We start from the raw sequence: 56,967 nt of genomic DNA on the forward strand, positions 1-56,967 counted from the left end.
GCAGCACGCGGTCGCTCTGCTCGCGCACGAATTCGGCGAAGGCAGGCCGGTCTTGGGCGCCGGTCACGAAGAGCACGCGGTCGGCCAGCTCGGGCATCTCGGCTTCCAGCCACGCTAGCAGCTCGGGGCCGGTCACCTCGGGCAGATCGATCTCCGAGACGATGGCGTCCACGCTGGTGCCCGAGCGGAGCAGCTCGATGGCCTCTAGGCCGTCACGCGCCGTGACCAGGCGGAAGTCTCGCCCGAGCAGCCGCGAGTACGCGCGCAGGATGCGTTCATCGTCGTCCACGGCTAGCAGCGACCACTGGAAGGCGCGCTCCATGGGCACCTCGATGCGGTGCCCTGGGATGTGCGAGGCCGAGCGCATCTGTTCCGGGCTGGGACAGGGCAGCAGGCACATGAACGTGGCGCCCTCGCCGTAGACCGAGTCCACCAGCAGGTCGCCGCCCAGGCGGTGCAGGATGGAGCGCGAGATGCTGAGGCCGAGCCCGGTGCCGAGCCCCTTCGCGCTTGGTGGTGAAGAACGGATCGAAGATGCGCTCGAGCTGATCTTGGGGGACGCCGCGGCCCGTGTCGGACACGCTGATGATGACCATCTCGCCGTCGCCGCGGGCGGTGATGCGCACGCGGTGCGTGGGGCGCTCCACCTCGTTCATGGCGTGGGCGGCGTTCACCAGCAGGTTGGTCAGCACCTGCGTCAAGCGGTGCTTGGGCAGCACCAGCGCCGGCAGGTTGTCGGCGTAGTCGCGCTCCACGATGGCGCGCGAGGCGAACTCGCGGCCCACCAGGCGCAGCGCGTGATCGATGACCTCGGGCACCGAGCAGATGTTGGCGGGCTCGTCGCCGTCGGCGCGCGCGAAGACGCGCAGGTCACGCACCACCGAGGCGATGGACCCGGCGGCACCCATGATGTCGTCCAGCACGCGCGTGATGGCCGGACCGCCCTCGCGCGACAGGATGGGCGTCACGCTCATGGAGAGCCGCGCCACCTCGTCGCTGGGCAGCGCCGAGCCGGACTCGGCCGCCATGCTCACCGCGCGGCTCGCGTCGATGAGTGGCTGCAGGTAGCGCTGTGAGGCCGCCACGGAGAGCATGATGGCGGACAGGGGGTTGTTGATCTCGTGCCCGACACCGGCCACCAGCGTGGCGAGCGCGGCGAGCTTCTCACTCTGCGCGGCGGTCTGCGAGAGCGCAGCGTGTTCCCGGCGCAGCTGGGCCCGCAGCACCAGCAGATCCAGGAAGACGGCCATGGCCTTCGGGTCTGCTACCGTGAGCACCACGGCGTCATCGCAGCCCGCGCGGATTGCGTCGAAGCGCGCCACGTCGGTGGCTGCCAGGTAGCCGAGCGGCGCCTGCCCGAAGTCCACCCGCGCGCTGTTGATGGCCGTGTCCGGTGAGCGCGGATCGAAGCGCAGTTCAACGCGGTAGTTCCAGGCCGGCTGATGGAGCGCGAGGAAGGGCCTGAGCTCATCCACGAGGCCCTCCGTCTGCGCCACGAGCAGCACGGCGATGCGGTGGTCGTTATCGGTCGTAGAATCCACGTGGAGCTCGGGGGGAGCCTATCAGATGCGCGTGTGGGGGCACTGCTGCATCTTCGTGCAGTCTCACATGCAATGAACGATGGCGCCCATTCGAACGAAACCCGCTCCTTGCGCGTAGATGCCCAAAGTGGACCCAGAGGTCAGCTTTCCGAGACGCCGCGCCTCGTGCCAGTTGACCACGGGCCCACACCCGCCGAGGTGCGCCACGGACTCGTAAGTGTGGACGGAAGCGTCCTGATCCAGGCCCAGGCACTCCGCGATGGCGGCGGATGTCCACCGCCTCGGCTGCACGGCACACAGGGTGTCGATACGGTGCGGGCTGATGCCCTCGGCCTGCGCCGTCTCTTCCATCGTGGAGACCCCCATCCGGACGGTCTCTTTCATCAGATAGCGTGCTCCCTCGCCATCGACACTCCCCAAGCGCGACTCGCCTCCCGCGCGATACCACGGGGGGTCGTTCGCGTCCCCGTCTCGGACGAAAGCGACGGACAAGTAGTGCTCCCCGTGGGTCACCCCGTGGATCGCCCCGACACGGAAGGGACCCTCGGCGCGCGTGACGACGAACGCGCTGGCTCCGTCGCCGAGTCCGGGCGACGCGGGGTGCGACATGGGGAAGGCGCGCAGCATGAGGTGCGACTGAGTCGCGAGCACGACCTTGGAGTGGCCCGACGCCACCAGTGCGACTGCGGTCTGCAGCTGAACCAGCGCGCTCGCACACGCAGCATCGACCCCGAAGGCAATGGCACGCCGAGCGCCGATTGCGTGCGCGACGTGGTTCGCCGAGGAAGGCGTCACGCGATCCGGCACCATCGTCCACGACAGCACGGTGTCCACCTCTTCGCCCCGGATCCCGGCGTCCGCCAACGCCGCACGGCCCGCTAGAGCCTCGGCCTCTCGGGAAGACATGGCGTCGTCCGCGACGTGGCGCTGCAACGCCCCGAGGAACGGGTCCGACCTCTCGGCGGCGATGAAGCGCGCCGACACCGCGCCCGCGTGGTCGCTCGTATGGACTGGGATGTCGACGAACGACCGATCGGAGGTCTCCGACATCCCTTCCGAGCGCGCCCGGAAGGCGGCCGGCCACGCGGAGTTGGTGCGAATCGTGTCGGGGAACCACACCCCGAGGCCGCTCACGTAGGCCGGATTCATCGCCCGCTGGCTCCCGTGGCGAGCATCGACATGTGCTGGAGCGCCTCCACGCGACCCCCGCCGCGGATGCGGCTCTCGCGATCGATGCGCACGTCCAGGAGCACGGGACCGCCGAATGGGGCCAGCGAATCGATCAGCTCTGCGGTGATCTTTCCCGGCTGCTCGACGACCGCAGCGGGCATACCCATGGCTCGCGCCCAGGACGCGAAGTCCACGTGCGGGGACTCCCACGCGTCCGCTTGGCCGAAGATCTGCTTCATCCCGTGGTGGACCATGTTGTAGCGGGAATCGTTGAAGACCGTGAACACGATGGGCAGGCGCTCGCGTACGGCCACCAGCGCCTCCATGCCCGCCATCTGCATGCCACCGTCGCCACACACGCAGACGACAGGGCGCGCTCGGTCCGCCAGCGCCATACCCACCGCGCCGGCGATACCAGAGCCCATGCTCCCGAGGTTCAAGTGGATCTGGAACTGATCGCTCGTCGTGGCGACGAGGTAGTGGAGCGCGAAGAGCATGTGCTCACCAATGTCGGTGATGAATCGGGCGTTCGGGCCGGCCGCATGCTGCACGTCGGCCAGCGCGCGGTGCGGGCGAATCCGAGGGGCATCGTCGCCTGCGAAGTCGGGGACGTCGAATGCCGACTGGCGCTTGATGGCGCGCAGCGCAGCGTGACACTTCCCGTTGCGCAGACCCTCCCGTGACGCCACGTCGTAGGCGGCCTCGGCGAACGCCCCCACGTCCGCCTGGATGGCGAGCGCCGTGGGGGCGTTCCGGTTGAACACCGCCGGGTTGATGTCCACGTGCACCAAGCGTCCGCTGGGTCCGATGTAGGGCGTCGGTCCCATCGACGTGTCATCGAGGTCCGTGCCCAATACGAGCGCGACGTCCACGGGCTCCGCCGTGTAGCGTCGAGCCCACATCGATGCCGCCATGCCGCCCGTGCGAAGCGAACGCGGGTGGAGCTCACTCACCACTCCCTTCGCTCGTGGGGTCGTCACGAACGGGACGTCGAGTAGATCGACGAGACGCTGCACGGAGGCCTCGTGGCCACGACAGGCGCCCCCGATGACGATCAGCGGGTGGGCCGCCTCCGACAGCCACTGCATGGCCTCGAGGGTCGCGGCGTGGTCGGGGGCCATGACATAGCGTTTGGCGGCTGGGACCACCGGCACTTCGGGGGCAGGCGCCGTCGCGCGATCGAGAGGCACGACGAGCAGCGCTGGTCCCGGGCTCATCGGTGAGGTCGCCAGGTCGAGCGCGGCCAGGGCCTGCGTGGCGGCCGAGCGCGCGTGACTCACTCGGATCCGACCGCGCGTGATGGGCGCGAGGATCTGCTCCACACCGAGTCCACCGGGCCCGGAGTCCTGTGCCAAGCATCCGCCATGGGACTCCCAGGGGACGTCCCCACAGATGACCAACATGGGTATGCGCTCGAGGCTGGCGGAGGCGATCCCCGTGACGGCGTTCGTGATGCCAGGGCCCGCGGTCACCACGACACAGGGCGTCTTGCCGCTCGCGCGTTGGTAGGCAGCCGCCGCAAAGGCGGCGTTGGACTCGTGGCGCGACTCGATGAGAGTGACGCCGGGTGTCAGGCGCAGGGCCTCGAAGATCGGGCACACCGGGCCACCGGGGATCCCGAAGTAGGTGTCGACGCCGCGGGCGACGAGGGCCGCGACCAGCCGCATCGCAGCGGCGTCTGGCGAAAGGGTCGATGTCGGGAGTGCGCCGAGGATGCCCCGAATGTCGGATTGGCGGTCCTCGAAGGGGTGGGAGTCGTCCGCGTGGGCAGGGTCGACGGATGGAAAGGCGGTCGGGGCGAGGGGGGAGGCTGAACGAGTCATGTCGCGCCCCACTGCAGACAGTATGCCAGTAGAGATTACTATCTCAACGGATGCTAAAATTCAGTAATTCCGAAATTTCAAGTCTTGACCTTTCGCCCAGCGCGAGGTTGGCCGCCTGGCCGAACCGGCGAGTCTGGGCGCCATGGCAGCGCCGGCTACCACCGGATGACGTGTCGACCGTCGTACGGGCCGTCCAGCTCGACCTCGAACGACCCCGTCACCCCCACCGACTCGAACGTCCCGATGCCGGCGCCCAGCATGTAGGACTCGATCCACCCGTACTCCTGCTCGAAGTGCATCAACGCGCTCCTCTCGCCGGTGCGCTCCAGACGCCAACGACCGTACGTCGCGGACTGCCTGCGCCCAGCGACGCCCTGCTGCAGCACACGGTAGGGGTCCTCATCGAGCAGCCTGAGCATCGTGCGGCCCAGCAAGCTGCGCGCGAAGTACAGGGCGTTGTCGCGCCCCACCTCGTGCATGCCGGCGTGCACATCCTGCGGCGATCGCAGCAGCGCGCCGGCGACCGCCACATGCTCCAGCAGCTCTCCTGCTGGGTACATGCGCAGCGGGGAGTACGTCTCGGGCATGAGTCGCTGGTACTCGCCCAGCTTGCCTGCGCGCTCGAGCACTCCGCTCACAGCGTTGAAGTACATCCCGCGCCACTTCGCCGATGGCGGAATCGTCGCCAACCGCACTCGCAGGTCACAGTACTCCGAGATCTCGTCAAGCAGGCGTTGGCGCTCATCCACGCGGCGAGTGTACTCCTCTTGGCCGGAAGTGCGGTGCGAAGTTTCCGTTCGGAGGAAACCCCCCGCTCGGGGCACGCCTAGTCCAGCTTGAAGACGCGCCGGGCGTTCTCGTGCAGGAACTTCGGCCACACCTCGGGCTTGAAGGGCACCTCGGGCATGTCCAGCATGATGCGCTCGAGCGACAGCCCCATGGGGAAGTAGCCCGCGTACATGATCTTGTCGGCGCCGCGCGTGTTGGCGTACTGCACGATGGCCTTGGGGTAGTGCTTCGGCCGGAAGGCGCTGGTGCAGTAGTACAGGTTCGGGTACTTGAGCATGAGCTTGATGGCCAGGTCCACCCAGGGTTCGGCGCCGTGCCGCATGACGAAGCGCAGCTCGGGGAAGAACCAGCAGACCTCGTCGATGAGCTCCACGTGCTGCGGCGCCATCGGGAGGCGTGGCCCGGGTACGCCGACGGTCAGCGAGATGGGGATGTCCAGCTCCACGCAGGCGGCGTAGACCGGGTACCACTTCTTGTCGTTGATGGGCACCTGGGGGCACAGGCCCGACGGGAAGCCCGTCACGCACTTGATGCCGTGCTCGCGGTGCAGCTGCTTGATCTTGCGCACCTCGTCCATGCCCATGTTGGGGTCGGCGCCGTAGCAGGCGAAGAAGCGGTCCGGGTGGCGCTTGATGGCCTCGAGGTTCTGCGACTTGTCCGTGTTCACGCTGATCATGGCGCGCGCGATGCCCCAGCGGTCCATCTCGCCCAGCGTGTAGGCCACGTAGTCGTCGTGCTTCCCGGTGTCCGGGATGTCCTTGAACATGTACTGCGCGGGCATCTTGAAGACGCTGCGGCTCTCCTCGTCGCGCAGCAGCGGCTTCATGGACTCATACCAGGCGCTGTTGTCCTCGCCGGGGATCTGCAGCATCAGGTCGATGGCACGGTAGTCTTTGGGGTCGGCAGGCAGCGACATGGGGGGCTCTTTCGGCTGGGACTCGAATACCGGAGACGCGGCTGGACAGCGGGGCATCCGTGAGATAGAACGTGTTCTACTTTATGGCGCACGGCGCGCAGCACGCAAGCCGTCTCGCACGCTACCACCCCCACCCAAGCCGCGGCAGCGCCGCAGCAAGAGGATTCCATGGCGGAAGTCACTCCCGAGGACCTGATCGAGCGGGCACGCAAGCTGGCCCCCACGCTTCGTGAGCGCGCCGACAAGGCGGGCGAGCTGCGCCGCACCCCGGACGAGACCATCGCGGACTTCCACGCGTTGGGGCTCTTCAAGGCGGTGCAGCCCAAGCGCTACGGCGGGTACGAGATGAACCCCAAGATCCTCTACCAGCTGCAGATCGAGCTGGGGAAGGGCTGCGCGTCCAGCGCCTGGGTGTTCGGCGTGCTCAGCGTGCACACCTGGCAGCTCGCGCTGTTCCCGAAGCAAGCGCAGGACGAGGTCTGGGGCGATGACCCGAAGACGCTCATCTCCTCGAGCTACATGCCCGTGGGCAAGTCCACCTGGCTGGACGATGGCGCGGCCTCGCTCAGCGGGCACTGGTCGTTCTCGAGCGGCTGCGACCACGCGCAGTGGATCTTCCTGGGCGGCTTCGTGCCCACGGAGGCCGGCAGCCCGCCCGACATGCGCACGTTCCTCCTGCCGCGCGCGGACTACGAGATCGTCGACAACTGGTTCGTGTCGGGCCTCAAGTCGTCGGGCAGCAAGGACATCCTCGTGAACAACGCGAAGGTGCCGGCCCACCACATGCACAAGTTCTTCGACGGCTTCCGCTCGAACAGCCCCGGCAACGAGGTCAACCCCTCGCCGGTCTACCGCTACCCGTTCGGGCAGATCCACGTGCGCTCGGTCAGCACGCCCGCGCTCGGCGCCGCGCTCGGCGCGCTCGAGTCGTTCAACGAGTACATGAAGACCAAGGTCTCGCAGGCCACCGGCGGCAAGGCGGCCGACAACCTGCTCAACAACATCGCCGCAGCCGAGGCCGCGGCCATCATCGACCGCGAGATCATCACGCTCGAGCGCAACTTCGACGAGATGTTCGGCTACCTCGAGCGCGGCGAGGCCATCCCGCTCGAGCGCCGCGCGCGCTTCCGCAACGACTCGGCCCGCGCCGTGAGCGCCGCCGTCGAGGTGGTGGACGCGCTGTTCACCGCGTGCGGTGGCCGCGTGCTCTTCCAGGGCAACGACATCAACCGCCACTGGCAGGACGTGCACGCCATCCGCGCGCACCACGCCAACGGTCCGGACAAGCCGGCGGCCAACTTCGGCGCCATGCAGTTCGGCAACAAGAACACCGACTTCTTCATCTGAGTCGAGAGCGACGAGAGAGCCCCCCATGAGTCTCATTCAGCAGCTCGGCTTCCTCGAGTTCGAGGTCTCGGACCTCGGCGCCTGGGAAGTGTTCATGACCAAGGTGCTCGGCACCCAGCTGGTCGACAAGGCCACCGACGGCAGCATGCGCTTTCGCATGGATGGCCACGGCTACCGCTTCGTGGTCACGCCCGGACCGCGCGATGACTTGAAGACCATGGGCTGGCAGGTGGCCGACGCGGTAAAGCTGGACGAGTGCGTGGCGCGCCTCACGGCCGCCGGCGTGGAGGTCACGCGCGGCAGCGCCGAGGCCTGCGCCGACCGGGGCGTTGCGGGCATGGCGCTGTTCCGTGACCCGGGCCGCATCCCGGTGGAGCTCTTCCACGGGCCCACGCTGGGCGAGCAGCCCTTCAAGAGCGAGCTCGTGGGGTCGCACTTCGTGGCCGACGAGCTGGGCCTCGGCCACCTGGTCATCTCCACGCGCAACCGCGACGAGAGCCGCGACTTCTACATGAACGTGCTGGGCTTCAAGCTCAGCGACCACATCGTGTGCGACATCGGGACGTACCATGTGGACATCGCGTTCCTGCACACCAACCCACGGCACCACAGCCTGGCCATGGGCGGACCCATGCCGAAGCGGGTGCACCACTTCATGCTGCAGGTGGCCAGCATCGACGACGTGGGCCTGGCCTACGACCGGGCGCGCGACCACGACGTGGTCATCGAGCAGGAGCTCGGCCGCCACCCCAACGACCGCATGTTCTCGTTCTACGCGCAGACCCCCAGCGGCACGCAGTTCGAGTTCGGTCACGGTGGCCGCATCATCGACGACGAGACGTGGGAGCCCACCACGTACAACGCCATCAGCGAGTGGGGGCACCGCCGCCCGCCGCGCAAGCGCCCCAAGACCGAGACCCCCGCCTGAGCGAGAGAGAGACTAGAGATCATGGTTGTACCGGCAGTGCCCGAAGGTAAGTACGTCGACGTTGGCTCCGGCGTCACGCTGCACCTCCACGATGTCCCTGCGGCCGAGGGCGTCCCCTACCGCGGCACCGTGCTCTTCATCCACGGCTCGGGCCCCGGGGCCAGCGGTTGGAGCAACTTCAAGGGCAACTACCCGGCGCTCAACGCGGCCGGCTACCGCACGCTGGTGCCCGACATGTTCGGCTACGGCTACAGCAGCAAGCCCACCGAGGGGAAGTTCTTCATGAGCGACCTCGCCACGCAGTTCGTGGGCATGCTCGACGGCCTCGGCATCACCGAGAAGGTGCACCTGGTGGGCAACTCCATGGGTGGCGCCGTGTGCATGCGGCTGGCGCTCGATCACGCCGCGCGCGTGGGCAAGCTGGTCCTCATGGCGCCCGGCGGTCTCGAAGAGCGCGAGACCTACATGAACATGCTGGGCATCAAGACCATGCTCGGGAACCTCACCGCGGGGCTCTCGCGCGAGAGCATGCGCGGCACCTTCGGGCTGCAGCTGTTCAACACGTCGCTCATCACCGACGAGATCATCGAGGAGCGCTTCCAGATCGCGGAGACGCAGCCGCCGGGCTTGCTGGCGCGCCTGCTGGTGAAGAACCAGGAAGCCGAGCTCGCCAACATCACCCAGGACACGCTGTGCTTCTGGGGCGTGAACGACAACTTCTGCCCCGTGTCGGGCGCGGCCAAGGTGGCCGAGCGCGTGCCCAGCTCGCGCACCGTCATCATCAGCCAGTGCGGCCACTGGGTCATGGTGGAGTACCCGAAGCTCTTCAACGAGACCACGCTGCGCTTCCTCAACGGAGACCTGGGCTGATGGATCAGGCCAAGATCGAAGAGCACGGAAACGCGCTGTACGAAGCCCTGCGCGCGCGCCACACGCTGAGTCCGCTGACCACGCGCTGGCCCGAGATCACCATCGCCGACGCGTACCACGTGTCGCTCCACATGGTGAAGCGGCGCATGAGCGACGACGGCGAGCAGATCATCGGCAAGAAGATCGGCGTCACCAGCAAGGCCGTGCAGGAGATGCTGGACGTGCACCAGCCGGACTTCGGCTACCTCACCGACCAGATGCTGTACGAGAACGGCGGCGAGATGCCCATCAGCCAGCTGCTCATCCAGCCGCGCGCCGAGGGCGAGATCGCGTTCAAGCTCAAGAAGGACCTGGTGGGCCCGGGGGTCACCAACGAAGACGTGCTGGCCGCCACGGACTACGTCATGGCGTGCTTCGAGATCGTGGACAGCCGCGTGAAGGACTGGAAGGTCCGCATCCAGGACACCGTGGCGGACAACGCCAGCTGCGGTCTGTTCGTGCTGGGGGCCGAGCACGTGAGCCCCGAGGGCCTCGACTTCCCCAACCTCCAGATGCGCGTCTACAAGAACGGCGCCCTGCTCAGCCAGGGCCTCGGCAGCGCCGCGCTCGGCTCGCCGGTCAACTGCGTCACGTGGCTGGCCAACACCCTCGGCGAGTTCGGCATCTCGCTCAACGCGGGTGACGTGGTGCTCTCCGGCTCGCTGGTGCCCCTCGAGCCCGTGGTCGCGGGCGACGAGATGCGCCTCGAGGTCGACGGCGTGGGCACCGCGGCCGTGCGCTTCACCTGAGGCCCCCCCGAGCCTCAGCGCTCATCCCCCCATTTTCCCGGCCGCACGCGCGGCGCAGCTCGAGGCAACCATGTCGAAGAAGATCAAAGCAGCGATCATCGGGTCCGGAAACATCGGTACGGACCTGCTCTACAAGGCCCTCCGCAGCGAGGTGATCGAGCCCGTGTGGATGGTGGGCATCGAGGAGGCCTCGGAAGGCCTCGCGCGCGCGAAGCAGCTGGGCCTCAAGTGCACGCACGAGGGCGTGGCCGGGCTCGAGCCGCACATCGTGGCGGACAACATCCAGATCTGCTGGGACGCCACCAGCGCCTACGTGCACGGCGCCAACAACGACATCGTCAAGAAGTACGGCGTGAAGATGATCGACCTCACGCCGGCGGCCATCGGGCCCTTCTGCGTGCCGCCCGTGAACTTGGCGGCCATGGTCGGCGAGCAGGCCCAGAACGTGAACATGGTCACGTGCGGTGGCCAGGCCACCATCCCCATGGTCGCGGCGGTGAGCCGCGTGCAGGCCGTGGCCTACGGCGAGATCGTGGCCACGGTGTCGTCCAAGTCGGCGGGCCCGGGCACCCGCAAGAACATCGACGAGTTCACGCGCACCACGGCGCGCGGCGTGATGGAGGTGGGCGGCGCCAAGGAGGGCAAGGCCATCATCATCATCAACCCGGCCGAGCCGCCGCTCATCATGCGCGACACGGTGCACTGCCTCACGGTGGACGAGCCCGACCAGGCCGCCATCACCAAGTCCATCCTCGAGATGGTGAAGGAAGTGCAGCGCTACGTGCCGGGCTACACGCTCAAGAACGGCCCCGTGTTCGACGGCAAGCGCGTGTCGGTGTTCCTCGAGGTGGAGGGCCTCGGCGACTTCCTGCCCAAGTACGCCGGCAACCTGGACATCATGACGGCCGCCGGGCTCCGCACGGCCGAGATCTTCGCTGAGCGCATGCTCGCAGACGCCGCCGCCTGAACCCCGCCTCGCAGCAAGCCGCAGTAAGAAAGACCACGCCATGAACCTCAACGGCAAGAGCATCATCCTCCACGACATGTGCCTGCGCGACGGCATGCACCCGCAGCAGCACCAGATCACCGTCGACCAGATGGTGCAGACGGCCACCGCGCTCGACGAGGCGGGCATGCCGCTCATCGAGGTGACGCACGGCGACGGTCTCGGCGGCGCCTCGGTGAACTACGGCTTCCCGGCGGCCAGCGACGAGGAGTACCTCCGGGCCGTCATCCCCAAGATGAAGAACGCCAAGGTCTCGGCGCTGCTGCTGCCCGGCATCGGCACCGTCGAGCACCTGCGCATGGCGCTCGACTGCGGCGTGAGCACCATTCGCGTGGCCACGCACTGCACCGAGGCCGACGTCTCAGAGCAGCACATCAAGCTGGGCGCCAAGCTGGGCATGGACACGGTGGGCTTCTTGATGATGGCCCACATGATCTCGCCCGAGCACGTGGTGGCGCAGGCCAAGCTCATGGAGGACTACGGCGCCAACTGCCTCTACATCACCGACTCGGCCGGCTACATGCTGCCGGACGACGTGAGCGCGCGCATCGGGCTGCTCAAGTCCAAGGTGAACCCGGGCACGCAGGTGGGCTTCCACGGGCACCACAACATGCACATGGGCATCTCCAACTCGCTGGCGGCCATCGAGGCGGGCGCCGACCGCATCGACGGCTCCACCGCGGGCATGGGCGCGGGCGCGGGCAACACGCCGCTCGAGGTGTTCGTGGCCGTGCTGGAGCGCATGGGCGTCTCCTCCGGCGTGGACCTCTTCAAGATCATGGATGTGGCCGAAGAGATTGTGTACCCGATGATGCACCACAAGGTGCGCACGGACCGCGACTCGCTCACGCTGGGCTACGCGGGCGTCTACTCGTCGTTCCTGCTGTTCGCCAAGCGCGCCAGCGCGAAGTACGGCGTGCCCTCGCGCGACATCCTGATGGAGCTCGGGCGCCGCGGCACCGTGGGCGGCCAAGAGGACATGATCGAGGACCTCGCGCTCGACATGGCGAAGGCGCGCGCGGCCGCGAGCGCAGAGGCCGAATGACCGAGGCGAGCACGTCGAGCGAGAGCCCCGAGCTGCGTGAGTTCCGCGCGGAGATGCGCGCGTTCATGCTGGAGGAGGCCCCGGCGAGCCTGCGCGGCACGTCCCCCTGTGGCCCGTTCGATGGCTACTGGGGCGGCAAGCTGCATCCGCCCGTGGACCCCGACGTGCTGCGCTGGCGCGACGTGACGCTGGCGCGCGGGCTCACGGCGCCCACGTGGCCCAAGGCCTACGGTGGCGCGGGGCTCACCTACGAGCACGCCAAGGTGCTGTACGACGAGATGCGCGTGCTGGGGCTGCCGCGCCCGGTGGTGGGATTCGGCTTCGCCATGATCGGGCCCACGCTGCTGCAGTTCGGCAACGAGGCGCAGAAGCTGGAACACTTGCCCAAGATCTGCGCGGGTGAGATCCGCTGGTGCCAAGGCTACAGCGAACCCAACGCGGGCTCCGACTTGGCCAACGTGCAGCTGTCGTGTGAAGAGGACGGGCCGGATCACTTCATCCTGAACGGGCAGAAGGTGTGGACCAGCCACGCCGACCGCAGTGACTGGATCTTCTGCCTGGCGCGCACGGACCGCCGCGCCAAGAAGCAGAGCGGCATCACGTTCATCCTCGCCGACATGCGCAGCGAGGGCGTGACCCCGCGCAAGATCGAGCTCATCAGCGGCGCTTCTCCGTTCTGCGAGACGTTCTTCGAGAACGTGCGCGTGCCGCGGGCCAACGTGGTGGGCGAGGTGAACAGCGGCTGGACGGTGGCCAAGGCGCTGTTGGGCCACGAGCGCTCCATGATCGGTCAGTCCATCGGGCGGGACCCGGGCTCCACGCAGCGCGAGCTGGTGAAGCTGGGGCGCACCCACCTCCGGGCGCCCGAGGGCCCGCTGCCGGATCCGCTGCTGCGCGACCGCGTGGCGGCGGTGTCCATGGAAGAGGCGGCCTTCCAGCTCACGCTCGACCGACTGGCGCAGAGCCGCGCGGCGGGTGGGCCCGGGCACGAGAGCTCCATCATGAAGATCGTCGCCACCGAGCTGAAGCAGCGGCGCTTCGAGACCGGCATGGCGCTCGCGGGCGCCGCGGGGCTGGGCTGGGAGGGCGACGCCTTCGACGACGAGGACCTCGCCTACACACGGGAGTGGCTGCGCTCGCGCGCCAACACGATCGAGGGCGGGTCGAGCGAGATCCAGCTCAACATCATCGCCAAGCAGGTGCTCGGCCTGCCGGAGGGCAAATGAGCGTCGTCGTGAGCAACGGTCAGGAGACGCTGCGGCTCGTGCTGGACGAAGAGCAGCTGATGCTGCGCAGCACGGCGCGCCAGTTCGTGGACCAGCACGCCCCCGTGGGGCGCCTGCGCACGCTGCGCGACACGCGTGACCCGCGCGGCTTCAGCGACGACCTGTGGCGCGAGATGGCGGGTCTCGGCTGGCTGGGTCTGCAGCTGCCCGAGGCGCACGACGGCCTCGGCCTCGGCTTCTTCGACCTCGCCGTGGTGCTGGAGCAGTGCGGCCGGCGCCTCATGCCCGAGCCGCTGGTGTCCACGCTGCTGCTGGGCGCACAGGCCTTGTTGCTGGGCGGAAGCGAGGCGCAGCAGGCGGCCTGGTTGCCTGGGATCGCGGGTGGCGAGAAGCTCGTCACGCTCGCGTTCGACGAGCTCGGCGCGCGCGGCAACGCCCATGCGGGGCTCGCCACGGCGAAGCGCACCGGCGACACGTTCGTGCTGAGCGGCACCAAGGTGGGTGTGTTGGACGCTCACGTGGCGGACCTGATCCTGGTCAGCGCCAAGGTGAACGGGCGGGTCGCCATCTTTCTGGTGGACCCCACCCGGAAAGGGGTGACGGTCACGCGCCACGTGGCGCTCGACCTGCGCAACGCGGGCACGGTCATGCTGGACGGTGTGCAGCTCGGCGCCGACGACGTGCTCGGCGGTCTCGACGGCCTCGCGTTCGGCGCGGCGGTGCTGGAGCAAGTGCTCGACCGCGCGCGCATCGGGCTCGCGGCCGAGATGCTGGGGGCCATGGAGCAGGCCTTCGAGGACACCATCAGCTACCTCAAGGAGCGCGTGCAGTTCGACCGCCCGCTCGGCTCCTTCCAGGCGCTGCAGCACCGCGCGGCGCGGCTCTACACGAGCATCGCGCTGGCTCGCTCTGCGGTCGTCGCGGCGGCTCGGACGGTGGACACCAGCCGTGACCCGCGCGAGGTGGCCAAGTTCGCGGCGCTCGCCAAGGTGCGCGCTAGCGAAGCCTTCTACGACGTGGCCCGCGAGGCCATCCAGATGCACGGCGGCATCGGCATGACCGACGAGCACGACATCGGCTTCTACCTGAAGCGAGCGCAAACCACGCTCGTGAGCTTTGGCACCAACGACGCGCTGCGGGCGCGCTGGGCCGAGCTCAACGGCTACTGACACCCGCCCGGTCCACGGGCTCATTCACGACAGCGGAGAGACAGCCATGAAGCGGTACGAGAACAAGAACGTGGTCATCACGGGGGCAGCGCAGGGCATCGGTCAGGCGACCGCGAAGCGCATCGCGGAAGAGGGCGGCAGCGTCGCGCTGATCGACATCAAGGGGCTCGAGAAGACCCACAAGATGGTCGAAGACCTGGGCGGCAAGGCGTTCAGCTTCGAGTGCGACGTGACCGACGGCGTGAAGGTCAAGGAGACCGTGGACGCGGCGGCCGAGGCGCTGGGCGGCTTCGACACGCTGTTCCACATCGCGGGCATCCTGCGCACCTACCACACGCACGAGATGACGTTCGAGCAGTACCACTCGATCATGAACATCAACATGCACGGCACGTTCTACGTGAACCAGGCCGCGCTCCCGCACCTGCTCAAGAACAAGTACAGCTCCATCACCAACATGGCCAGCACCGCGGCCATCGGCAGCCACCCGTGGATGAGCGCCTACGCCGCGTCCAAGGGCGCCGTGGTGAGCTTCACGCGCGCGCTCTACATCGAGTACGTGAAGCAGGGCCTGCGCGCCAACAGCGTGGTCGGCGGCGGCATCGCCACCAGCCTGCACTCGGACTTCAAGGCCCCCCCCGGCGGCGACCTCAAGCTGCTGGCCGGCGCCATGCCGTTCGTGGGCTTCGCCAAGCCCGAGAAGATCGCGTCGGTGTTCGCGTTCCTCGGCTCGGACGACGCCCGCTTCATCAACGGCACCGAGATCCGCGCGGACGGCGGCGCGCTCTCTTGAAGCCTGCCGGGGCGCCTCGCGGGGCGCCCCTCTCGCGGCCTCAGGTGAAGGTTTACGGAGGGTTTCGCTCGTGGTCTACTCGCCCACTATGACGCTTCGGTTGCGCTGTCTGCTGGCGATGGTCGCCCTCTCGTTCGCTGTGCCCGCCACGAGCGCGCGCGCCAACTCCGAGCCGCCCAGCGTGCACGGCGCGCGCTACACCGGCACCGGCGGCCTCGGCGCGGCCTTCGTGGAGGGGCCTCCGTCGGTGTTCCACAACCCGGCAGGCCTGCTCTCCATCGACAAGTTCGAGCTCACGCTGGGCTTCACCACGCTTCTGGTCACGTACAACGCGCCGTTCGGCGGTTACGGCTCCGAGCAAGACAGCCCGCCGCTCATCGGTCCGCTGCCCTTCCTGGGCGCTGGCTTCCGCGTCGCGGAGGACTGGGTGCTGGGCCTCAGCCTCTACATCTCGGTGGGCTTCGGCGGCAACTTCGACAACATCGGGCTGCTCACCGAGGGCGCCACCTACATGGAGGACCCCGAAGGAAACCGCATTCCCACGGGCGTGCAGGATCCGTTCGTGCCCGACGTCCCGGTGGACCAGTCCGTGCAGCTCTTCATCGCCGAGCTGGCCATCCCCGTCGCCTGGGAGCCCATCGAGGGCTTGCGGCTGGGCCTCGCGCTGCGCATCCCCTACGGCAAACTTCAAAGCCGTGGCGTTCCAGGACATCGTGGGAACGTGGGCGCCCGCCGAGCAGACGGTGGCGGGGTTCGGGACGCCCGGCATCTTCATCGGTGCGCAGTACGACATCAGCGATGTGGTCACCATCGGCGCGGCCTACCGCAGCAAGGTGCGCGTGCACATGTCGGGGCGAGTCGAGCTGCCCGAGGGGCTCGGCGCCATCGCCGCGGGCATCCCCGCCAGCTTGGCGGCGGAGACCGACTGGTTCGTCCCTCACATGATTCGTGCCGGCGTGGCGTTCCACCTCATGGACCGCAGGCTCATGCTCTCCCTGGAGGGGCGCGTCCAAATGCACGCCACCGCCAACCGGAACCTCACGTTCGCGTTGGATAACGACCGCGAGGGCATGGAGGGCGGGGTCGACCCGGCAGCGTGGCGCCTGGCCCAGGCCACGGGCCTCGATCAGTTCCGCAGCAACTTCGCGTGGAAGAACGTGTACCTCCTGGGAGCCGCGGCCGAGTACGACATCTCGGACAACTTCCACTGGCGCTTCGCCACCACGTGGGGAATCAACGCCACACCAGCTAGCACTGTCACCCCCTTCTCACCGCCTCCGAGCAACCGCTCCTGGCAGATCGCCACGGGGTTCGGCGTAGACATCGGCCACCTCGTGATCGACGTCGGATTCGCCGCCGGGCTCGGCCCCACGGCCGTCATTCGCACCGACGACGTGAACAACTGCTCCAACCGAGACATCGTCAAGGGCGGCTGCAACGGCAACTACTCCATCAACTCGTGGTTCATGGGGTTGTCGGGCACCTACCGGCTCTGAGCGCTTCGAGGTCGGCGGGCTGAAGCTGTCCCGACGGCGGAGAGTGCTTGCTGCAAGGGGGATTTGGGCACCCCGGGTTGAAACCCGGGGCAGCATCCCAGGCCCTGTCAGGAGCGGAAGTCCAGCCCCTAGCGGGCCCGGACTGGGCCGTTTTGCGCAGGAGAAGTGTGGAGGTCCAAGCGATGGATGGTGCTGAGTTCGAGACACATTCAGCTTTGAACCACACAGTCCGCGCCCGGTAGGGGGCGGACTTCCGCAGTTAGTCCATGCCAGGGATGCTGCCCCGGACTTCAGTCCGGGGTGCCAATCTCCATTGAATCAAGCCCGATTCATACAGGCCAGAGCTTGCGAAGAGTCCCGCCAGCGGTTCGCGCGCCTCAGCGAGCGCCGCGCACGAACGGCTGGTACTCGGCCTTCCAGGACCGCTCCTGCACGAAGCCCTTCACGTCATCGGGGATGTCCGTGCGCATGGCCACGCCGTCGGCGATGGCCTGCCGGATGACGGCCTCGGCCACGATGAGCGAGGTCTGGCGCAGGTCGCTGACCGGCGGGTAGATCAGGCCGCCCTCGACGTAGCGACCGATGGTGTACTTGGCCAGCGCCTCGGAGGCCGCCATCACCATGTTGTCGGTGATGCTCTTGGCGTCGCTCAAGATGGCGCCGAAGCCCAGGCCCGGGAAGATGAAGGCGTTGTTGCCCTGCCCGATGGGGTGCGTGACGCCGTCCATGGCGACGGGCTCGAACGGGCTGCCAGTGGCCACGATGGAGCGACCTTCGGACCAGTGGAAGATGTCGACCGGCTCGGCCTCGCAGGAGCTGGTGGGGTTGCTGAGCGGGAAGATCACCGGGCGCGCGTGGTTGGCGGCCATGGCGCGGATGATGGCCTCGTCGAACGCCTTGGGGCGACCGGACAGACCCAGCAGCACGGTGGCCCTCGACTCGCGGATGGTCTCGAGCAGCTCCGGGGCCTCGCCCGTGAACTTCCAGCCCGCGATGTCGGCCGGGTCCTGCGCGTAGTCGTGCTTGTACTCCTCCATGCGGGAGCGGCCCTTCACGAGCAGCCCGCCGCTGTCCAGCACCAGCACGCGCTTCTTGGCCTGCTCGGGCGTGAGACCCGCGCGCTCGAGGCCGCGCCGGATGGCCCAGGCCACGCCCACGCCGCCCGCGCCAGCCCCGTGGATGACCACCGTCTGGTCCGCGATGGACTCCTTCTTCAAGCTGCACGCGCTCAGCACGCCGGCCAGCGCCACGGCGCCCGTGCCCTGGATGTCGTCGTTGAACGAGGGCACCACGTCACGGTAGCGCTCCAGCACCATGAAGGCCGAGTCCTTGCTCAGGTCCTCCCACTGGATGACCGCGTTCGGCCAGCGCGACTTCACCGCCTCCACGAACTGGTCGAAGAACTTGATGTACTCCTCGCCGCGCAGGCGCTTCTGACGCACGCCCAGGTAGTCCGGGTCGTTGATCAGGTCGAGCCGCTCGGTGCCCACGTCGAGGCACACCGGCATGGTGTGGAACGGGCTCACGCCGCCGCCCACCGTGTAGAGCGCCAACTTGCCGATGGGGATGGCGAGGCCGCCGTAGCCCTGGTCGCCGATGCCCAGGATGGCCGACGCGTCCGTGGCCACGATCATGCGCACGTCCTCCATCGGGTAGCAGTTGAGCGCCGGGATGGCGCGGTCGATGTTGAGCGGCGAGAGCGAGATGCCGCGCGGGTTCTGGTAGAGCGCGCTGAACTGCTGCACGGCCAAGCCCACGGTGGGCGTGTAGACGATGGGCAGCATCTCCTCGAGGTGTTGCTCCAGCAGCTTGTAGAAGAGGATCTCTTGCCGCTCCTGCAGCGACCGCAGGTACTGGTACTTCTCGATGTCGTCCGCGATCTGCTGGTAGCCCTTGTAGACACGCGCGACCTGCTGCTCGATGGTGTTCACCTGCGGAGGCAGGAGGCCGTCGAGCCGCAGCGCGACCCGCTCTTCGTGGCTGAACGCCGTGCCCTTGTTGCAGAGCACGAGACGCAGGAGGGCGATACCGTCCTGGTACACCTCCATGTAGTTGCGTCCCTGGTCGTCCTTCTTGAGGTCAAAGAGCGGGCTGATGCGCTTGCGTGCCATTCGAGTGCAGTCTTTCTAAGGGGCCGAGGAGAAGCCGAGCGTCAGTTCTTCTGGATGCGGGCGCAGATGGCCTCGCCCATGGCGGTGGTGCCGAGGGACTTCGCGCCGCCGCCAAGGTCGCCGGTCCGCAGCCCGTCGTCCAGCGCTTGCTGCACGGCGGCCTCGATGGCCAGGGCCTCCACGTCCAGGTCAAGGCTGTGACGCAGCAGCATGGCCGCGCTCAGGATGGTGCCCAGCGGGTTGGCGATGCCCTTGCCCGCGATGTCCGGCGCCGAGCCGTGGATGGGCTCGTAGACGCCGAGCTTGGTGCTGCCCAAGGAGGCGCTCGGCAGCAGGCCCAGCGAACCCGTGAGCACCGCGCCCTCGTCGCTGAGGATGTCGCCGAACATGTTCCCCGCCACGATCACGTCGAACTCGCTCGGGTTGGTGACGAGACGCATGGCGGCGGAGTCCACCAGCTGGTGCACCAGGGTGATGTCCGGGTTCTCGGCGCCCACCTCGGAGGCCACCTGCCGCCACACCTGCATGGTGGCGAGCACGTTGGCCTTGTCGATGCTGGTGACGTGCTTGCGAGCGCGCTTGCGCGCGATCTGCATGGCCAGCTCCACGATGCGGCGAATCTCGCTCTCGCGGTACACCATGGTGTCGAAGCCACGGCGCTCACCGTCGACCATGTCCTTGCCCTTGGGCTGACCGAAGTAGATGCCGCCCGTGAGCTCGCGCACGAAGACGAGGTCCACGTTGGCCAGGCGCTCGGGCTTGAGCGGCGAGGCGTCCTCGAGGCCGCGGAAGATCTTCACCGGGCGGATGTTCGCGAAGAGACCCAGCTCCTTGCGCATGGCCAACAGGCCGCGCTCGGGGCGGTCCGCCGCGTTGGGGTCGTCCCACTTCGGGCCGCCCACGGCGCCCAGCAGGATGGCGTCCGCCGACTTGCACGCCTCGATCGTGTCGGGCGGGAACGAGTTGCCCGTCTGATCGATGGCGATGCCCCCCAGCAGTGCCTCGCGGTACGTGAACTGGTGGTTGAACGTGGATGCCACGGTGTCGAGCACCAGGCGGGTTGCGCTGACGATCTCGGGGCCGATGCCGTCGCCGGGGAGGGTTGTGATCTTGGCTTGCATGATTCCGTATTGCGGGAGGTCGCGAGTGATAGCAGCCATCGCGAAGGAGGGCGACTGTACTGGTGGCGCCGGTTCGGGCGATACGACGTACTGTGTGCGCGGATACGCAACGCATGCGTCCTAGCAGCGCATGGGACTTGTGACCGTCTCCAAAAGGTGGTACGATCCAGATCAATGTGGTGCGAAATATCCGGGCACACTGTGCCTCGGGGGATGGTAGCCAGGTGGTTCGTTGCCGCCTTGGTCGCTGTAATCATTTCATTTATCGCATTGCCGCAGCCCGCTGCGGCGCAAGAGGAGGACGCCCGGCTCCTCTTCGAGCAGGGTCGTGAGGCCTACAGCGCTGGCCGCTATGGAGACGCACGGGATGCTTGGGTCTCCGCGCACGAAGCAAGCGGCCGAGCCGACCTCCTCTACAACATCGCCCAGGCTTACCGCGGCCTCGGCCTGCCCGTACAAGAGCTGGACTACTTGCAGCGCTTCGTCGCGGCCGTGCCCGTCACGCACCCCAGCCGAGCGCCCGCTCAGACGCGCGTGGAGGCGCTCGAGGCCCGCATCGCGGACACGTTCATCGTGCTGACCGAGGTGCCCGCCAACGCCGACGTGCTGTTGGATGGTGCGCCCATGGAGCAGCAGGGCGCGACGCGCTCGCTCAGCGTCATGCCCGGGCCCCATCAGGTGGTGGTCGTGCGCGACGGCTTCCTCCCGTTCCACGCCACGGTGGACGCCGTGGCTGGGCGAGCCACGTCGGTGACGGTGCGCATGGAGGAGCGGCCCGTGGCGCGCGCTCACCAGGCGGATGGCATCACGCGCGGGCTCTGGGTGAGCGGCGGTGGGCTGCTCGCGGCGGGCGCGGTCAGTGGAGGGGTGGCGTTCGGTCAGGCCGACGGAACGCTCGAGACCTCCCGGCGCGCGGACCGACTGCGACGCGTGGGCTACGCGGCGGACGGCATGATGGCGGCGGGCGGGGGGGGCAAAGGGGGGGGGGAACAAAAAAGGGGGGAAAAAAAAAGGGAAAAAGGAGGAAAAAGAAAAAAAAAAAAAAAAAATGGCATCGTTCTGGGCGTCGTGGGGCTCATTCGCTACATGCGTAGCGAGGGGGACGCGCCGAGCGAGGCACCCGCCGCGCAGGTCGGCTTCGGCGTGGGGCGCGACGGCGTGGCCTTCACCGTGGAAGGGGCGTTCTGAGCCATGCGTGTACTCCTCCTCTCTGGGCTGAGCCTGTGGCTGCTCTCGCTCGTCGCTGGCTGCAGTGTCTTGATCGACGCGCGCTTCGACCAAGACGGCGCAGGGCCGCTGTGCGTGGATGACGACGACGGCACCCCGTGTGAGCCACTGGGCGTCAGCGGTGAGTTCATCTGCGTCTCCGACGCCTGCACCTCCTCGTTCTGCGGCGATGGGTTCGTGGACGCGCGCCGTGGCGAGGCCTGCGACGACGCCAACACGGTGAGCGGGGACGGCTGCGAGCCCTTCGACTGTACGCCATCGTGCGCCCTGGACGCCGAGTGCGACGATACGCAGCCTTGCAACGGGACCGAGAGCTGCGTGAGTGGCGCCTGCGTCGCCGGCTCCGCGCTGGCCGACGGCGAGGTCTGCGGGACGGAACTCGCCTGCCGCGGCGGCAGCTGCGCATCGCTCTTGTGCGGCAACATGATCATCGACCAGGGCGAAGACTGCGACGACGACAACCTGGTGGCGGGTGACGGCTGCGAGAACGACTGCACGTTCACTTGTTCTGAAGACGGAGACTGCCGCGCCATGGACATGGACGTGTGCGATGGGAGCGAGACGTGCGACCTCGCCACGCACCGCTGCGTCCCGGCTGCGGCCCCCGACTGCGATGACGAGGAAGCGTGCACGGTGGACACGTGCGACCCCATCGACGGTTGCCGCAACGACTCGAGCTCGTTCGACCGCGACGGCGACGGCTTCTTCTCGCCCACGTGTGGCGGGAACGACTGCGACGACTCTGCGGCCACCACGTTCCCGGGAGCCGCCGAGATCTGCGCCGACGGTGTGGACAACGACTGCGTGGGCGGCGATGGAACCCAGCCCATCAACTACTATCCGGACTGCGACGGCGATGGGTACGCAGCGCTGGGCAGCACGCCCACCCTGACGTGCATACCCCCCTCCCACGGCCCGCAGGGTTGCTCGGGCGGAGGCTGGACCACGCGCACGCCCACCGCAGGAGCACAAGACTGCCGTGACGACCTCGCCGTGGTGGTGCCCGGGGCGGGGTTCGCCGAGACCGCCATCCCCGGGCAGCCGCTGGCCAGCGACTTCGACTACGACTGCAACACGGTGGAGGAGCGTTTCTATCCGCTCGCGGTCAACGCCAGCAACGCGTGCTCAGCGTTGCTGGGTCTTGGCTGCCGAGGTGACAGCTACTGGGCGGCGGGGAGCACGCCGGCGTGTGGCTCACAGGCCCAGCTGAGCACGTGCCGCTCGGGGGTGCTGAGCTGCCAGCGGCAGAATCAGAGCGCGACGGTGTCCTGCCGCTGACGGGCCTGCGCCCCGCGCGACTCAGTGCCCCGTCGGGCGCGCTTCGACCGACGAGAGGTAGGCCCAGAGCGCCTGCATCTCGACTTCGGTCATGGCCTCGGCGTAGCGCTGCATCTGCACCATGGGCGGGCGCAGCGCGCTGCCGTCGGGGCGCACTCCGCGGCGCATGGCGGCCTCGAAGTCGGCATAGGTCCAGCCTGCGAGGCCGTCGGCGTGGGGCGTGAGGTTGGCGGCGGGGAGCCAGTCGGGCGGGCCTGCGGGGATGGGTCCTCCCGAGAGGTCTGCCCGGTGGCAGCCGGTGCACACGGCCACCAAGTGCGCGCCGAACTCGGCGGTGGGCTCCGTGGTGGGCGGCTCCACGGCGTGCGGCGCCTGGTGGTCCTCGATGTTGGCGGCCGAGAGCGGGAGCTTGCCCAGCGCGATCAGGATGGTGCCGATGGGCCCCAGCGTGGGACCCGGCACCTCGTTGTCGACGGCGGGCTGCGCGCGAACGAAGGCGATGATGTCCGAGAGCTCGCGGTCGGACATGCGCACGAAGTCCTCCGACGGCATGGCGGCGGGGCGACCGCCGGGCAGGATGCCGTGACGCACGATGTGGTCCCAGTCGCGCACGCTGTAGTCGCGGGTGCGGCTGCCCGCGCCGCCGGTGAGGTTGGGGCCCAAGAGGGTCCCCATGGCGGGGTCGTCCACCATCACGCCGCCGCTCAGATCGCGGCCGTGGCACTCGGAGCACGCGTAGCGCGCGTTCACCAGGTGCTGCCCGCGGGCGATGGCGTTCTCGAGCGCCAGCGCGTCGATGTCCACGCCGGCCAGCAGGTCGGGCGGTGTCCCGTCCCCCGCGACCACGCCGTCCACGGCCACGTTGGCCGCTGCGAGTTCACGCCGGCGAGTCTCTCGCAGCGCCTCGAGCTCGGCCTCGCTGAGCGGGAAGGGCACGGGGATGTCCACGTCGTGGGCGGTGAACGTCTGCGTGAGGGTGGCCTGGGTGGTGATGGTGGCCCACCCGTAGAACCCGCCGGCGGCGAGCATCAGCACCAGCAACGTGGCTCCCAGAATCTTGAGTACGCGCTTCACGATGGCTCCTTTTCGAGGGGGCGAGGGTACACCGAGCACGCGGTCCAGCCCATTGCCTTCTGCGACTTCGGGCGCCTCGCTCGCGGGGCGTTGGTCACGTCTTTCACGTTATCGAGGTGTGTCTGCTAGGGTCCGGGTACCCCCCCATGAGCTCCGCCGACGTCGAGACCCTCCTCACCCTCCAGCGCATGGAGTCCAAGCTGGTGGACGCGCTGTTCGAGCACCCCGGCACCATCTCCCGGCGCCGAGAACACGAGCTGCGTTACGCCGTGTCGTTCGCTGGCCTGCACCGCTTCCAGCCAGGCGCCGCGGCCAAAGGTGGGCGCACGCAGCGGCGTGACGTGCCCGTGCAGATCCCCGCGCTCGACGACTACCGCCGCATGGTGGTGGGCGTGCTGAGCCGCCCGCTCTTGCACACGCGTGACTCCGAGAAGCGCCTGCGCGAGACCAACCGCGCCTACGAGACCATCGCGCACCGGGTGGGGGCCACGCGCCGCGCCGTGCTGGACGCGCACGCCAACGACTTTTCGGCGCAGGAGCTGGACGACGAGGTGGGCATCAAGACGCTCGTCAGCATCGCTGGCGGCGGGGGTGGCGCGGGCTACGTGTACATCGGCGCCTGGGAGGTCATGCAGCACGCCCGCCTGATCCCCGGCTACATCATCGGTTCGTCCATCGGAGCGGTGCTTGGCCTCTTCCGCGCAAAAGAGCGCGAGGGCGACTACGCCGCGCACCTCGAGCGCGCCAAGCAGCTGCGCCGCGACGAGGTCTTCCGCTTCATCTCCATGCGGGCGCGCTACGGCCTGCCGGGCATCTTCCGGTTGTACCTGCACCACGGGCTGCAAGACGGCTTCCGGAACCCGGACGGCAGCCCCATGCGTCTGTCGGACCTCCAGATCCCCTTCGAGGCGGTGGTCGGAGGGGTGCGCCGCGGCGCGCTCGAAGAGTCGCCCGAGGCCTACGCCATCTCGCACCACTTGCCGCAGGACAGGCGCCCCGGACGCCTCGAGCTGCGCGCGCGCTTGGCCACCCAGATGGTGCGCATGTGGTCCTTCGTGAACCCGCGCGTGGTGAAGGAGATCGTCATCGGGGGCGACGCGCTGACCGCGGACTTCGACGCCATCGACGCGGCGGGCTTCTCGGCCGCCATCCCCGGCATCCTGCACTACGACATCGCGCGCGACGCGCCCAGCATGCACTCCATCGCGTCGGCGCTCATGGAGCGCGAAGAGATCGACGCCATGGTGGACGGCGGCGTGGCCAACAACGTCCCCGCGCGCACGGCCTGGCGCCAGGTGCACGCGGGCAAGATCGGCACGCGCAACTGCTACTACCTCGCGTTCGACTGCCTCTCCCCGCAGATGAGCCTGGGGCACGCGTGGATGAACCTCGGCGAGCGCGTGCTCGAGATGCAGGTGGCCCTGAACAAGCGCTACATGCACCGCCGCGTGGCGTTCAAGCCCACGCTGTCGCCCGTCACGCTGCTGCCCAACGCGAAGCAGATGGACCAGGCCGTGGCCTGGGGGCGTGCGCAGATGTCCGGCGAGGTGACGCGCATCCAGAAGCACATGGAGCGGGTGCGCTACGAAGAGGGCTGAAGCACGCCACGTGGGGCGTGTGCGGTCGGAAGGGCGTGCCCTCTCGCGCGGGATTCGGCTACCTTCTGGGCATGTCTCAGCCTGCTCGCCCATGGTCTGTGTGGGGCTTCGCGGCCCTCTTGCCCGTCACGGTCTTGGCGTGTGGGGGCGGGTCCGGCACGTTCCCGAACCCGCTCACGAACCCGGCGTCTGGCCCGCCCGCAGGCAACCCCGACGGCACGTGCTCGGTTCCCGAGGACGGGCGCCCCATGGACGTGAGCGCGCCCCGCACCGTGGTGGGCACGGGCACCCCCGAGAGCTGCAACTCCGCTGCGTTCGTAGCGGCCGTCGCTGCAGGCGGCGTCATCACGTTCGACTGCGGCCCCGACCCGGTCACCATCACGCTCGAGGAGACGGCCAAGGTGGTGAACGACACCGGCCCCGAGATCGTGATCGACGGCGGCGGGCTGGTCACGCTGAGCGGCGCGGGCAACCACCGCATCCTGTACATGAACACCTGCGACCAGGCGCAGGTGTGGACCACCTCGCACTGCAACGATCAGGACCACCCGCGCCTCAGCATCCAGAACATCACGTTCGTGGACGGCAACGCCAGCGGTGAGGACCCGGACGGCGGTGGCGCCATCTTCGTGCGCGGCGGGCGCCTGCGCGTGGTGAACGCGCGCTTCTTCAACAACGTGTGCGACGAGGTGGGGCAGGACAACGCGGGCGGCGCCATCCGCGCCTACGACCAGAGCAACGACGACCCCATCTTCATCGTGAACAGCACCTTCGGCGGGGCGCCAGAGCTGGGCAACCGCTGCTCCAACGGCGGCGCGCTGGGCAGCATCGGCGTGTCGTTCACGGTGCTCAACTCCGTGTTCAGCTATAACGAGGCCACCGGCAATGGGGCGAACCCGCGGCGCGACGGCACCCCCGGCGGCGGCAACGGCGGCGCCATCGCCAACGACGGAAACGAGTTCACGCTCCGCCTGTGCGGCACCGAGGTGACCGACAACGTGGCCAACGAGGGCGGTGGTGGCATCTTCTTCGTGAGCAACAACCGCACCGGGAACCTGAACATCAACGACTCGCTGCTGTGCAACAACGACAGCCTCGGCTTCGAGACCGATGGGTACCCGGGTATCTTCGTGCTCGCGTCCGGCGACCCCAGCGTCAGCGGCAGCAGCCTCGAAGACACCTGCCCCTGAGCCAACGTCCTTCATCCCCCCAGTCCCCCCAGGAAGTCCATGGTCGATACCCAAGCCCTCATTCAGGGCATCTTCGCGCGCGTCGTCGCGCGCAACGCCGGCGAGCCGGAATTCCACCAAGCGGTCCACGAGGTGCTCGAGACGCTGCCGGACGTGCTTCTGCGGCACCCCGAGTACGTGGACGCGCGCATCCTCGAGCGCCTCTGCGAGCCCGAGCGCCAGCTCATCTTCCGCGTGCCTTGGCAGGACGACCGCAACCAGGTGCAGGTGCACCGCGGCTTCCGCGTGGGCTTCAACAGCGCGCTCGGGCCCTACAAGGGCGGCCTGCGCTTCCACCCGTCGGTCACGCTCGGCACCATCAAGTTCCTGGGCTTCGAGCAGATCTTCAAGAACGCGCTCACGGGGCTCGGCATCGGGGGCGGGAAGGGCGGCTCGGACTTCGACCCGAAGGGCAAGTCCGACAACGAGGTCATGCGCTTCTGCCAGAGCTTCATGGTGGAGCTAGCGCGCCACCTGGGCGAGCACACCGACGTGCCCGCGGGTGACATCGGCGTTGGCGCGCGCGAGATTGGCTTCCTGTTCGGGCAGTACAAACGCTTGACCAACCGCTACGAGTCGGGGGTGTTCACCGGCAAGGCTCCGGGCTGGGGGGGCGCCCTCATGCGGCGCGAGGCCACCGGCTATGGCGCGGTGTTCTTCCTCGAGGAGATGCTGCGGGTGCGCGGCGAGCAGCTCGACGGCCGCAAGTGCGTGGTCTCCGGCTCCGGCAACGTGGCCATCTACGCCATCGAGAAGCTGCACGCCGAGGGCGCGCGCGTGGTGGCCTGCTCGGACTCGGGCGGCATCATCCACGACGAGCGCGGCATCAACCTGGTGACGCTCAAGCGCATCAAAGAGGTCGAGCGCGGGCGCATCTCGGCCTATGCCGAGGTCCACCCCGAGGCGCGCTACACGGCGGGGGCCAGCCTCTGGCGCATCCCGTGCGACGTGGCCTTGCCCTGCGCCACCCAGAACGAGCTCGACCGCGAGGGCGCGCAGGCGCTCGTGGCGGGCGGCTGCCGCTACGTGGTGGAGGGCGCCAACATGCCCACCACACCGGACGCCGTGGCCCTGCTGCGCGAGGCCGGTGTCGCGTTCGGGCCCGGCAAGGCGGCCAACGCGGGCGGGGTGGCCACCTCGGCGCTCGAGATGCAGCAGAACGCCAGCCGCGACCACTGGACCTTCGAGCGCACCGAGGTGCGGCTGCGCGAGATCATGCGGCACATCCACAGCGAGGCGCATCAGACCGCGGACACCTACGGGCACCCCGGCGACTACGTGGCCGGCGCCAACATCGCCGGGTTCCACAAGGTGGCCAACGCCATGCTGGCCTTCGGCGTCATCTGAGCGCCCTCGCGCCGAGTGGGGCCGAGGTGCAAGCCGGCGGCTCCCCTGCTACCTTCTGGCCCGCTTGACGCCGCGAGGGCGGCAGGCGAGCGCTCGCAACGCGCAATCCCCGTATCGACGCAGCCACTTCCCGCGCTGCGCAGGAGCTACGAGACACATGAAGAAGCCCGTGAAGGTCGCCGTCACCGGCGCGGCCGGTCAGATTTGCTACGGACTCTTGTTCCGGATCGCGGCCGGCGAGATGCTCGGCAAAGACCAGCCCGTCATCCTGCAGCTCATCGACATCACGCCTTCCATGAAGGCCGTCGAGGGCGTGATGATGGAGCTCGCCGACTGCGCCTTCCCGACGCTCGCCGGCATGGAAGCCAGCGATGACGCCATGAAGGGCTTCGCGGGCACGCAGGTGGCTCTGCTGGTGGGCGCCATGCCGCGCGGTCCCGGCATGGAGCGCAAGGACCTCCTCGAGAAGAACGGCGGCATCTTCATCGGTCAGGGCAAGGCGCTCAACGCCGTGGCCGACCGCGACTGCAAGGTGCTGGTGGTGGGCAACCCGGCCAACACCAACGCGTTCATCGCCATGAACAACGCGCCCGACATGAAGCGCGAGAACTTCACCGCGATGGTGCGTCTCGACCAGAACCGCGCCATGTCCGGCATCTCGGCCAAGCTGGGCGTGCCCGTCAGCGACGTGAAGAACATGACCATCTGGGGCAACCACTCGGCCACCCAGTACCCCGACGTCTACAGCGCCAAGGTCGGCGGCAAGAGCGTCTCCAGCCTGATCAACGACCAGGCGTGGGTCGAGGGCACCTTCATCCCCGAGGTGCAGCAGCGCGGTGCCGCCATCATCAAGGCGCGCGGCCTGTCGAGCGCGGCGTCGGCGGCCAACGCGGCCATCGACCACATCCGCGACTGGTGGCACGGCACGGCGCCCGGCGACACGGTCTCCATGGCCGTCCCGTCCGACGGCAGCTACGGCATCCCCGAGGGCTTGATCTACGGCTTCCCGTGCACCTGCAAGGACGGCAAGTACAGCATCGTCCAGGGCATCGAGATCAACGAGTTCAGCCGCGCCCGCATGGACGCCACCGCGAAGGAGCTCCAGGAGGAGGCCGACGCGGTCAAGCACCTGTTCTGAGGCGCCCGCGGGCTCGCGCTCGCGGCCTCATGACGACTCATCCGCCCCGGGCTCACGCTCGCGGGCGGATGTTCGTTTCTAGCCCTTGGTTCAAGCCGCGAACGCCGCCGCGTGGCGGATGGTGACGGCGCAGGCCTCCATGCACGCACGGCACTCGGCGTGATGGCTGGCGTGCGGGGCGCACGCGTCGTGGCACTCTTGGCAGGTGTCTCGGCAGATGGCCGCCAAGCGCCCGAGGTGCTCCGACGAGGAGGTGGCCAGGGCTGGCACGGCGCGGCAGATGGCCAGCATGGCGTGCACCCTGCGCGAGCAGTCCGCCATCATGGTGTCGCCGGACTGCAGGGAGCGCAGGCAGTGGCTGAGGCACGCCTCGCCAGCGGCCACGCAGTCCGACGCCGCGCGCGCGAACGCCTGCATGGCGTCCGTGGGGGCAGCGAGCGGCGTGCCCTCGCCACCCGCGTGCCCCTCGCCCTGCGCTCCACCGGTCTGCGCTGCGCAGCCCAGCACCGTGACCACACCGTGGGCGACCGCGGTCCCCACACCCACTCTCAGCATCTCGCGTCGATTCATGGCGGGGAGACTACCACTCCGTGGCTCAGCTCGCTTCGCCGGTGAGCGTGATGTTCTGCTGACGCGTCAGCGGACGGAGTGAGTCGCCGCGCAGCTCGGACACGCACACGCAGTGCCGCCCTTGGTTCTTGGCTCGGTAGAGGCACGCGTCGGCCGTCTCCACCAGGTGCCGGGCCTCCAGCTCGGAGTCGGGTGCTGCGGCTGCCACCCCCACGCTGATGGTCACGTGACTCGCTGTAGGGGAGTCGCCGTGCGGGAGGCAGAGCTCGTCGATGGCCGCGAGCACGCGGTGCGCCACGGCCTCTCCGCCTGCGAGGTCCGTCTTCGGCAGCAGGAGCACGAACTCTTCGCCGCCATAGCGGGCCGCCATGTCGCCCGGCCGCAGCGCCCCACTCAGCAGCGCCTGCCCCACGGCGCGCAGGCACGCATCCCCCGCGCGGTGCCCGTTGGCGTCGTTGAAGCGCTTGAAGTGGTCCACGTCCACGAACACCAGCGATAGCGGGGCACGCTCGCGTCGCATGCGCGCCCACTCGGCCTCGAGCGTGTCGTCGAACGAGCGGCGGTTGGCCAGCCCCGAGAGCGAGTCGGTGCGCGACATGGCCTCGAGCTGCTGGTTGAGGCGCAGGCGCTCCTCGGCCTCGCTGGCGAGCAAGATGGACTGGAAGAAGTGCAGGGCGTCCTGGCGCTCCACCAGCCACGAGATGACCAGGCCCACGGCACTGGCCGCCACGTAGCCGTAGGAGACCAGCACCCAGTCGGGCCGCGCGCCCTGCCACACGGCGTAGCCGGACCCGCCCACGAACCCGAGCATGCAGGTGAGCAGCGAGTAGCCGAAGCCATTGCGGAAGCCGATGGTCACGACCGTGACCCCCAGCATGGCCGCGTAGCTGGCCGAGAGCGCGATGTGCGGCTCGCTGATGAGGATGCTGCCCGTGTGCGTGGAGGCCAACACCAAGGCGCCCGCCGTCACCATGATGGGCCGGTAGTGGGCGAACACGCGCGGCAGCTGCAGGGCGACGATGGTGGTGAAGATGACCACCAGGTTGAAGACCGAGATCTGGCCGTAGAGGACGTTGTCCGCGTGGGTGCCGAGCCCGCTGAAGAGCAGCATGCGCGCGGCGACGATGGTCAACCCGAGCGCCATTCCGCACAGCCCCCCAATGCGCAAGACGCGCTGCACTTCGTGCTGCTTGCGGGCGTGGAACGCTTCGCGGAGCACCTTCGGGATGTGCACCACGGTGGGCGGATCGGCCACGAGCGAGCGCAGCTCCTCGCGCATGACGGCGTCCACCGAGGCCACCAAGTGGCGGCTGGTCAGCGGGTTCCCCGGGGGTTCCCGATCGCGTTCCTGATTACCCCCAGGCTTCACAATTACACATACTACGGACTGCGAGGCGCCTTGGGTAGCCCCTTCGGATGCGAATTGTACGAAAAATGCTCAGTCCGCTGTGCCGGTGAAGAACAGGTTCACGGCCACGGCGTGCACCAGCCGGTTGGGGGCCCTGTCCAGATGCACCAGCAGATAGCCCGGCTCCACCCGAGCCCACGAGGCGATGCGGAACACGGGCCCCACGAACAGGCGGTTCTGGTCGTAGCCCTCTACAGGGCTCCAGTCGGCGTCGGCCAGGCCCACGAAGAGCTCGTCCCAGACCACGAAGCCCACGGGCTGCGTGGCGTGCATCCAGCCCAGACGCACGAACTGCCGAAAGCGGTGGGCCACGTCGTCGCTGTTGGGCGCGAAGCGGTGCTCGAAGCGGCTGCGTGACTGGAAGGCGAAGCCCTTGCCGAGCGCGTGGTTGATCCAGACCTGCGACCAGAACCGGTGCTCGTCGCGGCGCGCCGCCCCGTCCGGGTAGACCGGTGTCCACGCGTAGCCTGCCCAGAACGACAGCCAGGGCCTCACGAAGAGGCCGATGCCCGGCCGGATGATCATGGACGCCGTGGGGCTGTCCTGGCGGCGGTGCAGGTCCAGCCAGAGCGCCAGGCGGTAGTCTCCGCTGTTGAGCTCTTGGGTGGCTGCGGCGCCCGCCCACACCGCGTGGTCCGTGTCGAGCTGCGCGCGAGCTGTCGTTGGCGCGAGGCTCGTGCAGAGCAGCGTGAGGAGCAGCAAGCCAGGGAAGAGCGGGCGTGAAGCGCGGTGCATGGGCGACTCAGGGCGAGAGGGAGCCCTGGTTGTCGCATGGGGTGGCTACGGCTTCAAATCCGAGGAACACCTCTGCGGACTAAGCGTTGCGCCAGAGCTGGATGACGTCGCGGGCTAGCTGCTCGATGGCCTCGGTGGTGGCGATGTGCTCCGCCGGGATGCGCCCGTCCAGGATCAACATGGCGAGGCCGTGCGGGATGCTCCACGCGGCGACACCGGCCAGCAGCGCGTCTCCCCCGGCGCGGCTCCAGGCGGCGCCCGCGGTCTGCACCAACAGCCCGAACGCGTCGTTCGCCACGGGTGGGCTGCCCTCGGGAACGGTCTTGGGCGTGGGGGTCTCGAGCTCGCGCGTGAACATCAGCCGGAAGTGAATGGGGTGCGTGACGGCGAAGCGCACGTAGGCCACGCCGTAGGCGTCCAGGCGGGCACGCGGGTCGTCGAGCCCCTCCATCGCGCGCTGACCCGCAGCGGTGAGCCACGTGAAGCCCTGGTCGGCCAAGGCCAGCAGCAGGGCGTTCTTGTCCTCGAAGTGCCGGTACGGGGCCGCATGGGACACCCCGGCGCGGCGCGCGCACTCGCGCAGGCTCAGCCCTTCGATGCCCCGCTCACGGGCCACGTCCACCGCCGCGGTCAGCAGCTCGTTCCGCAGGTCGCCGTGGTGATAGCTCATGCGCCCACTATGAAGAACGATGTTGACAATGGCAACACGTGCGGTATGTAGACGGTGCAAACAATGATGTCGGTGACAACATCGCGACCGACAGCACCAAGAAGGAGAGCTGCCATGACTGCCGAACCCATCCGCCAGACCGTCTCCCGCAAGGAAGGCTTCGTCGTGTTCCTGATTGGCTCGCGCCTCAACCACTGGTGGGCGTTGCCCATGATGTGGGCCGTGGCGCGCGCCATGGGCCGCATGATGAACGAGCTGGTCAGCGACCCGGACTCGGGCCTGCTGTCGTACGAGAACTACGTCGGGCGCACCACGCTGGCCGTGCAGTACTGGCGCTCACTGGACGACCTCTTGAAGTACGCGTCCAATCGCGAGCGCGCGCACGTCCCAGCGTGGCGCCGCTGGGTGAAGGAGTGGGGCCTCAGCGGGGCCATGGGCGTCTGGCACGAGACCTACATCATCGAGCCCGGCCAGCACGAGACGCTCTACAACCAGATGCCGCCGTTCGGCTTGGGCAAGGTGGGGCCGCTGGTCCCCGCCGAGGGCCCGCTGCACGGGGCTCGCGGTCGCCTGGCCGAGGGGTCTAAGCTGCGCGCATGAGCATCGTGTGCGGACATCGCGGCCTCGGGCCAACGCGCGCTTCGGGGAGCTTCCCGGAGAACACCATCGAGTCCATCCAGGCAGCCATCGAAGCCGGGGCCACCATGGTGGAGTTCGACGTGCAGCTCTCCGCGGACGACGTGCCCGTGCTCATGCATGACGACACCCTCGACCGGACCACCTCCGGTCGGGGGTGCGTCTCGGCCTTCACGCTGGCCGAGCTACGAACGTTGGACGCGGGCGTGGGCACGCCACTCGTGGGGCAGGGGGTGCGCGTGGCCACGCTGGGGGAGCTGCTGAGCGCGGTGCCCATCGCCCTCAACGTGGAGATCAAGGTGGCGGATGCGGGCTGCCGACGGCACGACGCTGAGCGCGTGGCGGAGGTGGTCCTTGCTGCGCTGGCAGCCGACCCGCGGCGGGACGAGCGCCACGTGCTGATCAGCTCGTTCGACCTCGAGCTGCTGCGCGTGGTGCGCGGGCGTGACGCAACCGTGCCGCTGGGCTGGTTGATCGAGCGCGCGGACGAACGGACCAGCTGGGTGGCGCGCGCGCGGGACGCCGGCTGCCAGGCGCTGCACCCCCACCACGCGTTCATCGACGAGGCGCTCGCGCAGGAGTGTCGTGCGGCAGGGCTCGAGCTCAACACGTGGACCGTGAACCAGCGCGCGCGAGCGGAACAGCTGGTGGCCTGGGGGGTCCGCGTCATCATCACGGACGATCCGGCGGCCATGCAGGGGATCGCCCCATCGTCGGCGCCAGCGGCGGCGTCCCACCTCAGCTCTCGTGACTGACGCGCACGACGCGACCCGTGCTGTCGAAGGCAACCTCAGCCCGGCGCCAGCGTGGTGAGCAACGCGGCCGCCACCAGCGCGGCCGTCACTCCGGCGCCCACCACGCCCAGCGCCAGCCAGCGCATGCGCCGCCGGAGCGCCTCCGAGGCCTGGGCGAGCGAGCGCCGCGCATGACGCTGGTCGGCGCGCAGCCTGGCGCTGGGCAGCTCGATGAGCAGGCTCTCGGTCCCGCAGTAGCCGCACGTGGCCGAGAGCTGCGCGCCGCCCGTCTCGCGCGGGAGCGGCGCGCCGCACGCACGGCAGCCCGATTCCTGATCGGGGCTGGCGGGGGGTCGCGCCGCCATCTCGGACTGGAACGAGCTGGTCAGGCGCCGCGCGGTGGTGGCGCCGGTCCACAGCGACACCGCCACGAAGATGGACGGCAGCATGAGCAGCGCCTGCGCTTCGACCGGGCCCAGCGCGAGGCCGAAGCGGCCCACGGCGGTGGCCAGCGGAGGCAGGACCACCAGCGATCCTGCGGCGGCCGTCTGCCAGCCCTGTGCGCTGCCCAACGCCAGGGCGCGAAAGCGAGGCTCACTGGCAGCGCGCGCGACTCGAGCTTGCTGCTGCAGGGCCACGGCCTCGCGATACTCGGGTGGCACGGTGGCCACGGCCTGGCAGTGCCGGCACGTGATGGTGGGCTCCACCGAGAGCGCGAGCGCCACGCCGCAGCCCGCACACACGATGGGCACCATGGGCGAGAGGGATTCGCGTGGGCCGCTCATGGGGCCCCGTTGATGGCCATGGCCAGCGCCAGTCCGAGGCCGAGACAGAAGGCGAGGACGCGCTGTTGGTCGCTGCTGCCGGTCCCGCGCGCTTCGGCCTGGGCGAGCTCCTTGGCTACCGACGCCTGCCATTCGCGGGCCGCGCCCTTCTTGCCACCCTCGGCGCGCATGGCGGCGATCAGGCGTGCCAGCGCCGCACCCCCGCCCAGCACCAAGCCGCCAACCAGGATCAGCGCGCCCTGCTGTGCCCAGTGCAGCTCCCCCGCTGTCATACCGTGTCGGTAGCGCCATGCTCCCAAGGCCATGACCAACACCGCGCTTCCACCCTCGAGCACACCCAGCGTGAGGTAGTAACCACGGGAGGACGCCGAGGGCTTCCCGTCGAGCGCCGCGCTGTAGGCCGTGGACAGGTGCCGCAACGAAGGGAGCACCACGTAGCTGATGGCCATGGCCGCGAGCCCCACCACCACGACGCCCAAGACCAGCCCGATGATCACCTCGCCAGTATCGGCGGCCTCTGCGATGCCCTCACCCACGCCAGAGGTGACCACCAGTACGAAGGCGGTACCGAAGATTGCCCCCAGGATCCGGCCGAGGTCTGCTCCGAGCTGCTTCAACACCCGCATGAAGCCTCAGCTTACCACGCACCGCTCGTGGCAGACATCTTCAGGCTCGCGGGGTCTCGCCGGCCTCGACCTGGAAGTAGTCCAGCACGTCGTTCGCGAGGAACAGCATCTTGGACGACAGCGCCCGGTCGGCGTCGCTCGCGCCCTGCGCGTCCGCCCCGGCGGCGAGGATCTGCACCAGGGCGTGACGGCTGCGACGCACCTCGTCCACCAGCCAGCGAACGTCCAGCGCGGCTTGGCTACCGGCCGCAGCGTACCGGCTCTCGAGGTCGCGCAGGCGCCGCTCCACCAGCACCATGGACGAGGGCAGGGTGCCGAGACCGAAGCAGTCGGGACACGCGACGACGCCGTGAGGGCCTCCCACTTCACCGGTGCCGAAGCACGTCTGACAGCGACTCGCGGTGGTGGGCGTGGCCTGGTGGGTCGTCATACGAACGCGGACGGTATCACTCTTCGGGTGTGGGGCCGATGGCCGACGCGTCCAGGCCCCGGTCGGTGGTGAACGCCATCTGGTAGTCGCCCTCTTGCCCCTCCTGGTAGGACCCGACCCACACGCGCAGCTGACCGCTGGGCACCGGCTCGAGCTGCACCGCCGGGTTCAGCCCGTGGGTGTCGTCGTTGCACAGGAAGCTGCCGTCGGGCAGCTGCACCACGAGCGTGGTGTCGAAGGGGTCCGAGTTGACCACCAGCTGCGCGAATTCCAGCTCGGCCGGGACGTAGATCTCGTGATTGGGTTGCGACGCCACCCAGCCGGGACACTCGGGGGACAGCGACTGCGCGCTGTCGGGGCCGCCGAAGCGCCCGGAGTACATCTCGGTGCCGTCGAACCCCACCGGCAGGCCGCCCCCTCGACCGCGCGACGCGGGCGCGCTGGTCTGCGCGCTGCTCGATTCACTCGAGCCTTCGCCGCCGTAGCCCTCCGAAGCGGCGCGCAGCTCGGGGACATCGCGCAGCAGCTCCCGCTGGGTGCTGGTCTCGGTGGATCCGCCGCCGCCTCCGCAGCCGGCGATGGCGAGTGCGAGCAACAGGACGCGGAGCGGTGTGTGGGCGGTCATGGGGTCCTCGAGGCGAGCGGGGCGGGAGCAGACTGTGCCATGGGACCGCCGGGCGCCGCACGGCCTTGGCACCCCTGGTCACGATGGCCTCGTGCCGGCGTCACTCGCCCTCGGGGTAGGCCGTGCAGCGCACCGTGCAGCCTCCACGCCGGTACTCCGGGTTGGGGGGATCGTAGGCCTGGAAGGTGGCGGTGCCGCCCCCGACGCAGCGAGCGGCGGCTTGGTCGCACTCAGCCTCGTCATCCACCTCGCAGTGGGCTTCTTGGCAGACCCCCAACATGTGCTCGCCCGTTGGGAGATAGGGACGCATGCAGTTGCCGGTGTTGTGCCGGTGCGCTCGCGGACAGACGCGCGTGCGCCCCACGCAGTCGTGCGGAGTTTCGCAGGTCACCTCGGGGGGAGGGGGTGCCGGCTCTGGCGCAGGCTCTGGCGTGGGGGGCGCGGGAACCTCGGCCGCCTCGGGGGATGACGCGACCGTCGCTCTCGGCTCTTCGTGGCCGCAGCCCCACAGCAGCAGCACACCCGCAACGATCGCTCTCCGCATGCCCATGGCCCATCCTATCGCATCTCATCCGGCGTTGTCCGGGCCGGTGTAACCTGGGCGGGCGGTCCGTCGTCGAGGGGGCGCGCGGAGATGCCGGGTTTTCTTGCTGAATTGCGGAAACGCGCTACACCCCGGGCGATTTTGGTCGCCTGTTGGTGGCCGCGATGGAAACGGAACGAGGACTTCACATGGCTACGGAACGCACCTTCAGCATCATCAAGCCCGACGCCGTCGAGGCGAACAACGTCGGCAACATCCTCGCCATGATCGAGGGCGCCGGCCTCAAGATCAAGGCCATGCGCCTCGTGCACTTGAGCCGCCCCATGGCAGAGGGCTTCTACGCCGTCCACAGTCACCGCCCCTTCTTCGGTGAGCTGGTGGACTTCATGACGCGCGGCCCCGTGGTCGTCAGCGTGCTCGAGGGCGAGAACGCCGTCGTGGCCTACCGCACCCTGATGGGCGCCACCAACCCGGCCAACGCCGAGCCCGGCACCATCCGCAAGCAGTACGCCAAGGACATCGGCGAGAACGCGGTGCACGGCTCGGACAGCGCCGAGAACGCCGCCATCGAAGTGAACTACTTCTTCCCCGGCTACGAGCTGGGCTGAGCGTCCGGGCGCGCCTAGAGCGCGTCCCAGACCTCGCACTGCGCCGCAGCGGCACCCGTCCCCGTCACGACCTCGAGGTCGAGCACGAGGTGGTTGTCCTCTGCGGCGTCGTACTTTGGCCACTCGGGCTGCCCCTCCACCTGTGGCTGGCCGTCCCGCACGAACGCGCCCCAGTAGCTGCGGATGAGGTCGTGCATGATCTGCTCCTCCGCGTTGAAGCGCCGGATGAACGCGTTGGCGCGGTAGCCGAACACGAACTGCACCTCGGCCGCGTGGTAGGCGCCGAGGTCGAAGTCGGTGGGCAGCTGGAAGGCCGCGTTGGGGTAGCGGTAGAAGTAGTGATAGAGGTCGGTCTGCTCGCCCATGGCCATGGTGCTGGAGCGCGCCGAGCAGGTCAGCAGCTGGTCGCCGATGGCGTCGAAGTAGCGCACCGTGGGGTCCTCGCCGTTGAGCGGGTAGGCCGCGATCACGGCGTCTGCGTCGGCGCCAGGTCCGCCCACCAGGTCAGCCAGCGCGGCCTCGTAGTCCTCGGGCGCGATGACCACCTCGCTCAGCGCGGCGAACACGCGCCCCTCGTTCTCGGTGAAGCCCGCGAGCACCGGCACATCGGCCATGTTGCCCGCGCGGATGGCGGCGCCGTAGGCTTGCGGCAAGACGTCGCCGTCCACGATGGGGCCCCAGAAGGCGGTGTTCTCGTCGCGCGTGAGGAAGTCCCGTGAGCCCGGCAGCGTGGCCAGGATGTCCGCCACGCTGGCGGCGCGCAGACAGGTCAGCACCTCGCTGGGCGTGCCCGTGTCGCACGGCGTGGGCAGGGCCGCGGCGAAGCGCACGCCCTGGGCGCTGGCGTCCTCGCTGCTGGCCGTGAACTCGCAGGGGCCGCTCTCCACGATGGCGCCGTGGAAGAGGCCCGCGCTGCGCGGCGACACCAAGTGCGCACACACGCTGATGCCGCCCGCCGACTGGCCCGCGATGGTCACACGCTCGGGGTCACCGCCGAAGGCGCGGATGTTGTCGCGCACCCACTCGAGGGCCGCCACCTGGTCGAGCAAGCCGTAGTTGCCGCTGATGCTGTCCGCGGACTCGTCCGTCAGGGCCGGGTGCGAGAGGAAGCCCAGCGCGCCCAGGCGGTAGTTCATGCTCACCACGATGATGTTCTCGTCGCGTGCGAGGATGTCGCCCACCGTGCCGCCCTCGGTCTGCACGCCCTCGCCCAGCGTGAAGCCGCCGCCGTGGATCCACACCAGCACCGGAGCGCCGCTCTCCGGCACCTCGAGCGGGGCGTGGACGTTGATGTAGAGGCAGTCCTCTTCGGTCTGCGCGCCCAAGATGGGGATCACCTGCGGGCACGCGCGCGGGCGGGTGTCGGCGTCCAGCGTGTCGGTCCACGGCGTGGGCGCAGCGGGCGGCGCAAAGCGCAGGTTGCCCGTGGGCGGCGCGGCGTATGGGATGCCCAGGTAGCCGACTGCCCCGTTGCCGATGCTGCCGCGCACGGGCCCGTACTCGGTCATCACCTCGGTGGGCGTGGCGACCAAGGACGGGGCGCCATCCGAGCAGCCAGCGTGGGCGGCCAAGACCCCGAGCAGAGGCAGCAGCGGGTACATCGGATGCAGACTGCGTGGCAGGCGGATGCGGGCTCGAAAGGCGGTCATGAGCGGGATGCTAACCCGGGCAGCGCCTCCGTGTTTACGGACGTTTTCGCGATTGGCTCGGTTGGTGCCGGGCGGTAAGGCGGGCCGGCTAGAGCGACACCGCGAGGCTGGCCCGCTGGGCACGCACGCTTCCGGCCAACGACAACTGCGAGCGCGCCCGCACCAGGTTGTGCTCCGAGCGGCTCCCGAAACGCGTGGCATCCCAGCCGAAGTAGCACTCGCGCAGCGCGTCGGCGCAGAAGCGCGAGGCCAGCTCGAGCGCGATGATCTCGAGCCCAGCGGGAAGGGCAGCGCGCTCTTCGAGCGTGAGCATGGCGCCTGCCGCCTCCACGTACGCTTCGGTCGCAGCGCGGTAGAGCGCCACGTCCAGCTCGGCGCGCGGGTCCGACTCGCCGAGCGGATTGCACCACGAGCGCAGCGCGTCGCCCATCTCGGCTGCGAGCGTGTCGTGGGCCATGGTGTCGAGGTCCAGCAGCGCCAGCGCTTCGTGGCTGCCGTGCACGAACATCACGTTGGTCACCTTCAGGTCACCGTGGATGATGCGAACGGGCAGCGCGCCCAGCACGGGCAGCGCCGCGCCATGCGAGAGGATCGCTTGCGCCACGGGCTGAACGTCGGCGAAGCGCGGGTGCGCGGCGTGCTCCGCGAGCGTGGTCTGCAGGAACGCGAGGTGTCGCGGCGTGTCGTGCGGGCCGGGGCGCGTGAAGGCGAAGTGGTGCTCGAAGCCTTCGAGCGCGGCGTGGAAGCGGGCCACGAGGCGCGCCACGCTCGCGGCGCGTGCCGGATCCGAGAGCGTGCTCACGACCTCGCCGTCGATGAACGTCAGCAAGCGATAGACCCCGTCGGGCTGCTGCGCGCAGCGCTCGCCCGACACGGTGTGCACCAGGCGTGGCGTCAAGACGCCGTACTGGGCCACGCGCGCCGTGATGGCCTCGATGTCGTCGTTCACCGCTGCCGTGAAGATGGGGTTCACGCGCTGGAGCACGAAGCGCTCGCCGCCCGGGGCATCCACGCGCCACGTCTGGTTGATGAGCCCCACGGTGATGGGCTCGAGCCGTGCCGCGTCGAGGCCGTACCGTGCAAGCGCCGCGCGCGCAGCCTCACTCACCGCAGCACCGTCAGGCGTGGCTTGGCGTCCGCATGCTGCACCGTGGGGCGTGGCGGAGTCGCCGGGCGAACCCCCTCGGGGCGCGCCTCCCACACGGCCTGCACGTCACGGTCCAGCAGGTGCGTGGGGCGCACGTTGCGCAGGGACTGCAGCATGACGTTGCGCACGTCCGGGTGCTTCGCCTCGAGGGTGCTCAAGAGGTCTTTCATCTGCTCGCGCTGCAGCCCCTCCTGCGACCCACACAGGTTGCAGGGCAGGATGGGGAACGCCAGCGCCTCGGCCAGCTCGGCGATGCGTGCCTCGCCGCACTCGATGAGCGGACGGATGACCTGGAACCGCCCGTCGTCCGTGGTGTAGCGCGCCGGCATGGCCTGCAGCTTCCCGCTGAAGAACGTGTTCATCAGGAAGGTCTCGAGCGAGTCGTCGCGATGGTGCCCGAGCGCGATCTTGTTGCAGCCCAGGCGCTCCGCCGCTGTGTAGAGGATGCCGCGCCGCAGCCGCGAGCACAGCGAGCAGTACGTGCTGCTCGAGTCCACGCGGTCGGTCACCACCGTGTAGGTGTCCTCGCGCAGGATCTCGTAGGCGTAGCCGCTCGCGGCCAACCAAGCTTCGAGCGCCCGCCCGTCATAGCCCGGCTGCACCTGGTCGAGGTGCACGGCGATGAGCTCGATGGGAAACGGCAGCCGCGGCCGCAGCATGTGAAGTAGATGCAGCAGCGTGTAGCTGTCCTTCCCCCCGCTGATGGCCACCATGACGCGGTCCCCCGGCGCCAGCAGCTCGTACGTCTCGCAGGTGTTCTTCATCGTGCGATACAGGAGCTTCTCGAGACGGCGCGCGTCGGTCATGGGCGCAACTGTGACGCGAGCGGGCGCGGCGTCCACTACACGGCGTTCCTCGGTGGGGGCAGGGGGGCGTGATCGATCCGCCGGGGCGGGGCAGGGGTCGCGGCGGGCACGGACGCGCTGGCGCGTCCTGTCGGGAGTCCCTGGAAATCGGCACTTCGCTGCGCTGCGTTTGGGGGGGGGGGGGGGGGGGGCGGGTGGGCGGCGGGGGGGGGCGGGGCCGGGGGGGGGGGGGGGGGCCCTAGCCGAGTCGGTCTCGGGGCCCCCACGCCCTTGCTGACCCCTGCCCCGCCCCGGCTGCTGGCGACGCCTCGCATGCGCGGACGGCGGCGTTCTCGCCAGTGGGCGCCAGCGCGCATACACGTGTCCGGGGGCCAGGCCGCAGGACGCGCGCCGTCCCTCGGCGCACGCTTGGGCTCAACTGAGTCCGACGTGGACGGACGGGGTCCCGTGGTCCGTGCTAGCTGCGGGACGAGCGCAGCCGAGTCGACCGCGCCCCGTCGAGCGCACCAGAGCCCTGCCGCGCTCCGTCGAGTCCAATCGAGCTCCGCGGCGTCAGTTGGGCTGCGGCGCGCACCCGTCGCACCCGTCGCGCCCATCCGCGACGAAGGGACCCTGGGGGTGCCTCGCCGAGCCTGTCGCGCACCCCTCGCCGCGGTCACGGTCGGGCTCATCTGAGCCAGAGACGTTCGCCATCGCCGGGGCGGGGCGGGGGTCGGCGGGGGCCCGGGAACGGGGGGGCGTTCGATGATCGTGGTCGAGGCGCCCGGGTGGCTAGGCGCGACGAGGGAGCATACCGACTGGTATGTGACCGAGGAGCAACGACGCCAGCCGGGATGCATCGGCCGCGAGCACGAACGACTCCCCGTTCCCGGGCCCCAGGGGCGTGGGGGGGACCCAGAAAACAAACGGAGCGCGCAGCGCGCAGTGCGGTTTTCAGGGAGGACCAGACAGGACGCGCCAGCGCGTCCGTGCCCGCCGCGACCCCCGCCCCGCCCCGGCGGATCGATCACGGCCCCGCCACGGATGGTGTCGAGCGTCCAGCGGGCCGGTTGCCGCGGGGCTGCGGGAGTGGCACTTCGAGGGCATGAGTCTCCCGGTTCCCGACCTTGCCCCCGCGGTGCACCCGCTCGAGCGCCTGCCCGAAGAGTGGGCCGAGGTGCTGGCCGGCTGGGGCGAGCCTCGCTATCGGGGCCTGCAGGTGTTTCAGTGGATTCATCAGCGCGGGGTGTTCGACCCCGACGCCATGACCAACCTGCCGAAGACCCTGCGGGCGCGGCTGCACGAGGAGGGGCTCGCGCTGCCGCTGAGCGTGGCGCACCTGCACCCGTCTCTGGATGGCACGCGCAAGCTCTTGGTGCGCATGCAGGACGGCTCCGAGGTGGAGACCGTGCTCATCCCGCAGCTGGAGAAGACCGACCCGGACGCGGACGCCGACGAGGGCGACGAAGCCAGCGCGGGCCCCACGTGGGTGCCCGGCACGGTGGTCACGCAGTGCATCTCGAGCCAGGTGGGCTGCGCCATGGGCTGCGTGTTCTGCGCGTCGGGCGTGATGGGCCTGAAGCGCCACATGACCGCCGCCGAGATCGTGAGCCAGGTGCTGCTGGGGCGTAGCCTCACCACCGAGCGCGAGCACCTCCGCAACATCGTGCTCATGGGCATGGGCGAGCCGCTGCACAACTACGACAACGTGGCCCGCGCGCTGGTGCTGCTCACGCACCCGGACGGGCTGGCTCTCGGCAAGCGCCGCGTGACGCTCTCCACCAGCGGGCTCGTGCCGCAGATCGACCGGCTGGCGCGCGACTTCGAAGGGCAGGTGCAGCTGGCCATCAGCCTGCACGCCGTCACCGACGAGCGCCGCTCGTCCATCATGCCCATCAACCGGAAGCACTCGCTCGAGGACTTGATCGCTTGCTTGAAGCGCTATCCGCTGCCCAAGCGGCGGCGCATCACCATCGAGTACACGCTCATCCGCGGCGTGAACGACGACCTGCGCGACGCGGACGCGCTGGTGAAGCTGCTGCGCGGGGTGCCGGCCAAGGTGAACCTGATCCCCATGAACCCCATCTCGGAGAGCACGCTCGCGGCCCCCAAGGAGGGCGGGGTCACGGCGTTCCGAGAGCGGCTCTTCGAGCGCGGGCTCTCGGCGTTCGTTCGCAAGACACGCGGCGACGACATCGCGGCCGCCTGCGGGCAGCTGGCCTATCACGGCGACGATGGCCGGCGTCGGCGGCTGCCCGTCGCCTAGACAGCGCCTCCGCGGCCCGCGCCCACACCCCGCTAGCCGCGGGAATCGACCGGCTGCTACCCTCGCCGGCGCATGCCTCTCCGGAACGTCTCTCGGGTTGCCTCCGCTCTCCTCGCGTGGGCCGTCATCTCCTCCATCGCGGCCCCGGCGGCGGCGCAGACGGCGCTGAACGTCCAACGGGCCAGCGCGAACACGTTCCGCGTGGACGGCGCCCTGCGCGACTGGGCGGCCGTGGCCATGCAGCCCTTCGGGGCCGGCGACGACGCCAGCTTCGAAGTGGCGCTCGCGCAGGACGACGCTGGCGTCTACGTGGCCGCCCGCGTGCGAGACGAGCGCATGATCCGCACGCGGCGCCCTGGCGACAGCGAGGACGTGCTGGTGCTCACGTTGATCACCCCCGGCAACGACGGGCCCGAGGCCGTGGAGTTCTGGCTCTACGCGGGCGTGGAGGGTGAGTCGGCTGCCGTGGCGCTGGTGGCCGAGCCGGGAGGGCGCACCCGGGCCGCCCGCGGCGCACGCATCCTCGAAGCCCCCATCGCGGGCGGCTACGAGCTCGAGGCCTTCCTGCCCGTGGCGCTCATCCCCAACGCAGGCCGCCTCAGCGCCATGCGGGCCGCCGTCCGCCTGGTGGACGTGGACGTGGCCACCGCCCCCGAGATCGAGGCCACCATCGCGTCCGCGCCGGTGGGCGCGAGCGAGCTGACGAGCGTCCCCGAGGCCCACATGGCCAGCGGGCCGGCCAACGCGGTTCTGGCCTTCCGCCGTGACAACGGCCTCGGGGCGGCGCCCATCGGCTACGAGTTCTGGGGCGACCTGGCTGGCGACGAGCGTGAGGAGCGCGTGCTGGTCATCGGTGGCGTGCTGGTGGTGGTGGGCGAGGGCTACCGGGACGGCCGCGGCTACGACTTCGAGCGCCTGGGTGTGCGCTCGGCCGAAGACGTTCAGCGCGCGCGCATCGAAGACGTCACGGGCGACGGCAAGGCCGAGATCATCCTCCGAATCCGTGAGCGGGACCGCCACGGTGTGCGCGCCAGCTGGATGGTGCTGGGCACCAACGGCGACGGCCTGACCGAGCTGCTGAGCGTGCCCGTGTTCGAGCGCACGCGGCAGGGCATCGTTCGCTCGCGCGTGGAGCTGCGCCGCCAGCGGCGAGGCGCGCCCTTCATCGACGTGCACGTCGGGGACGCCGAGGGCATCGACCCCGCCACCTATGCGGGCCCCGCCACGGGCGACACGCTCTCCATCCTGGTGCCGTGGGGCCCCGTGCTGCGCCAGACCTACCAGTGGAACGGTGAGAGCTTCGCCGAGACGGAGAGTCAGCCCAACCCGAACGCGCGCGTGGAGGGTGGTGAGGTGGTCGGGACCGAGACGGAGCGGCCCGCGACCACGCAGCCCGTGCGCGACACACGCCCTGCCGCGCCCATGTCCGATGACGACGTGCTGGCGCGCGTTCGCGCCGATCGTGGCGTGCCGGCCGGCGTGGCCGTGCGCTTCCGTGCCCGTGCCAACGTCGCCGAGGGCCGAGAGCCCGAGCAGGTGTTCGCGCTCGGCGGCGCCATCGTGGTGCATGGGCCGGGCTTCCAGGGCGGGCAGGGCTACTTCTTCTTCGAAGCCACTCCCTCCGAGGCCGACCTACTCAGCGTGGAGACGGCGGACCTCACCGGCGACGGCCAGCTCGAGATCGTGTTCACGGTGAAGCAGAACCTGGGCGAGTTCCAGCGCGACATCCTCACCGTGCTCCAGTTCACGGCAACCGGGATCCAGCCGCTGCTGCGCGTGGAAGTGGCTCGCTACCACGGCGACGCGGAGCGCATCGTCAACGTGGTGGACCTGCGTCGTCGTGGTCGCACGGCCACCCTCACCATCGCCCCGGGTGAGGCGCGCGGCTGGGATGCCACCACCTGGCCGTTCGCAGGCTTCGCGAACGACGGCGTCGCTCCCCTCCTGCTGCCCTGGCAGGAGGAAGCGCGACGCTATCGCTACGCCGACGGCGCGATCGTCTCGCCCTAGCCCGTCACCCCCTGCGGAGGGCGGTCTCGATGAGCTCGCGCTGCAGCGCGAGATCCTCGGGGGTCTTGATGGGGGCGAAGCGGCACCCCGAGCCCTCACGTGGGACCACCAGGAAGTGCGTGGGCAGGTGCGCCGTGACCTGACCCACCAAGCGCTCGAACTGGACCACGCGGGCTCCGTCCACCTGCTTGTGGACGACGAACCAGTCGAGATCGAAGTCGCGATCGATGGCTCGTGCATCCAGCACCATGGTGTTGGTGTTGAAGACAGGGACGCTGTCCTGGTCGAACGTGGGGGGCAGCCGGAACGCCTCCACCACTTGGGCACGCCCATCTACCGCCAGCGGAATGCCGCCCTGGTCGCCCGCGTACTTGGGCGTGACCTCCACCGTGAGCGCGCGGCCTCCATGAAGGTGGGCGCCGATCACGGCGGGGTCCAGCGACGCCACCAGGTTGTCCACGTTGCTCATCAGCAGCAGCTCGCCGCCCGACGCCACGAAGCGCGCGAGGGCGCCGCTGCGACGCAGGGCGAAGGTCAGGTCACCGTGCCCGGTGGCGTATGGGGACAGCGCCCCCGACGCGTCACGGTGCAGCTCGCCAGCGGGGGTGACGCGCAGGGACACCTCCTGGGGGAACACATCGATGGGCAGCGCCTCACTCGGAGCGGGCAGCGCACCGAGCAGCGCCTCATGGGTGGCGAAGCTGCTCATGATCAGCACGGGCACCCGCGCGCTCAGTTCGGCGGACACGCGTCGCGCGTCGTCCAGCTTGATGTCGAGGAACGAGCGGCCGTCGTAGGCGGGGGCCAGCGCCTTCACCACGGCGCCGAAGCGGGTGGCCATGCCGCCTGCCAGCATCAGCACGCCCACGCGGCCGGCGCGGATGGCCGCTTCGCCCTCACGGCGCAGCTCCGCGTGGTCGCTGCTCGCGGGGTCTGGGAGGGTGGCCAGCTCGTGGCTCGCCACCGGCGTGAGTTCACCCGTGAGGTGGTTCGTGGCGCTCTCGGCGCCAGCCCGCACCCGCGCTCGTAGCGCTTCGAAGCGCTCTGCGTCGAATCCGTAGCGCTGAAGAAATTCCCGCGCGGCCTCGTCCGTATCCCCGACTAGCTCGTTCCACCCAATCATCCGAGAACGTCTAGCCGATTGGCCGACAACTTGCACCCTGGTACCCCGATCCCCAAGAGACTGTGTTATGCGTGAAGGAGAGGTCACACCCCACCCCAACCCTCCCAACCCCCCTTCACAGTACCCAGCCACCCCCTCTACACAGCCCCCGGAGAACCCCATCATGACCGCACTCACCCCCAAGACCTCTTTGCCGACTCGCTCGACCCTCGGCAGGTTGGGACGTGTGGCGCTGACGGGTGTGGTGGCCGTGGCCTCTCTCGGCCTGTCGGGCTGCTACTACCCTGCGCGTACGCACGCCACGGTGACCTACTCGTCGGCGCCGCAGCAGCAGTATCACGTGGTCCAGGCACCCACGGCGCAGGTCTACACCAGCACGCAGCCCGCGCCGGTCACCACCTACGTGACGCAGGACGGCACCATCTACGCCGAGCCCGAGCCCACGTACACCGTCTATCAGGCGCCTCCCCCTCCCCGGCAGGTCATCGTGCAGCAGCGCGCCCCCTCGCAGGGCGCGGTGTGGGTGAACGGTCACTGGCAGTGGAACGGCTACCAGTACATCTGGGTGGACGGCTATTGGGTCCAGCCGCAACAGGGCTACACCTATGTCCAGCCCCGCTGGGAGCAGCGCGGTGGCGCCTATGTCTACGTGCAGGGTTACCAGCGCCCGAGCCGCGTCGTGGTGCGCCAGCCGCAGCACCGCACGGTGGTGGTCCAGCAGCAGCCCCAGCCGCGTCAGACCACGGTGGTGGTCCAGCCGCAGCCGCGCACCCGCACGGTGGTGGTCCAGCCGCAGCCGCAGCCCCGTCAGAGCACCGTCGTAGTGCAGCCGCAGCCGCAGCCGCGCACCCGCACGGTGGTGGTCCAGCCGCAGCCGCAGCCCCAGCCTCGGCAGGTGGTGGTCCAGCCGCAGCCGCAGCCGCGCACCCGCACGGTGGTGGTCCAGCCGCAGCCGCAGCCTCAGCCCCGCCAGGTGACCACCACTCGCACGGTGCAGACGCCCGCCGGCTCGCGCAGCACCACCACCACCCGAACCGCCACGCCGGCGCCTCGTCAGCAGCCTGCGCAGAACCCGCCTCGCGGCGGTGGACGGCGGGTCTACACCCCGATGTGAGCCGAGGGTCTTCCCTCTGAGAGAGCGCTCGGCGGCCTGCCGGGCGCTCTCTTCAATTGCTCACCACGAGCCGATGTTGGGCAGCTCGGAGAAGGGCAGCGCGGGCGGGAGCGCAGCGCCACGCTGCAGCAGCTCCACCGAGTGACCGTCGGGCGACTTCACGAACGCCATGCGTCCGTCGCGAGGCGGGCGGTGCAGCGTGACGCCGGCCGCCAGGAGCCGCGTACACACGGCGTAGATGTCGTCCACCTCGTAGGCCAGGTGTCCGAAGAAACGCCCCGTCTCGTACGGATCGGCCTGGTCCCAGTTGTACGTGAGCTCCACCTCGGGGCCGTCGGCGTCCCCAGGCGCAGCGAGGAAGACCAGCGTGAAGCGCCCCGCTTCGTTCTCGCGCCGGCGAGTCTCGACCAGCCCCAGCTGGTGGACGAAGAAGTGGAGCGCGGCGTCGAGATCGCGGACGCGCAGCATGGTGTGGAGGTAGCGCATGGGCGGAAGCCTAGCGGCAACCCGCCGCGTGGGCTCGCTCAGCGTCCATCATCGTCGGGCAGGTCGGTCATATCGACGCCCAGATCGTCACCCCATGGGTCTTCGGGGATGCGGTAGCCCCCGTCTAGCCAGTGGCTGAGGTCCACGGCCTTGCAGCGCGGCGAGCAGAACGGGAAGTCCCCCATGGTGCCACGCTCGGGGCGTGTGACGGGCCGCTTGCAAACGGCGCAGACGGGCTGTGCAGGCATGACCCGGGGTATAGCGCGAGGAGTGCCGCCCGCGCTCGTGTACGTGTGGGAGTATTCGCAGCGCGTGGCGTACACTTCCCTGGCTCCGCTGCTCTTCAGTCGAGCGTCCGCTTCCCCCGTTGGCAGGAAAACCATGCCCCACATCGTCACTCGGTCGTCTCGCGTACACCGGTCCCATCGTCCACGGTCCGTCTCCAGCGCGGGCGCGCTGCCCTTTGGCCTCGCCCTCGGCGTGGCCGGGCTCGCGTTCGGCTGTTCGTCGGCTGGGGTGGGGCTCGAGCCCCGCTACGTGGCGGTGCACAACGCGATGACGGCCATGGGCCTCGCGCAGACCGGCGCCATCAACGAAGGCTCGCTGGACCAGGGTGGCGAGGCGCGCCTCGAGGTCGAGCTGGCGGGTGGTGAGTGCTACACGTTCATGGCGCTGGGAGGCCGCGGCACGGAGGACATGGGCGTGCAGGTGTTGTCCGAGGGCGGCGAAGAGCTGGGCCGCGACCTCACCCACGACCGGCAGGCCGCCGCGCAGGCGTGCCCCACGCGTGACGGCGTCTATCAGGTGGTGGTGACCATGACCGAGGGCAGCGGCGAGTACCTGCTGACGTCTTGGTCGGGCGCTCCGGCCATGGCCCGCAGCGGCGGCGGCGGCGGTGTGCGCTCGGGCGGCGGCGGCGGCGCTGGGACCTGCGGCGCGCCGATGGAGATCGCGATGGGCCAGGCCGTGCGCGGCAACACCACCGGCGCGCCCTCGGCCATGCAAGGCAGCTGCGTCCCGAGTGGCAGCTCGCCGGAGCACGTCTACTCGTTTGCCCTCACGGAGCGCGCCATGGTGGACATCGCGCTCGAGTCGTCGTTCGACGGCGCGCTCTACCTCATGACCGACTGCGGCACGGGCGAGCTCGCGTGCAACGACGACAACCCCGACACGTCGCACTCGCGCTTGCAGCTCACGCTGGACGCGGGCACCTACTTCGTGGTGGTGGACGGTTACGGCTCGCCCAGCCAGGGGGACTACTCCCTGTCCGTGCAGGCTCAGGCCATGCAGAACCTCGCGCAGGTGTGCTCGGCGGCCACCGCCATCTCCCCGGGCGTCGCGGTGCGTGGTGACACCAGCGGCAGCGCGGACTACTTCCAGGCCACCTGCGCCGGTGGCGCGCACTCGCCCGACAACGTCTACCGCTTGAGCGTCGCTCAGCCCTCGCGCCTCCGCGTGCGGCAGTCCACCCCGGGCCACGACGGCGCCATCTACGTGCGCTCCACGTGCGACTCGGCCGCCACCGAGGTGCTGTGCAACGACGACTACGGCACCACCGCGGCCTCCATGGTCACGGGCGTGGTCCAGCCGGGCGAGTACTTCATCTTCACCGACGGCTACGGCAGCGGGCAGCCCGCAGTCAGCGGCTCCTACGAGTTCGTGGCCGACCTCGCGCCGCTGACGGGCGGGCAGGCCAACGGCGACACGTGCGCGGCGCCCATGGCCATGCAGGCCGGCTCCACGCCCGTCGACACCTTTCAGGCAGCGGACGACCTCGCGGGCACCTGCGGCGGGCAGGGCGGCGCCGACGTGGTCATCGCCCTCAACGTCACGGCGCGCTCGCGCTTGCGCGTCAACGTGCTCACCAGCGAGTTCAACGGGGTGGCCTACGTGCGCGGCGGCCAGTGCGCCGTGGCCACCGGCGAGGTGGCTTGCGTGCCGCTCGTGGCGGGCGGGGCCCCTCTCGACACCGTGCTCCAGCCCGGCTCGTATCACCTGGTCATCGACGGCGTGGACGCGGCCAGCTTCGGCCAGGCCGACCTGGACATCCAGCTGGAAGACCTGGCGGCCATGGAGCGCATGTGCCGCGGGGCGACGCGCATCGTGGCGGGCCGCACCGTGAACGGCACCACCGTGGGTGAGACCGACAACTTCCAGGCCACCTGCGCGGGCAACGCCGCCAGCCCCGACCGCGTCTACCAGCTGCGCCTCACGCGCCGCATGACGGTGCGCGCGCACATGACCACCACGGACTTCGACGGGGCGCTTCACATTCGCCGCGACTGCCCCGACGCCAGCACCGAGGTGGCCTGCAACGACGACTTCGAGGGCCAACGCCAGTCGATGGTCGAGGCCACGCTGGACCCCGGCACGTACTTCATCGTGGTGGACGGCTTCAGCCGCAACAACCAAGGCAGCTACAGCCTGCGCGTGGACACCACGCGCCCCTGAGGCCGTAGGCCGTCACTCTCGTGAGAGCAGCGCCGTCGCATCCGCAAAGGGAGCGACGGCGTTCACGATCTGGCGGGTGGCCACCAGGCCTGCACGCAGGTGCGGGCCCCAGGGCGCCATGTCCGTGCGGGCCAGCGCCGCGCGCGCCAGCTCCACCTCGGCTGGGTCACCCCGCAGGGCGTCGCTCGGCAGCGCGTCGTAGAAGGCGCGAAAGTCGGTGGTGGGGGCCAGCACGGCACGCAGCCCGTGCTCGTCCGCGAGCGTGGCCTGCACGCGCAGGGTCGCGTGCTCGCGCGGGACGTCACGCGGGGTCTCGTTGTCGAGGCCCCAGTCCAGCTCGCGGAGGCCGTCGGGCCCTTGCACCAGCGAGTGACACAGCTCGTGGAAGATCATCTGCGCGAGGCAGTCGTCCGCGTCCAGCGTCTCGGGCGCGCCCAGGATCATGAGCCCCGCGGGGTCGATGCTGGCGAAGCAGGTGTCGGAGCGGCGCACCTCGTAGCCGACACGCCGTGCGACCTCGATCCAGACGGTGTCGAGGGGGTCGCGGTACTGGCGTGTGACGACGCGGGACATGGCCTGGGTCAGAGGATCCGGCAGAGCGCCACCTTGAGGTAGTCGAACTCCGGGAAGGCCAGGAGGCGTGGGTGATCGGCGGGAGCGCCCGAGCGCTCCAGCACCTGCACGATGCGTCGGGTGCGCCGCGCGGCCTCGCGCAGCGTCTCTTCGAAGGCGGCTCGGTCCACGTGGCTCGAGCACGAAGCGGCCAGGTAGAGCCCGCCTCGCACCACGCGGCGCATGCAGCGCTCGTGCAGCGCCCGGTAGCTCTCGAGGGCGCTCGGGAGCGCACGTTCGCTGGGCGCGAAGCTGGGCGGGTCGCAGACGATGATGTCGAAGTCTGTCGAAGCGGGCAGGGCGTCCAGGTAGTCCGGCACGTCGCTGGTCACGGCCACGTGGTTGGCGGTGTCGAGGCCGTTGGCGGCGAAAGTGTCTGCCGTGAGCTTCACGGCCTCGGGGGCGATGTCCACGGTGGTGACGTGCACCGCGCCACCCAGCGCGGCGGCCACCGAGAAGCCGCCCGTGTAGCCGTAGAGGTTCAGCACCCGTGCGCCCCGGCTCAGCTGCCGCACCCGGAAGCGGCTCTCGCGCAGGTCCAGGAACAGCCCGGTCTTCTGCCCGTGCTGGAGGTCCGCCACCAGCTTCATGCCGCGCTCGGTGACCACCACGGGCTCGCTGGGGAGGGTGCCGAAGGCGGCGTGCACCTCGGTTTGCTGCTTGCGGCCCACGCGCCAGAGCAGCGTGTCGATGCCCAGCGCACGCAGGTGCGGCTCGGCGGCCAGCACCAGGGGCTCGCGCAGGGCCGTGGCGCCTTCGCCGTCGAGGCGCATGACGGCGATGCTGCCGTAGCGGTCCACCACGCAGCCGGGCATGCGGTCGGCCTCGCCGTGCACCAGGCGGTAGGCGCTGCTGTCGTCGGGGCGAATCCACGCACGCAACGCGAGAGCGTCCGCGAAGCGCGACGAGTAGAGGCGCGCGAGGGACTCGTCCTCGGTGGTCCAGACGCGCAGCGCGATGGGGCCCGAGTCGGCGTGGCCTCGGCACACGAAGCGGCCACGCTTGTCGAGCACCGTGAGCGTCTCGCCCGGCTGCACGTCGTGCGGCTCGAGCGCGTCGCGGTAGATCCACGGGTGCCCCTCGTGGATGACGCGTTCGAGCGGCTTGATGAGGCGGACGGGGCGAGCCATCCCCCCTCTTTGGCCCGGCCCCGCGAGCGGCGCCAGCCTCGGCTAGAGGGCTGCGGGCTCGCCGGGCGGCGCAGGCGTGGGAGGCACGGCAGGCGGCGCGGGCACGGGAACCGCTGCCGGCGCGGGCTGCGTGGGCAGGAAGCCGTCGTGCAGGAACCCGGCGTCCACGTAGCTCTGCACCGTCAGGTCGTCGTGCGCGGGCACGATGGCGAGGGTGGGCTGGGCATCACGCAGCGTGATGAGCGCTCGCGCCTGAGCCAACGTGGCTTCGCGGTCTTCGCCGAGGCCCAGTGAGACGGCCAGCGGGCGCCCCACGGCGCGGTTCAGGTTGTGGTGCGACCACACCGTGTCGCCCACCAGCAGCACTTCCTGGCCGTTGGCGAGCGCCACGAAGACGTAGAGGCTGCCGGGGGTGTGACCTGCGGCCGGGATGAGCACCACGCCCGGCGCCACCCGCGTGGGCTCGGTCAGCGGCTGCGAGGTGAGCGCGGCGAGCTGGGCTGCCGTGAAGCCTGCGTCGGCGGGCATGGCCTCGGCCTGCGCGCGGGTCAGTCGCACCCTCGGGGCCAGGTCGGCGAAGTCCGGCGACTGCGAGACCCCGCGCACGTGGTCGAGGTGCTCGTGCGTGAAGAGGATCTGCTCCGCTCCCCGGAGCGCTCGCGCGACTCCGTCGTAGGCGGTCTGGTCGAACGCTCCTCCTCCGAAGGCCTCGTCGTGGGTGCTCCGCTCGTGCGGCGCGTCCACGATGATGTAGCGGTCTGCCCAGGCGATCTGGAACGCCGGGAAGACGAAGGTGGTCCGGGTGACGACGTCCCAGCTGGCGCCCACGAACACACGCGGGGCTTCGCTGCGTGCCACGACCCAGCGGCCCACGGCGGTGGGCAGCGGACCCGACCCGCTCCGGGCGATGACACGCACGTGGTTCAGGTCGAAGCCGCGCGGCGCACCCAGCGGCAAGGGCGCGTGGGTGAAGAGCACGGCGAAGGCCGCGAGGAGCAGGGCCAGCAGTACGCCGACCGCCACCAGCCAGCGGCGCCGCTTCCGCTTGGGAGCCGTCACCGCCACGGGGGACGCTGTGGGCGTTTCGGGGGGCGGCGGCGAGTCGTCTTCCGGAGCAGTCATGCGCGGCTCAGCATGGAACAAGAAGCGGCGATGAGCACCCACGCGCTGCGGGCAAGTGCCCGTTCGTGCGCTACGCTCCCGGCGATGGCGCGGACATGGTCACTGGTCGGGCTGACGTCGCTCGTGCTGCTCCTGGGTGCGAGCCTGGCCCCGGCACCGGCACGGGCGGACCGCGACACGCAGCTCTGGCTGAGCGCACAGCTGCGGCTGCGCTTCCACAAGCAAGTGCACTTGGACATCGAGCAGGGCCTGCGCCTCGACGAGGACATCTCGCACGCAGGCCGCGTGCTGTCCGAGGGGGTGCTGGCCGTGCGCGTCACGGACTGGCTGCGCCTCTCGGTGGGCTACCGCTACACGTGGGTGAACGACAACAGCCCGGACAGCCGGCACCGCGTTCATGGGGACGCGCGCTTCGGTGACAGTGTGGGGCACTTCACGTGGGTCACGCGGGTTCGGTATCAGGCCGGCATTCGTGACGGGCGCCCCACGCGCCACACGCTGCGCGGCTTGTTCGGCGTGGGCATCCGCAACGACAGCCCCGTGACACCGTACCTGTCCACCGAGCTGTTCTCCGACGTGGGTCATGGCGTGGGGGCAGTGCGGCGCGCCTGGCGCGGGACCGCCGGGGTCGAGATCGCCACCAAGCGTCACGCGCTGGACGTGTACTACCGCATCGAGGTTCCGCTGAACGACGACCGCGACCCCACGCTGCACATCCTGGGGCTGTCGTACGGTTACGAAGCCAAGCTCTACTAGCGGACCTCGAGCGGGCCTGCGTTCAAGCGGTTCGCGTTGTCTTTGCAGTTGGAGCGCTGCCCGGAAGTGCACGCGCGCAGCTCGCCGAGCTGCAGGCGATGGCTGCCCGCGTAGAGCCCAATCCAGATGGTGTAGGTACCGGGCGGGTAGTTGGCAGCCACGTCCAGCTCCTGCCGGTCCACCACGATGTCTCCCTGCTGCCAGCGAGCGATGGGGTAGAGGTCGTTGACGGGGTCGTGGTCGCCGTTGAGCCTCTGCCCGTGCCCGTCGATGTGCAGAAAGATCTTGTAGCCGCCGATGTTGGGCACCAGCGCGCGCCAGTACCACGTGATGACGAACGACTGGGACGGCCCCACCGTGGTGCCGGCGGGGAGCTCGATGTCGTAGCCGATGAGCTCGATCTTGTCGCCGAAGTTGGCGCGCAGCATGTGCTGCGGCTCACGCGGGAGCGCACGGAGCACCGACGTGGCGAGCGGGTTCTGGTTGTCCCGTCCCGCGATGGGATGGTTGGTGGCCAGCAGGATGCGCGCGTTGCGGGAGTCAGCCACGAACAGGTGCTCACTGCTCAGGCGCCGGTACTGGAGGTTCACGTCCACCAGCTGCTCCGCCGGGAAGACCGTCCAGACGCGGTCCTCGCCTGCGCCGTTCAGGAAGCCGACGATGGCGGCCACGTCGCGCAGGGGCTGCACTTCGCCGTCCGTGTAGTAGGCCCCCGCGCGCCCGCCTACCTGGTACTCGCCCAGGGGCTCGTCTTCACCGCGAAGGGTGTTGTAGGTCTCGAAGACCTCGCGCGGGGAGAGGTGCCGGCTGAGCTCGGGCAGGAAGCCGAACGCGAAGTAGGCCCCGAACACCAGCCCGGTGAGGGCGATGGGCATCAAGCGCAGCTGCGGGCGGCGGGCCAGCAGGTTGAAGACGCGCGGCGTGACGAAGAGCAGCCCCACCAGCGCGGGCGGCAGCAGCAGCAGGTAGCGCCCGATGCGCACGGCCAGCGAGTTGAAGCGGTCGGGAGCGGCGAACACCAAGGCGCCGAACACCAGGATGCCCAGCAGCAAGACGGCGATGAGCACCCACCAGAAGCGGTGGGCGGGGCCGCGCTTCCACTGCGTGAGCACGAAGGCGCGCACGTTGGCGCGTGTGGGCTCCGGCCAGGGCTCCGCCGCCAAGAACGTGAGCGCCGTGCCCAGCGCGAACGCACCGGCCGCCACGGCCCAGCCGAGCTTCGCCGAGAACCCAGCCTCCGGCACGGTCGGCCGCACGCCGGGCGTGCCCGTGACCGGGGAGCCGGGGAACATGGCGTAGTCACGGATGAGCAGCGCCACGAACAGGACGCCCAGCGCGGCCAGCAGCCACTCGGCTCGGCCCTCGCGGTGCAGCTCGGCGAGGGTCAAGGCCACCGCGACGGCGAGCGCAGCCACCGCGTAGGTGGGGGCGCTGCCGTAGCGCGAGGCGAACAGCGTGGTGACCGCGTAGCTCACGGCGAACCACACCAAGAGGAAGACGGCGAACCCTGGCGCGGTCACCACTGCGGACTCGCCCAACAGCCCGCTGGTGGTCACCGGGGTGGCGGCCACTTTCGGATCGGCGGCCACCTGCGAGTCGGCGGTCGCCTGCGGGTCGGCGGTCGCCTGCGGGTCGGCGGTCGCCTGCGGGTCCGCTGCCGCGCTCTCGCGATACAAGCTCTCCTGAAAGCGAAGATTCGCGCCTTGCGGGGTGGGCCCTGCTTCCGAGGTGTCGTCGTCGTTGGCAGCGCTCATGCGCGCGAGCAACACGCCCAGCGCCGGGATCAACAGCGCGGACCACGGCGCAAAGTTGTGGAACAGGCGCTCCACCTCGCGCTCGAACGTGGGGGGCTGACCGCCACGCGCACCGCCACCGAGCCACACGCTGTACTCCGGCGCGTCCGCGCGGACGGCGCCCCACACCAAGAACGTGAGCACGCCCGTGACCAGCCAGAGGGGCACCACCGCGTCTAGGCGGCGGCGCTGCACCGGGTCCAGCAGCGTGGCCACCGTGAAGCCGAGCAGAGGGGGGAGCGGGCCCAGCAGCCCACCGCTGGCCCACGCGGACAGCCCCACGGTCACCAGCGCGAGCCCTGTGGCCAACCAGCGCCGCGTCTCGGTCGCGTGCTCGACGAACACCGTGTGTGCGCACGCCAGGCCCACCAGGGTCTGCAGCGCAAAGTGCGGCGCGGCGCCCAGCATCATGCGGCTGTTGATCAGGAAGAGCGGCGACGTGGCGCACACCACCACGGCCAGCACGCCCACGCCGCGCCCGCCGCCCAGGCGACCGAGTGCATAGACCAGCGCGAGCGTGAGCATGCCGCAGAGCGCGATGGGCAATCGCCCCGTCCACTCGCGCACGCCGAGCGCTTGGAACGACAGGCTGGTGAGCCAGGGCCCCAGCGGCGAGCCGTCCACGCTGGCGGAGCGTCCCTCGGACCAGCTGCGCGCCACCTCGGCGACGTCGATCTCCCACGGGTCCCAGATGCCGCTCCAGTTCAGGCCCACCACGAGCAGCGAGAGCGAGAGCGCGAGGAGCGCATAGCCGACGCGCCGTTCCAGTGTTGCCGTGTCCATGAGCGGGCGCAGGCTACCCGCGCAAACGCGGCCCGTCCACCGGCAGGGCGCGCTAATCGAGGCCTTCGTCACCTTCGGCCGGCGCAGCCGTGGGCGCAGTCGTAGCCTCGCGGACCACGGGATCCCCGCCCGTCTCGATGTGCTCGAGCCGCCGCACCATGCCGCGCACGAAGGTGCGGTAGCCGGCGAGCTGCCCCGCCGGGAGGAGCTGCCCCGGGCCGTTGAGCACGGGGAGCGGATCCACGAAGCGGCCGTTGTGCTTCAGCCCGAAGTGCAGATGCGGGCCCGTGGAGCGCCCGGTGGTGCCCACGCTGCCGATGACCTGACGCTGGCGCACCT

At 69.7% G+C, this 56,967-nt stretch carries 53 protein-coding genes (1 of these 53 only partly in view); 24 read left to right on the plus strand and 29 right to left on the minus strand.

What is annotated here, in order from left to right; genetic code table 11:
• From IPI43_22450 to IPI43_22475, 6 genes are all read right to left on the minus strand, one after another.
• Window positions 1-322: response regulator (locus IPI43_22450; GenBank protein ID MBK7776856.1), on the minus strand; the 322-nt coding region annotated here is incomplete at its 3' end.
• Entirely contained in the window at window positions 276-1,541 is a 1,266-nt protein-coding gene (locus IPI43_22455; protein MBK7776857.1) for a hypothetical protein, read from the minus strand. The genes IPI43_22455 and IPI43_22450, both read right to left, overlap by 47 nt.
• A 63-nt stretch (window positions 1,542-1,604) precedes the next feature.
• A complete protein-coding gene (locus IPI43_22460) occupies window positions 1,605-2,690 on the minus strand; it encodes a hypothetical protein (GenBank protein ID MBK7776858.1) in 1,086 nt (361 codons plus the stop codon).
• On the minus strand, window positions 2,687-4,378 hold the full coding sequence (locus IPI43_22465; GenBank protein ID MBK7776859.1) for a thiamine pyrophosphate-binding protein: 1,692 nt from the start codon (window positions 4,376-4,378) through the stop codon (window positions 2,687-2,689). Before IPI43_22465 ends, IPI43_22460 begins: the two co-directional genes overlap by 4 nt.
• Window positions 4,379-4,689: 311 nt before the next feature.
• Complete coding sequence (locus IPI43_22470) at window positions 4,690-5,283, minus strand: DUF2378 family protein (protein ID MBK7776860.1); 594 nt, start codon at window positions 5,281-5,283, stop codon at window positions 4,690-4,692.
• Window positions 5,284-5,360: 77 nt separating this feature from the next.
• Window positions 5,361-6,239, minus strand: a complete 879-nt coding sequence (locus IPI43_22475) for an amidohydrolase (protein ID MBK7776861.1) — start codon at window positions 6,237-6,239, stop codon at window positions 5,361-5,363.
• 168 nt (window positions 6,240-6,407) lie between these two features.
• On the opposite strand from IPI43_22475, the gene IPI43_22480 reads away from it, so the two are divergent.
• From IPI43_22480 to IPI43_22525, 10 genes are all read left to right on the plus strand, one after another.
• A complete protein-coding gene (locus IPI43_22480; protein MBK7776862.1) occupies window positions 6,408-7,586 on the plus strand; it encodes an acyl-CoA dehydrogenase family protein in 1,179 nt (392 codons plus the stop codon).
• Between the two features lie 25 nt (window positions 7,587-7,611).
• Window positions 7,612-8,514, plus strand: coding sequence for a VOC family protein (locus IPI43_22485; GenBank protein MBK7776863.1), 903 nt, complete (start codon window positions 7,612-7,614; stop codon window positions 8,512-8,514).
• 21 nt (window positions 8,515-8,535) lie between these two features.
• Window positions 8,536-9,384 (plus strand): alpha/beta fold hydrolase, encoded by an 849-nt coding sequence (locus tag IPI43_22490; protein ID MBK7776864.1) that lies wholly within the window; start codon window positions 8,536-8,538, stop codon window positions 9,382-9,384.
• Entirely contained in the window at window positions 9,384-10,172 is a 789-nt protein-coding gene (locus tag IPI43_22495) for a fumarylacetoacetate hydrolase family protein (GenBank protein MBK7776865.1), read from the plus strand. Before IPI43_22490 ends, IPI43_22495 begins: the two co-directional genes overlap by 1 nt.
• Window positions 10,173-10,242: 70 nt before the next feature.
• Window positions 10,243-11,139 (plus strand): acetaldehyde dehydrogenase (acetylating), encoded by an 897-nt coding sequence (locus IPI43_22500; protein MBK7776866.1) that lies wholly within the window; start codon window positions 10,243-10,245, stop codon window positions 11,137-11,139.
• 40 nt (window positions 11,140-11,179) lie between these two features.
• Window positions 11,180-12,223: a 4-hydroxy-2-oxovalerate aldolase gene (gene dmpG / locus IPI43_22505; GenBank protein ID MBK7776867.1), complete on the plus strand. Its 1,044-nt coding sequence runs from the start codon at window positions 11,180-11,182 to the stop codon at window positions 12,221-12,223.
• Window positions 12,220-13,449 (plus strand): acyl-CoA dehydrogenase family protein, encoded by a 1,230-nt coding sequence (locus tag IPI43_22510; protein ID MBK7776868.1) that lies wholly within the window; start codon window positions 12,220-12,222, stop codon window positions 13,447-13,449. Before dmpG ends, IPI43_22510 begins: the two co-directional genes overlap by 4 nt.
• The gene (locus IPI43_22515) at window positions 13,446-14,618 is read left to right on the plus strand and encodes an acyl-CoA dehydrogenase family protein (GenBank protein ID MBK7776869.1); all 1,173 of its coding nucleotides are present in this window, start codon (window positions 13,446-13,448) and stop codon (window positions 14,616-14,618) included. The genes IPI43_22510 and IPI43_22515 overlap by 4 nt, the downstream gene beginning before the upstream one ends.
• A gap of 46 nt (window positions 14,619-14,664) precedes the next feature.
• The gene (locus IPI43_22520) at window positions 14,665-15,411 is read left to right on the plus strand and encodes an SDR family oxidoreductase (protein MBK7776870.1); all 747 of its coding nucleotides are present in this window, start codon (window positions 14,665-14,667) and stop codon (window positions 15,409-15,411) included.
• A 695-nt stretch (window positions 15,412-16,106) separates the two neighbouring features.
• Window positions 16,107-16,907, plus strand: a complete 801-nt coding sequence (locus IPI43_22525; protein ID MBK7776871.1) for an outer membrane protein transport protein — start codon at window positions 16,107-16,109, stop codon at window positions 16,905-16,907.
• A 377-nt stretch (window positions 16,908-17,284) separates the two neighbouring features.
• Here IPI43_22525 and IPI43_22530 read toward each other — a convergent pair whose 3' ends face one another.
• Together IPI43_22530 and leuB are read right to left on the minus strand one after the other, a co-directional pair.
• Complete coding sequence (locus IPI43_22530) at window positions 17,285-19,018, minus strand: NAD-dependent malic enzyme (GenBank protein MBK7776872.1); 1,734 nt, start codon at window positions 19,016-19,018, stop codon at window positions 17,285-17,287.
• A gap of 41 nt (window positions 19,019-19,059) precedes the next feature.
• Window positions 19,060-20,139: a 3-isopropylmalate dehydrogenase gene (leuB, locus tag IPI43_22535; protein ID MBK7776873.1), complete on the minus strand. Its 1,080-nt coding sequence runs from the start codon at window positions 20,137-20,139 to the stop codon at window positions 19,060-19,062.
• Window positions 20,140-20,409: 270 nt separating this feature from the next.
• On the opposite strand from leuB, the gene IPI43_22540 reads away from it, so the two are divergent.
• Window positions 20,410-21,327, plus strand: a complete 918-nt coding sequence (locus IPI43_22540; GenBank protein MBK7776874.1) for a PEGA domain-containing protein — start codon at window positions 20,410-20,412, stop codon at window positions 21,325-21,327.
• Between the two features lie 3 nt (window positions 21,328-21,330).
• Complete coding sequence (locus IPI43_22545) at window positions 21,331-22,644, plus strand: putative metal-binding motif-containing protein (protein MBK7776875.1); 1,314 nt, start codon at window positions 21,331-21,333, stop codon at window positions 22,642-22,644.
• Between the two features lie 21 nt (window positions 22,645-22,665).
• On the opposite strand, the gene IPI43_22550 is transcribed toward IPI43_22545, so the two are convergent.
• A complete protein-coding gene (locus IPI43_22550) occupies window positions 22,666-23,718 on the minus strand; it encodes a c-type cytochrome (protein MBK7776876.1) in 1,053 nt (350 codons plus the stop codon).
• Between the two features lie 146 nt (window positions 23,719-23,864).
• On the opposite strand from IPI43_22550, the gene IPI43_22555 reads away from it, so the two are divergent.
• From IPI43_22555 to IPI43_22570, 4 genes are all read left to right on the plus strand, one after another.
• Entirely contained in the window at window positions 23,865-25,316 is a 1,452-nt protein-coding gene (locus tag IPI43_22555) for a patatin-like phospholipase family protein (GenBank protein MBK7776877.1), read from the plus strand.
• 272 nt (window positions 25,317-25,588) lie between these two features.
• Window positions 25,589-26,506 (plus strand): hypothetical protein, encoded by a 918-nt coding sequence (locus IPI43_22560; GenBank protein MBK7776878.1) that lies wholly within the window; start codon window positions 25,589-25,591, stop codon window positions 26,504-26,506.
• A gap of 39 nt (window positions 26,507-26,545) precedes the next feature.
• The gene (gene gdhA / locus IPI43_22565; protein ID MBK7776879.1) at window positions 26,546-27,892 is read left to right on the plus strand and encodes an NADP-specific glutamate dehydrogenase; all 1,347 of its coding nucleotides are present in this window, start codon (window positions 26,546-26,548) and stop codon (window positions 27,890-27,892) included.
• A 157-nt stretch (window positions 27,893-28,049) separates the two neighbouring features.
• Window positions 28,050-29,030, plus strand: a complete 981-nt coding sequence (locus tag IPI43_22570) for a malate dehydrogenase (GenBank protein MBK7776880.1) — start codon at window positions 28,050-28,052, stop codon at window positions 29,028-29,030.
• 90 nt (window positions 29,031-29,120) lie between these two features.
• Here IPI43_22570 and IPI43_22575 read toward each other — a convergent pair whose 3' ends face one another.
• The 4 genes from IPI43_22575 to IPI43_22590 form a co-directional block, all read right to left on the minus strand.
• The gene (locus IPI43_22575; protein MBK7776881.1) at window positions 29,121-29,600 is read right to left on the minus strand and encodes a Csp1 family four helix bundle copper storage protein; all 480 of its coding nucleotides are present in this window, start codon (window positions 29,598-29,600) and stop codon (window positions 29,121-29,123) included.
• Window positions 29,601-29,625: 25 nt separating this feature from the next.
• Window positions 29,626-30,900: a GGDEF domain-containing protein gene (locus tag IPI43_22580; GenBank protein MBK7776882.1), complete on the minus strand. Its 1,275-nt coding sequence runs from the start codon at window positions 30,898-30,900 to the stop codon at window positions 29,626-29,628.
• 138 nt (window positions 30,901-31,038) lie between these two features.
• The gene (locus IPI43_22585) at window positions 31,039-31,743 is read right to left on the minus strand and encodes a DUF2490 domain-containing protein (GenBank protein ID MBK7776883.1); all 705 of its coding nucleotides are present in this window, start codon (window positions 31,741-31,743) and stop codon (window positions 31,039-31,041) included.
• Between the two features lie 79 nt (window positions 31,744-31,822).
• Window positions 31,823-32,413: a TetR/AcrR family transcriptional regulator gene (locus IPI43_22590; protein ID MBK7776884.1), complete on the minus strand. Its 591-nt coding sequence runs from the start codon at window positions 32,411-32,413 to the stop codon at window positions 31,823-31,825.
• 114 nt (window positions 32,414-32,527) lie between these two features.
• On the opposite strand from IPI43_22590, the gene IPI43_22595 reads away from it, so the two are divergent.
• On the plus strand, window positions 32,528-33,013 hold the full coding sequence (locus IPI43_22595; protein ID MBK7776885.1) for a DUF4188 domain-containing protein: 486 nt from the start codon (window positions 32,528-32,530) through the stop codon (window positions 33,011-33,013).
• Window positions 33,010-33,804: a glycerophosphodiester phosphodiesterase gene (locus IPI43_22600; GenBank protein ID MBK7776886.1), complete on the plus strand. Its 795-nt coding sequence runs from the start codon at window positions 33,010-33,012 to the stop codon at window positions 33,802-33,804. The genes IPI43_22595 and IPI43_22600 overlap by 4 nt, the downstream gene beginning before the upstream one ends.
• 35 nt (window positions 33,805-33,839) lie before the next feature.
• On the opposite strand, the gene IPI43_22605 is transcribed toward IPI43_22600, so the two are convergent.
• From IPI43_22605 to IPI43_22625, 5 genes are all read right to left on the minus strand, one after another.
• Window positions 33,840-34,568, minus strand: a complete 729-nt coding sequence (locus IPI43_22605; GenBank protein ID MBK7776887.1) for a hypothetical protein — start codon at window positions 34,566-34,568, stop codon at window positions 33,840-33,842.
• The gene (locus tag IPI43_22610) at window positions 34,565-35,194 is read right to left on the minus strand and encodes a hypothetical protein (GenBank protein ID MBK7776888.1); all 630 of its coding nucleotides are present in this window, start codon (window positions 35,192-35,194) and stop codon (window positions 34,565-34,567) included. The genes IPI43_22605 and IPI43_22610 overlap by 4 nt, the downstream gene beginning before the upstream one ends.
• Before the next feature lie 40 nt (window positions 35,195-35,234).
• Window positions 35,235-35,624, minus strand: coding sequence for a hypothetical protein (locus IPI43_22615; protein ID MBK7776889.1), 390 nt, complete (start codon window positions 35,622-35,624; stop codon window positions 35,235-35,237).
• Window positions 35,625-35,640: 16 nt separating this feature from the next.
• Window positions 35,641-36,249 (minus strand): hypothetical protein, encoded by a 609-nt coding sequence (locus IPI43_22620; protein MBK7776890.1) that lies wholly within the window; start codon window positions 36,247-36,249, stop codon window positions 35,641-35,643.
• Between the two features lie 100 nt (window positions 36,250-36,349).
• Window positions 36,350-36,793 carry a hypothetical protein gene (locus IPI43_22625; protein ID MBK7776891.1) on the minus strand — a complete coding sequence of 148 codons (444 nt, stop codon included), beginning with the start codon at window positions 36,791-36,793 and terminating at the stop codon, window positions 36,350-36,352.
• A gap of 188 nt (window positions 36,794-36,981) precedes the next feature.
• Here IPI43_22625 and ndk point away from each other — a divergent pair, with 188 nt between their 5' ends.
• Complete coding sequence (gene ndk / locus IPI43_22630; GenBank protein MBK7776892.1) at window positions 36,982-37,401, plus strand: nucleoside-diphosphate kinase; 420 nt, start codon at window positions 36,982-36,984, stop codon at window positions 37,399-37,401.
• A gap of 14 nt (window positions 37,402-37,415) precedes the next feature.
• Here ndk and IPI43_22635 read toward each other — a convergent pair whose 3' ends face one another.
• From IPI43_22635 to ttcA, 3 genes are all read right to left on the minus strand, one after another.
• Window positions 37,416-39,050 (minus strand): carboxylesterase family protein, encoded by a 1,635-nt coding sequence (locus IPI43_22635; protein MBK7776893.1) that lies wholly within the window; start codon window positions 39,048-39,050, stop codon window positions 37,416-37,418.
• An 88-nt stretch (window positions 39,051-39,138) separates the two neighbouring features.
• Window positions 39,139-40,158: a phosphotransferase gene (locus IPI43_22640; protein ID MBK7776894.1), complete on the minus strand. Its 1,020-nt coding sequence runs from the start codon at window positions 40,156-40,158 to the stop codon at window positions 39,139-39,141.
• Window positions 40,155-41,003 (minus strand): tRNA 2-thiocytidine(32) synthetase TtcA, encoded by an 849-nt coding sequence (ttcA, locus tag IPI43_22645; GenBank protein ID MBK7776895.1) that lies wholly within the window; start codon window positions 41,001-41,003, stop codon window positions 40,155-40,157. Before ttcA ends, IPI43_22640 begins: the two co-directional genes overlap by 4 nt.
• Window positions 41,004-42,087: 1,084 nt before the next feature.
• Between ttcA and rlmN the strand changes: the two genes are divergently transcribed.
• A complete protein-coding gene (rlmN, locus tag IPI43_22650) occupies window positions 42,088-43,248 on the plus strand; it encodes a 23S rRNA (adenine(2503)-C(2))-methyltransferase RlmN (protein MBK7776896.1) in 1,161 nt (386 codons plus the stop codon).
• 72 nt (window positions 43,249-43,320) lie between these two features.
• Entirely contained in the window at window positions 43,321-45,258 is a 1,938-nt protein-coding gene (locus IPI43_22655; GenBank protein ID MBK7776897.1) for a hypothetical protein, read from the plus strand.
• A 4-nt stretch (window positions 45,259-45,262) separates the two neighbouring features.
• Here IPI43_22655 and IPI43_22660 read toward each other — a convergent pair whose 3' ends face one another.
• On the minus strand, window positions 45,263-46,381 hold the full coding sequence (locus tag IPI43_22660; GenBank protein ID MBK7776898.1) for a UTP--glucose-1-phosphate uridylyltransferase: 1,119 nt from the start codon (window positions 46,379-46,381) through the stop codon (window positions 45,263-45,265).
• A 163-nt stretch (window positions 46,382-46,544) separates the two neighbouring features.
• Here IPI43_22660 and IPI43_22665 point away from each other — a divergent pair, with 163 nt between their 5' ends.
• Window positions 46,545-47,495 carry a YXWGXW repeat-containing protein gene (locus tag IPI43_22665; GenBank protein ID MBK7776899.1) on the plus strand — a complete coding sequence of 317 codons (951 nt, stop codon included), beginning with the start codon at window positions 46,545-46,547 and terminating at the stop codon, window positions 47,493-47,495.
• Between the two features lie 60 nt (window positions 47,496-47,555).
• Here the strand turns inward: IPI43_22665 and IPI43_22670 are convergent, their stop codons facing one another.
• On the minus strand, window positions 47,556-47,981 hold the full coding sequence (locus IPI43_22670) for a VOC family protein (protein ID MBK7776900.1): 426 nt from the start codon (window positions 47,979-47,981) through the stop codon (window positions 47,556-47,558).
• A gap of 38 nt (window positions 47,982-48,019) precedes the next feature.
• Window positions 48,020-48,229, minus strand: coding sequence for a DNA gyrase inhibitor YacG (gene yacG, locus IPI43_22675; GenBank protein MBK7776901.1), 210 nt, complete (start codon window positions 48,227-48,229; stop codon window positions 48,020-48,022).
• Window positions 48,230-48,362: 133 nt separating this feature from the next.
• Here yacG and IPI43_22680 point away from each other — a divergent pair, with 133 nt between their 5' ends.
• A complete protein-coding gene (locus tag IPI43_22680) occupies window positions 48,363-50,432 on the plus strand; it encodes a PPC domain-containing protein (GenBank protein MBK7776902.1) in 2,070 nt (689 codons plus the stop codon).
• Between the two features lie 12 nt (window positions 50,433-50,444).
• On the opposite strand, the gene IPI43_22685 is transcribed toward IPI43_22680, so the two are convergent.
• The 3 genes from IPI43_22685 to IPI43_22695 are packed head-to-tail and all read right to left on the minus strand — an operon-like array spanning window position 50,445 to window position 53,296.
• Window positions 50,445-51,005: a hypothetical protein gene (locus tag IPI43_22685; GenBank protein MBK7776903.1), complete on the minus strand. Its 561-nt coding sequence runs from the start codon at window positions 51,003-51,005 to the stop codon at window positions 50,445-50,447.
• 8 nt (window positions 51,006-51,013) lie between these two features.
• On the minus strand, window positions 51,014-52,174 hold the full coding sequence (locus tag IPI43_22690; GenBank protein MBK7776904.1) for a class I SAM-dependent rRNA methyltransferase: 1,161 nt from the start codon (window positions 52,172-52,174) through the stop codon (window positions 51,014-51,016).
• Window positions 52,175-52,216: 42 nt separating this feature from the next.
• Window positions 52,217-53,296, minus strand: a complete 1,080-nt coding sequence (locus IPI43_22695; protein ID MBK7776905.1) for an MBL fold metallo-hydrolase — start codon at window positions 53,294-53,296, stop codon at window positions 52,217-52,219.
• A gap of 84 nt (window positions 53,297-53,380) precedes the next feature.
• Here IPI43_22695 and IPI43_22700 point away from each other — a divergent pair, with 84 nt between their 5' ends.
• Window positions 53,381-54,052, plus strand: coding sequence for a DUF2490 domain-containing protein (locus IPI43_22700; GenBank protein ID MBK7776906.1), 672 nt, complete (start codon window positions 53,381-53,383; stop codon window positions 54,050-54,052).
• On the opposite strand, the gene IPI43_22705 is transcribed toward IPI43_22700, so the two are convergent.
• Window positions 54,049-56,628 (minus strand): glycosyltransferase family 39 protein, encoded by a 2,580-nt coding sequence (locus IPI43_22705; GenBank protein ID MBK7776907.1) that lies wholly within the window; start codon window positions 56,626-56,628, stop codon window positions 54,049-54,051. The two genes, IPI43_22700 and IPI43_22705, sit on opposite strands and share 4 nt — an antisense overlap.
• 52 nt (window positions 56,629-56,680) lie before the next feature.
• Window positions 56,681-56,967 carry the 3' end of a M23 family metallopeptidase gene (locus IPI43_22710; GenBank protein MBK7776908.1) on the minus strand. Its footprint extends 943 nt past the window's final position, so the window shows 287 of its 1,230 coding nt (coding positions 944-1,230); its start codon lies beyond the right edge, outside the window; its stop codon occupies window positions 56,681-56,683.

Source organism: Sandaracinaceae bacterium (assembly GCA_016706685.1).
Classification (GTDB): Bacteria; Myxococcota_A; Polyangia; order Polyangiales; family Houyiibacteriaceae; genus JADJJE01.

Coding starts and splice junctions, on each gene's coding strand:
- IPI43_22460 (MBK7776858.1), bottom strand. CDS start 2,690: ATGAATCCGGCCTACGTGAGCGGCCTCGGGGTGTGGTTCCCCGACACG.
- IPI43_22465 (MBK7776859.1), bottom strand. CDS start 4,378: ATGCGGCTGGTCGCGGCCCTCGTCGCCCGCGGCGTCGACACCTACTTC.
- IPI43_22475 (MBK7776861.1), bottom strand. CDS start 6,239: ATGTCGCTGCCTGCCGACCCCAAAGACTACCGTGCCATCGACCTGATG.
- IPI43_22480 (MBK7776862.1), top strand. CDS start 6,408: ATGGCGGAAGTCACTCCCGAGGACCTGATCGAGCGGGCACGCAAGCTG.
- IPI43_22485 (MBK7776863.1), top strand. CDS start 7,612: ATGAGTCTCATTCAGCAGCTCGGCTTCCTCGAGTTCGAGGTCTCGGAC.
- IPI43_22490 (MBK7776864.1), top strand. CDS start 8,536: ATGGTTGTACCGGCAGTGCCCGAAGGTAAGTACGTCGACGTTGGCTCC.
- IPI43_22495 (MBK7776865.1), top strand. CDS start 9,384: ATGGATCAGGCCAAGATCGAAGAGCACGGAAACGCGCTGTACGAAGCC.
- IPI43_22500 (MBK7776866.1), top strand. CDS start 10,243: ATGTCGAAGAAGATCAAAGCAGCGATCATCGGGTCCGGAAACATCGGT.
- dmpG (MBK7776867.1), top strand. CDS start 11,180: ATGAACCTCAACGGCAAGAGCATCATCCTCCACGACATGTGCCTGCGC.
- IPI43_22510 (MBK7776868.1), top strand. CDS start 12,220: ATGACCGAGGCGAGCACGTCGAGCGAGAGCCCCGAGCTGCGTGAGTTC.
- IPI43_22515 (MBK7776869.1), top strand. CDS start 13,446: ATGAGCGTCGTCGTGAGCAACGGTCAGGAGACGCTGCGGCTCGTGCTG.
- IPI43_22520 (MBK7776870.1), top strand. CDS start 14,665: ATGAAGCGGTACGAGAACAAGAACGTGGTCATCACGGGGGCAGCGCAG.
- IPI43_22530 (MBK7776872.1), bottom strand. CDS start 19,018: ATGGCACGCAAGCGCATCAGCCCGCTCTTTGACCTCAAGAAGGACGAC.
- leuB (MBK7776873.1), bottom strand. CDS start 20,139: ATGCAAGCCAAGATCACAACCCTCCCCGGCGACGGCATCGGCCCCGAG.
- IPI43_22545 (MBK7776875.1), top strand. CDS start 21,331: ATGCGTGTACTCCTCCTCTCTGGGCTGAGCCTGTGGCTGCTCTCGCTC.
- IPI43_22555 (MBK7776877.1), top strand. CDS start 23,865: ATGAGCTCCGCCGACGTCGAGACCCTCCTCACCCTCCAGCGCATGGAG.
- gdhA (MBK7776879.1), top strand. CDS start 26,546: ATGGTCGATACCCAAGCCCTCATTCAGGGCATCTTCGCGCGCGTCGTC.
- IPI43_22570 (MBK7776880.1), top strand. CDS start 28,050: ATGAAGAAGCCCGTGAAGGTCGCCGTCACCGGCGCGGCCGGTCAGATT.
- IPI43_22575 (MBK7776881.1), bottom strand. CDS start 29,600: ATGAATCGACGCGAGATGCTGAGAGTGGGTGTGGGGACCGCGGTCGCC.
- IPI43_22585 (MBK7776883.1), bottom strand. CDS start 31,743: ATGCACCGCGCTTCACGCCCGCTCTTCCCTGGCTTGCTGCTCCTCACG.
- IPI43_22590 (MBK7776884.1), bottom strand. CDS start 32,413: ATGAGCTATCACCACGGCGACCTGCGGAACGAGCTGCTGACCGCGGCG.
- IPI43_22595 (MBK7776885.1), top strand. CDS start 32,528: ATGACTGCCGAACCCATCCGCCAGACCGTCTCCCGCAAGGAAGGCTTC.
- IPI43_22600 (MBK7776886.1), top strand. CDS start 33,010: ATGAGCATCGTGTGCGGACATCGCGGCCTCGGGCCAACGCGCGCTTCG.
- IPI43_22605 (MBK7776887.1), bottom strand. CDS start 34,568: ATGAGCGGCCCACGCGAATCCCTCTCGCCCATGGTGCCCATCGTGTGT.
- IPI43_22610 (MBK7776888.1), bottom strand. CDS start 35,194: ATGCGGGTGTTGAAGCAGCTCGGAGCAGACCTCGGCCGGATCCTGGGG.
- IPI43_22615 (MBK7776889.1), bottom strand. CDS start 35,624: ATGACGACCCACCAGGCCACGCCCACCACCGCGAGTCGCTGTCAGACG.
- IPI43_22620 (MBK7776890.1), bottom strand. CDS start 36,249: ATGACCGCCCACACACCGCTCCGCGTCCTGTTGCTCGCACTCGCCATC.
- IPI43_22625 (MBK7776891.1), bottom strand. CDS start 36,793: ATGCGGAGAGCGATCGTTGCGGGTGTGCTGCTGCTGTGGGGCTGCGGC.
- ndk (MBK7776892.1), top strand. CDS start 36,982: ATGGCTACGGAACGCACCTTCAGCATCATCAAGCCCGACGCCGTCGAG.
- IPI43_22635 (MBK7776893.1), bottom strand. CDS start 39,050: ATGACCGCCTTTCGAGCCCGCATCCGCCTGCCACGCAGTCTGCATCCG.
- ttcA (MBK7776895.1), bottom strand. CDS start 41,003: ATGACCGACGCGCGCCGTCTCGAGAAGCTCCTGTATCGCACGATGAAG.
- rlmN (MBK7776896.1), top strand. CDS start 42,088: ATGAGTCTCCCGGTTCCCGACCTTGCCCCCGCGGTGCACCCGCTCGAG.
- IPI43_22655 (MBK7776897.1), top strand. CDS start 43,321: ATGCCTCTCCGGAACGTCTCTCGGGTTGCCTCCGCTCTCCTCGCGTGG.
- IPI43_22660 (MBK7776898.1), bottom strand. CDS start 46,381: ATGATTGGGTGGAACGAGCTAGTCGGGGATACGGACGAGGCCGCGCGG.
- IPI43_22665 (MBK7776899.1), top strand. CDS start 46,545: ATGACCGCACTCACCCCCAAGACCTCTTTGCCGACTCGCTCGACCCTC.
- IPI43_22670 (MBK7776900.1), bottom strand. CDS start 47,981: ATGCGCTACCTCCACACCATGCTGCGCGTCCGCGATCTCGACGCCGCG.
- yacG (MBK7776901.1), bottom strand. CDS start 48,229: ATGCCTGCACAGCCCGTCTGCGCCGTTTGCAAGCGGCCCGTCACACGC.
- IPI43_22680 (MBK7776902.1), top strand. CDS start 48,363: ATGCCCCACATCGTCACTCGGTCGTCTCGCGTACACCGGTCCCATCGT.
- IPI43_22685 (MBK7776903.1), bottom strand. CDS start 51,005: ATGTCCCGCGTCGTCACACGCCAGTACCGCGACCCCCTCGACACCGTC.
- IPI43_22690 (MBK7776904.1), bottom strand. CDS start 52,174: ATGGCTCGCCCCGTCCGCCTCATCAAGCCGCTCGAACGCGTCATCCAC.
- IPI43_22695 (MBK7776905.1), bottom strand. CDS start 53,296: ATGACTGCTCCGGAAGACGACTCGCCGCCGCCCCCCGAAACGCCCACA.
- IPI43_22700 (MBK7776906.1), top strand. CDS start 53,381: ATGGCGCGGACATGGTCACTGGTCGGGCTGACGTCGCTCGTGCTGCTC.
- IPI43_22705 (MBK7776907.1), bottom strand. CDS start 56,628: ATGGACACGGCAACACTGGAACGGCGCGTCGGCTATGCGCTCCTCGCG.